Here is a 55,473-nt window from a genome sequence, read left to right on the forward strand (position 1 = left end):
CGGATCAAGGTGATCAAACGCATGGCCTATGGCTTCCGGGACTCGGACTACTTCTTCCTGAAAATCAAGGCCGCCTTCCCCGGGAAAGCGCGATGAACCAAAAAATTGCAGGTTTTTCCTTTCTCGTTCGTCCTATTAACAGGAGGGTCATTCACGGTGAATGGCCTGGCGATTGATGGCAGATGGCCTGCCATGCTGGGATCGCTGAACGACCAGGGAGCTTTGCCATGCGGGAATCGATAGCCCTTATCTCCGGAGCGGGTGGCCAGCCACCGCACAGCGCCGCCGGCTACGGCTGCCAGGAAGCCAGGCGGATATTGCAGGAGGCGGGGCTGCGCAACAGCCTGGGACGGCTGAAGATCATCAAGGCGCTCTGGCGGATCGCCGGCGAGCAGGGGACGGTGTCCAGCAAGCAGTTGCACCTGGAACTGGCCGAGTCGGGCGAGCCGCTGTCGCTGATCAGCGTGCGCCAGGTGCTCAAGCGCCTGACCCAGGCCGGCCTGGTGGTGCGCGACGGTGTGGACCGCTACCGTCCGGCGTCCGGGACGCACTACGGCGAGCGGGCAGCCACGGCGGTCGGCTCGACCTACTTCTAAAGAAGGGTTGCCTGGCGGCGGCGTGTCGGGGAAGCTGGCGCAAACGATCGTCACGGTGGCCGCATGGCTGCTCAGCTCGCTTTTCCGTCGCAGCGCTTCGCCCTGGCCAACGGCCTGCGGGCGACGATCGTCCATGCGCCGGACGACAGCCGGGCGGCGGTCTTGCTGCGGGTGGCGGCCGGCAGCCACGACGAGCCGGCGGCCTTTCCCGGCCTGGCGCACTTCCTCGAACACCTGCTGTTCCTCGGCGGCGAGTGCTTCAGCGACGAGCAGCGCCTGATGCCCTTCGTGCAGGCTTGCGGCGGCCGTCTGAACGCCTCCACCCAGGCGCGCAGCACCGACTTCTTCTTCGAACTGCCTTCCGCGCATCTGGAGCAGGGCCTGGAGCGTCTGCTGGACATGCTCGCCCATCCCTGCCTGGATGAGGCCGGGCAGTTGCGCGAGCGCGAGGTGCTGGAGGCCGAATACCGCGCCCGTGCCGGCGATCTCGACACCCTCTGCGACGCGGCATTGGCCCGGGGATTGACGCCCGGCCACCCGCTGGCGGACTTCCATGCCGGCAACCGCGCGAGCCTGGCTGTCGAGCAGGCTGGGTTCCAGCAGGCGCTGGGCGATTTCCACCGTCGCCATTACCAGGCCGGGCAACTCTCGTTGACCCTGCTCGGCCCGCAGTCGCCGGCCGAACTGCGTCGGTTGGCCGAGCGGTTCGCGATGGGCTTGCCGGGCGGTGCCCCCCAGGCGCGAAGCGTGCCGCCAGCCTTGTCGCCGCTGCGTGGAGAGGGGCTGCGCTTGCGCCTGCCCGCCGGCCCGCCACGCCTGTGGCTGGCGTTCGCCCTGGACGAGCAGCCGCCGGCGCTGGAGGCGGCGGTGGACTTCTTCTCCTGGCTGATCCGCGACGAAGCTCCCGGTGCCCTGCTGGCCCAGCTCTGCGAGCGTGGCTGGCTCGATGAAATGCGGGTGCGTCTTCCCTACCAGCATGCGGGCCAGGCATTGCTGGTGCTCGACTTCACCCTGGCCGACGAGCGTGCGGCAACCCGGGAGCGGGTCGAGGCCGCGTTGTTCGACTGGTTGGCTTTCATGGCGGCCGCATCCTGGCGCGAATTGCTCGCTGAGTACGCCGGGCAGGCCGCCCGGCGCCTGGTCGAACTGGCGCCGCTGGAGCGGGTGCGCGAATGGCAACGGGCGACGGCGGGCGTCGATGAGCAGGGGATTGCCGCGCTGTTCGCACAGTTGCAGCCGCAGCGGCTGATCCGGCTGTCCGGTGACGACCGCGTGGCGGGCGAGTGGGTCGAGTCGGCGGGGTTCGGCGTGTGGCTCGAACGCGAGCCGGCGCGGCCTCCTGTTTCTCGGACCGGCGACTGGCGCTTCGGTGTGGCGGATGGGGCGGGCGTCGCTGCATCGTCGCCTGTTGGCGCCGAGGTGATGCTGCCTTGGCTGCCGGGACCGGAGGAGCGGGGCGCCTTGTTCCTGCGCTGGCGACTGGCCGATGCTGGCCGGGCGTCGTTCTTCGCCTTGCAGCGGGCGTTGCGGCCGGTCGCCGGTGCGGCGCGCAAGCGTGGCGTCGAGCTGCGTTTCACGGCGCAGGGAATGGACTGGCAATTGACCCTGCAAGGCGATGCCGACGCGCTGCCAGACGTGCTGGCCGCGACTGCCTCCGTTCTGCGCGAGCCCGTGTCATCCGCCTGCGCACAGGGGCTGCGCCTGTCGCTGGCCGAGCGTCGCCGGCAGGCTGGCGAACTGCCGATCCGCCAGTTGCTGTACGCGCTGCCGGACTCTCTGGCGCTGGGCGGCTCGCTTCACCACACAGAGCGGGAGGCGACAGCCGAACGGATCGTCGCGGGATGGCGACAGGCGCGGTGGGATGGGCTGCTGGTCGGCCTGTCGGCGGAGCGGAGGCGGGTCGTCGGCCAGTGGCTGTCCACCGTGCCCGGCATTTCGCAGCCCGCTGGGTTGCCTCCGCCACCGTTGCCCGCTGGAGCGCATCGCCATGACCTGGCGCTGGCCGGCGACGAACACGCCGTGCTGCTGTTCTGTCCGCTGGCGGACCGCTCGGCCGCTGGCGAAGCGACCTGGCGGCTGCTCGCCCGCTGTTTCGAAGAGCCTTTCTACCGGCGACTGCGCAGCGAGATGCAACTGGGCTACGCGGTGTTCTCGGGATTCCGCCAGGTCGGCGGGCTACCTGGCCTGCTGTTCGCCGTGCAATCGCCCTGGGCTTCGGCGGAGCAACTGCTCGGCCATGTCGATGCATTCCTGGATGACTCCCGGCTCCTGGCAACGGCGCCGCTGGACGACCTGCGCCGGGCGCTGTCGAGCAGCCTGGAAGCGCCGGTTCGCTTCCCCGAACGGGCCGAACATGCTTGGCAACTGCACCAGGCCGGGCGTCCCCACGACTGGCCCGGGCGGCTGCGCGAAGCCCTGGCCGGGCTGACCCGCGACGACCTGCTCGCCGCCCACCAGGCCCTGCTGGCCAGTGCTGGTGGCCGCTGGATGCTGACCAGCGCCTGACCGCGTGCGCACGCACCGATCCCTCTTTCCCGCGTGCCGGATCCGGCCGTCACCTCCTTGTGTCCCGCCCCCTACGACTTAAGCCTTGCTCCCTCCGTTCCCGACGTCTTAAGCCCGGCAGAGCGGGCCTCCGATACCCGGCCAAAGCAGGAGCGAACCACGGCCATGGCAGCGTATGGCCGCGCCGATGGCGTTTCGATAATCGCCTCCGTCACGACTCGCACGTCAGTCGTCCCCACCCGCGGAGAGCGCCATGTACAAGAACAAGACCGCCAGCCCCCGAATCCTTCCCCTAGCCCTGGCCTCGGCCGCCGCCCTGGCGTTCGCCCTGCCGGCCGCCGCCGAGATCGTGCTGTACGACAAGGACGACACCACCTTTTCCGCCGACGGCTACGTCAACGCCTTCTACGTCAACAGCGACATCGACCGGCCCGGCGAGCAGTTCGACCGCACCCAGTCGCGGGTGAAGATGGGCTTCCTGCCCAACTGGATCGGCTTCAACATGGGCAAGCAGGTGGACGACCTCAAGCTCGGCGCGCGCTCGTCCTTCTGGGTCACCATCAACGACGGCGAGACCAACGGCACCGACACCGCCATCGACGTCCGCCAGTTCTACGGCACGGTCTCCGGTGACTGGGGCGAGGTGCTGGTGGGCAAGGACTTCGGCCTGTTCGCCCGCTCCAACATCCTCCTCGACGAACTGCTCGGCGGCTACGGCCAGGTCAGCGACACCCTCGGCCTGGTGGACGGCGGCGGCGTGTCGTTCGGCAATATCGGCAGCGGCTATCCCTATCCGTTCCCCACCGCGCAGATCACCTATCGCACACCGGTGGTGAACGGCCTGCGCCTGGCCGCCGGGATCATGGATCCGGTGGACACCAACGACGACAGCCCGACCGGCAAGGCCTACCAGGAAAACCCGCGCTTCGAGGCCGAGCTCACCTACCAGTTCGACCTGGCCGGCGCGCAGATCTACTCCTGGCTGAACGGCGCCTACCAGTCCTCGGAGAACACCGACGACAGCGTCGATACCGTCAAGTCCAAGGGCGTCGGCTATGGCGTGCAGGCCAAGATCAGCGACTTCACCCTGGTCGCCTCCGGCTTCACCGCCAAGGGCATCAACCCGTTCTTCACCAACAACCTCGGCGAAGCCTCCCTGCGCGAGATGGACAGCGACGGTTACCTGTTCCAGGGCGCCTACCGCTTCGGCAAGAACCGCGTGGCGCTGTCCTACGGCAAGACCCGCGACGACGGCAACGGCCTGGGCATCGAGGCCGACTACGAGACCCGCGCCATCGCCTACACCCGCGACATCAACGACAACCTGCGGCTGATCGCCGAGTACAACCAGTTCGAGATCGACGGCAAGCAGGGCGTCGGCAACCTGGAAGACACCGACACCCTGGCCCTGGGCCTGGCCCTGACCTGGTAACGCGACTGCTCCGTATTGGCGGGCGGCCGGCAGCGGCTTCCCGCCTTTTTTGTGGCCCCGCTTTCGCGGGGAAGACGGAAGGAAACACCGCCTGCATCCCTCCACCCGTCACGGTTGCTGGTGGGGCAGGGCGCCGTTCGCCGTCTCGGCCGGCCGTCCTGCGGCGTAGAGGTGTTCCTCGAAGCGCTCCACGATCGCCGGCCAACCCTGGCGGCTGGCGTGCCGGCGGGCGTTGAGGCGGACCCGGCGCAGACGCTCGTGATCCTCCAGCAGCCAGTTGGCGGCGTCGCAGAAGGCCGCTTCGTCGCCCGGCATGGCCAGCGCGCCGTTGTAGCCGTGGCGGATGTGCTGGGCGGCGGCGGCCTGGTCGAAGGCCACCACCGCCAGCCCCGATGCCTGCGCCTCCAGTACCACGTTGCCGAAGGTCTCCGACAGGCTGGGAAACAGGAACAGGTCCCCCGAGGCGTAGTGGCGGGCCAGTTCCTCGCCGCGCTGCGAACCGCAGAACACCGCGTCGGGCAGGTCCTGCTGCAACGCCTCGCGCTGCGGGCCATCGCCGACCAGTACCAGGCGGAAGCGGCGCTGCGGATGGTTGGCGCACAACTGGGCGAAACCATGGGCGAGCAGGCCCAGGTTCTTCTCCGGGGCCAGCCGGCCGACGTGCAGCACGGCGATGTCTTCCTCGTCCAGGCCCCAGGCGCTGCGCAATTCGGCGCAGCGCCGAACCGGATGGAACAGGCGGCTGTCGACCCCGCGCATCAGCAGTTCGACCCGTTCGAAGTCGCGTCGGCGCAGTTCCAGGCACTGGCTGGCGCTGGGCACCAGGGTCAGGTGCGAGCGGTTGTGGAACCAGCGCAGGTAATGGTCCAGCAGACGGCTGAACAGGGTCAGGCCATAGTGCGCGCTGTACTGCTGGAAGTTGGTGTGGAAGCCGCTGACCACCGGGATCTTCAGGCGCCGCGCGGCGCGCAGGGCGGCCAGGCCGAGCGGGCCTTCGGTGGCGATGTACAGCACGTCGGGGCGCTGGCGCTTCCAGCGGCGCAGCAGGCGGTGCATCGACACCTGTCCCCATTGCAGGCCGGGATAGCCGGGCAGCGGCCAGCCGCGCACCAGCAGCAGGTCGTCGTCGGACGGCGCGGTCTCGCCGCTCTGGCGCGGTCGCACCAGCCGCACGCGATGGCCGCGCTGGAACAGGCCGTCGAGCAGGTGGCCGAGGGTGTTGGCCACGCCGTTGATTTCCGGAGGGAAGGTCTCGCTGACGAGGCAGATATCCAGGGTGGGTCGGTTCATGTCAGGAGTCTCCTCCAGCGCCGTGTAGCGATTGTGACGAGGGCGTGACCGTTGCATGACGGCGTGCCGCTACCCAAGCCGGCGTCGAGCGTTTAGGCTGCGGCCGAATTGTTCAGAGGGCGGCAGCGATGCGAGCGATACGGGAATTGCCGGTGGAAGCGGGACTGGATGCCGAGCGCGAACTGCTCGACCGGGTGCACGGTGGCGACGGCGATTGCGCCCTGCTGCTGTGGCGGCCGAGCGAGCCGGCGCTGGTGATGCCGCGCAAGTTCAGCCGCTTGCCCGGCTTCGCCGCCGCCCAGGCGCTGTGCGAGGCGCGCGGTTGGCCGGTGGCGCTGCGCGATACCGGCGGTGAGCCGGTGCCGCAGTCGCCGGCGGTGCTCAACGTCGCCCTGGTCTACGCCGTGCCGCCGGGGGAAAAGGAACTGACCCGCCTGGAAACCGCCTACCTGCGCCTGTGCCAGCCATTCTCCGCCTGGCTCGCCACCCAGGGCCTGGAGCCGGGCCTCGGCGCGGTGGACGGCGCGTTCTGCGACGGCCGCTACAACATCACCCTGCAAGGCCGCAAACTGGCCGGCACCGCCCAGCGCTGGCGCCGCCGGCCGGGCGACGGCCGCTCCGTGGCCCTGGCCCACGCGGCGGTGCTGATGGACAACCAGCGCGAGCCGATGGTCGAGCTGGTCAATGCTTTCTATGAGGGATGCGGACTGGAGGATCGCTGCCGCTCGAGCAGCCATATCGCCCTGGCCGAATGCCTGGACGAGCCCTGGGCGAGGGTCGACGAGACTCCCGAACTTTACCGACAGACTTTGGCTGAAGCGGGATTAATGCTGCGTACTCTCGATTAGCCCATGCTCGGTTGACGTCAGGTGCCAACTATCAAGTCCGCCCCTCACCCTGGCCCACCCCCAAAGGGAGGGCCGGGGTGAGGGAGCGTGGCTACCCCCAGCCACCAAACCTGTCACCAACGAATAAAGCGGGCGCCTAACCTACGGCCGCATCAATCATCACCCATCCAAGCCTGAAGAAAGGTCCGGCAAACCTCCCGGTTCAGACCGTCCAGCTCCCGGCGAGACGGAACATTCGCCCCCGGCAGGGCCGAGGGATAGGTCGCTCCCATCAGCGCGCCGAGAAAGGTCCTGGCGGCCTCGGTAGGGTGTTCGACATGAATCCTTCCGCGCTGGTGCTCCCGCTCCAGGATGGAGGCCAGAAGCTGGCCGGGCGTTGCAGCGGGGCGGCAAGGACGTCGGGCATCTGTACCATTGCGACTATTTCGTGCCGTAGTTCTGCCTGCTGGTGAAGCGCCTGACCCCGGGATGGGGGACGGCTCCATGCCGGGAGAGGCTGGTCGGCGACGGGGGATGGCAATCGGCGGGAAGTCATCCAGCACATGGAGTGCCGGATGAGGAGCGTTCGTGCGGCGGGATTACTTCACCAGCGCCTTGTCGCCTTCCTCGCGCACCCAGAACAGCGTGGCGCCGGCCACGGCGGCGGGCATGGCGACCAGGTTGACCAGCGGGATCAGCAGTGCCAGGTAGGTGATGCCGCCGAAGCCGAGGCTCTGCCAGCGCTTCTCGCGCAGCCAGGCGAGCATCTCGTTCCAGCCCAGCTTGTGGTTGTCCGCCGGGTAGTCGATGTACTGCACGGCCATCATCCAGACGCCGAACAGTAGCCACAGCGGCGCGGCGATGATGTTCACGCCGGGGATCAGCGAGAGGATCAGCAGCGCGCCGGCGCGTGGCAGGAAGTAGGCCAGCTTGCGCATCTCGCGGCCGATGGTGCGCGGCACCATGGCGGCCAGTTCGGCCCAACTGAACGGCGGGAAGTCGTCCTGACCGCGCACCACCACTTCCACCTTCTCGGCGAGGAAGCCGTTGAACGGCGCGGCGATGATGTTGGCGAGCATGGTGAAGGTGAAGAACACCATCAGCAGGACCAGCACCACGAACAGCGGCCAGATGATGTAGGCCAGGAAGCCCGCCCAGTCCGGCAGGCTCGGCATCAGTTGGTCGACCCAGCCGCCGAAGCCGCGCACGGCGAAACCGATCAGCGCGGCGAACAGCAGCACGTTGACCGTCAGCGGCAGCAGCACGAACAGCCGCAGGCCGGGGCTCAGTACCAGTTTCAGGCCTTCGCGCAGGTATTGCGGGCCGGACAGCACCGGGGTGGACATGGCTTCTCCTTCGCAATGGGAATCGCGCCGACCATACCGGTTTTGCGTGGCGGGGGTAAGCGGGATGGCCGTGACGAAGTGTTAGCGGGCGCTTCTCGCCTCGTAGACGCATGCCTGGTTGCGCCCCTGCTTGGCACGGTACATGGCGCTGTCGGCCGCCTTGACCAGTGCCTCGGCGTTGTCGGCGTGTTCGGGGAACAGGGCGATGCCGATGCTCGGGGTGACGAAGTCGATGCGGATGCCGTTCAGTTCGACGGGCGTGGCGAGGGCGAACAGCAGGCGCTGGGCGAGCCGCTCGGCCGCTTCGCGCGAGGTACCGGGGAGCAGCATGACGAACTCGTCGCCGCCGAGCCGGTAGAAGCGGTCGGGTTGGCGCAGCGACTGGCGCAGGCGTTCGGCGATGCTGATCAGCAGCGCGTCGCCGATATCGTGGCCGAAGCGGTCGTTGACGTCCTTGAAGTGGTCGAGGTCGATGAACATCAGCACCAGCGGGCTCTGCTCGCGGCGCGCCGATTCGATGGCCGCGCGAAGTTGTTCGTCGAACGCCTTGCGGTTGCCCAGGCCGGTCAGCGGGTCGCGGTAGGCCATGTCCAGCAACTGGTTCTGGTAGGCGATCTGCTCGCTGACATCGCGCAGGATGCCGCGATAGCCGACCAGTTCGCCTTCGGCGTTGTGCGCCAGGGAGAAGCGCGTCTCCAGGTAGGCGAGGCTGCCGTCCCTGCGCCGCAGCGGCGCGGAGAAGGTGGTCGAGCCCTGTTCGCTGAGGGCCTTGAGCAGTTGCAGGCGGGCGCGCTCGATGTCCTCGCTGCTGAGCACCTTGCGGAACGAATGGCCGACCAGTTCTTCCGGGGCGTAGCCGAGCTGTTCGAGCAGGGCGCGGTTGACGTTGGTGATCGTGCCGTTGGCGTCGATCTCGAAGTAGCCGTCGCTGATGGAGTCGAGGATCACCCGCTCGCGCGCCTCGCTCTGGTCCAGGCGTTCGAGCATCTTGTTGAGCTCGCCGGCCAGTTGTCCCAGTTCGTCGTTGCCCTGGGCACTCAGGCGCGGCAGCGGGGCGGCGCAGCCGATGCCGGAAACCTCGGCGTTCAGGCGTTGCACGCGGCGCAGTACCCAGCGGTCGAGCCCCAGGTAGACCAGCAGCAGCGCCACCAGGGCCACGGCGGCGGTGAGCCAGAGGAAGAAGCCGATCGCTTGCCGGCCCTGCTCGTAGAGGGTGCGTGGGAGGGTGATCTGCAGGCGTACCGAGGGCTCGTCGCGCAGGTCGTGGAACAGCAGTTCGATCTGTTGCCGGTGCTGGTCCAGCGTCCGGCCCTGGCTGACCCGTGTGCGCTGGAGGAAGTCGCTTGCCCCCAGCGTTTCCCAGTCGCGATTCTCTCCGGGCAGCAGCAGGAGCAACGTGCCGTCCACCTGGTGCTGCAGCTCTTCCCGGCGCTGGGCGTCGAGGAACACGCCGGCCAGTATGGTGCCGACAGGCGTGGCGGTGCCCTGGCTGTTGGTGATCGGACTGCTCACGAGGATGAGCGGTACGCCCTGCACCAGCAGCAACTGGCCGCTGATATCCTCCACGTCGTCATGGCGCTCGTACAGGCCCAGTTCGGCGCTGCGTTCGAGGATGCTCAGGCGCAGGCCCCGCATGCTGTCGGGCCGGGGGCCGTCGACCGCCGTCAGCTCGCTGAGGTCGGGCGGCACCCACTGTTCGCCGAGCACCCGCCCACTGTCGTCGAGGTAGACCATGAAGTCGAGACCGAGGTTGATCAGCGAGTCGGGGTCGAGGTTGCGACGCCTGAACTCTTCGGGGGCCGCCCCCTGGACGAACTCGTAGCTGTCGTCCCACCAGGCGTAGGTGCGCAGCAGGTCGAGGCTGCGGGTGACGGTGTTGTCGATGCGCTGCCCCAGGGTCTTCGCCTCGCTGGACAGCACCTGGCGGTCCTGGCTGTCGAAACGGCTGAGCAGCAGGCGCTGGGACAGGACATCGACGATCAGCAGCGTCAGCACGAGCAGCGGAATGGAGAGCCAGAGCAGGCGTTGGCGCAAAGTCATGCGTGGCAACTGTCCGGCTTATTGGCGATCGAGCGGGAAGTGCTCGTGGGATGGGCCCTGGAATATGGAACGGCGGAATGTGTCGTTCATGGAGGGTCCTCTGTTTCTCGTGCGTCTCTTGATCCGCCGCGGGGCCGGCACGTTTTCGTGCGGTCGCCGTGCTGCCAGTGGTTTGCCGAGTATAGACAGTGCATTGCGGTGTATTCGCACATAGGGTTTGCCTATGGCGCGGATTGGAAAACGAAACTTCCGCCCACCTGGGTGCCTGCGTAGCCTTGCCGGCAATCCGTCGCGGCCGCCGTGCCGCGACCCGCTTTGCGGGGCCACTGCCGTCTACGAGCCTCCCCCTGGTTCTGGTGGCCCCCTTTTTATTTTCGCTGGCACGCGCCGGCAGGAGTCCGTCATGTCCGCAACCCGCCACGCCAAGGTGATCATCCTCGGTTCCGGCCCCGCCGGTTACACCGCAGCCGTCTACGCGGCCCGCGCCAACCTGAAGCCGTTGCTGATCACCGGCTTGCAGGCCGGCGGCCAACTGACCACCACCAGCGAGGTGGACAACTGGCCGGGCGACGCCCACGGGCTCACCGGCCCGGCACTGATGGCGCGCATGCAGGAGCATGCCGAGCGTTTCGAGACCGAGATCGTCTTCGACCATATCGATGCCGTCGACCTGGCCGGGCAGCCCTTCAGCCTGCGCGGCGACAGCGGAACCTACACCTGCGACGCGCTGATCATCGCCACCGGCGCCAGCGCCCGCTACCTGGGCCTGCCTTCGGAGGAAGCGTTCATGGGCAAGGGCGTGTCGGCCTGCGCCACCTGCGATGGCTTCTTCTACCGCAACCGCGAGGTGGCGGTGGTCGGCGGCGGCAATACCGCCGTGGAGGAGGCGCTGTACCTGGCCAACATCGCCAGCAAGGTGACCCTGGTGCACCGTCGCGAGACCTTCCGCGCCGAGAAGATCCTGCAAGACAAGCTGATGGCGCGGGTCGCCGAAGGCAGGATCGTCCTCAGACTGAACGCCGAGGTGGACGAAGTGCTGGGCGATGCTTCGGGCGTCACCGGCGTGCGCCTGAAACTGCGTGACGGCGGCCACGACGAACTGAAGGTCGACGGGCTGTTCGTCGCGATCGGCCACACGCCCAACACCTCGCTGTTCGAAGGCCAACTGACGTTGCGCGACGGCTACCTGGTGGTACAGGGCGGCCGCGACGGCAATGCCACCGCGACCAGCGTGCCGGGCGTGTTCGCCGCCGGCGACGTGGCCGACTCGGTGTATCGCCAGGCGATCACCTCCGCCGGGGCCGGATGCATGGCTGCGCTGGACGCCGAGCGTTACCTCGACGGCCTGTAGGCGACAGGGGGCGGCGGCCTACGCTGGTCTGCCGGCCCGCAGGGTACGTGCGGTCTGGCGCAGGTATTGGCCGCTGGACTCGATCAGCAGGGCGTCGTCGTCGACGATCATCTCGCTCGCGGGCCTGCCTTCCGCCTCATGGCTGTAGACGGTGCGCCCGGCCTGCCGGCGCAGGCAGTGGTAGCGTTGCCGGCGCACCTCGACCTTGAAGTCGAACAGGTCGACCCAGGCGACCTGGAGTTCCACCTTCTGCCCGGTTTCCAGCGCATAGTGCTGCAGTGCCGGGGTGTGGGTGAAGGGGGAGGCGGAGAGCATCGCCTGCTGGCAGTCGAGCAGGTCCGGGCGCGGTTCGCCGTTGAGGAACCAGTGGCCGCGGATGTCCCGGTCGAGGGTCAGGCTGCGCCGGCCATGGTTGTCGACCTGCAGCCACAGGCGGCGGAAACGCCAGCGCGGGTCACAGTTGAGCACGTAGGTGGCGGCGATGCTGTGGCCGCTCAGGCTCTGGATCAGGTGACTGCTGGCGTGAATGCCGCAGTCGTCGTGCCTGAGGCGCAAATTTTCCATACCGGGGGTGTGGCAAGGCTTCCATGCCAGGTGCTGCTGCATCCGTGCGACTCCATGTCCGTGAGAAACGGGAGGGCACGCGTTCAACGCGAAGGCCCTTGGTTCCCGATCATTTTCCGGTTGGCAGGATAAGCGGCTTTTTGTGTGCTGTCTGTCGGCTTTTGCCGACATTTTTGTTGTTTTTTGTGCGGTCAGTCCTTGCGCTTGAGTGGCGGTTGCTCGAAGTGCACGCCGCCGAGCCCGGTTTCCATCAGTGCGCGGATATTGCCGTGGTCGCTGCCGTCCGGGGTGGCCAGCACGCTGCGGTAGTGCTCGCCGAAGGCGCGCAGGGTTTCCTCCAGGCTCAGGCCTTCCAGCAGGGCCAGACCAAGGGTCTTGCAGGAGCCCTCGTTCTGCCCGGCGGCGTTCTCCACGCCGCCGTTGACGAAGGCGCTGGGCTGGTAGTCGTAGTGTGCGGCGATGAAGGCCAGGGTCTCGGCGAACAGGTGCTGGCCGCTGTGCAGGCTGGCGCGGAAGTCGTTCAGTGCGGTCATTGCTTGTTGCCCTTGTCGAAGGCGGCCTGTTGCGCCGGGCTGGCTTCCTTCTGGTACTTGGCTTTCCAGTCGGCGTAGGGCATGCCGTAGACCTCTTCGCGGGCCTGTTCGAGGCTCAGCTCGATACCGGCGTCGTCGGCCGCGGCCTTGTACCACTTGGACAGGCAGTTGCGGCAGAAGCCGGCGAGGTTCATCAGGTCGATGTTCTGCACGTCGCTGCGCGCGCGCAGGTGCAGGACCAGTTGGCGGAAGGCGGCGGCCTCCAGTTCGAGTTGTTGTTGTTCGGTCATGACAATGCACTCCGTTGGACAAGAGTGGTTTCGGGGATGGAAGCCGCGGGAGCGCCGGTCGCTTCCTCGCGGGCCTTGCGGCATTCCTTGCGGAATTCTTCGTTGTAGGCTTGCTGGCTGAGCCGGTAGATGTCCTCGTCGGCCATCAGCGACTTGATCATGTTGAAGAGTTTGTCGCGCTCTTCGAGCTCGTGATAGCCGTATTTCAGGCCGATGAAGTCGGAGAAGGCCACGTTGAGGATCATCAGCGCCAGCCACTTGCGCTGGATTTCCTCGTCGCTGGGCGGTTCGCTGCCGGAGGAGAGGATGCTTTCCGCCTGGCGCAGCAGGTCGGGCTTGTCGAGTAGCCCGAGGTCGATCTGGATCCACGAGTCGCGCCCGGCCTTGATGTAGTCGAGGGTGGCCTTCTGCTTCTGCGACCGGTAGAGGATGACGGGGATCACCACGCTGGCGATGCCCGTGAGGATGGTCGATATGAAGCTGGCGATGTCCATTACCTGCTGGAATTCCATGACGTCTTCCTGTGTGGCCGGGTGGGGCGGTGTCAGTTCCTGCGCAGATGGCGCCCGCCGTTGATGACGATGTTGCTGCCGGTGCTGTAGTTCGATTCGAGCAGGTAGAACACCGCCTGGATCAAAGGCTCGGCGCCCGGCTCGTATTGCAGCACGGCTTTGTTGAGCGCCTTGGCCTGGTATTCCGGGGTGCTGTCTTCCTTGAAGATCAGCAGGCCCGGGGAGATGGCGTTGACGTGCACGTCGGGGCCGTACAGCGCGGCGAACGACAGGGTCATGTTCTGTAGCGCGGCCTTGGTCGCGGCGTAGGCGACGTGGCTCTTGCTGCCGCGCGAGGAGCTGTCGTCGCAGATGTGGATGATGTCCGCCTTGGCCGATTGCCTGAGCAGGTCGCCCAGTTCGCGGTTCAGGTGGAAGGGCGCTTCCACGTGGATCCTGAACATGGTGTCGAGGTTGTCCAGGTCGTCGTCTAGCCACAGCGAGGCGTTGTGGATGATGCCGCGCAGCGACGGGTAGCTGTTGCGCACGAAGGCGATCAGCGCGTTGCGCTCCTCGGTGCTCCGCAGGTCGGCCTGGAAATGGGCGATGCGCGGGTGGTGCCCGGCAGCCGGAGAGCGATTCACGGCGAGGACGTCGAAGCCGGCCTCGGCAAGGCGCTCCGAAAGTTGCAGGCCAACGCGCTTGTTGGTGCCGGTGATCAAGATAGGACTGGTCATACGGGCTCGATCGGTTGCGGAAACTCTGCCCGTGCGGGCTCGGCCGGGGAGCGGCGGACGGGAGCGTGGGAGTCGGGCGCAAAGGCTTATGCACGGCACAGCGTGGCGACGTCAAGGCCGTCCGCGCGGATGGGCCAACGTTACCGTAGTCCGACGCCCGGCAAAAGCCGGGCGAGCGGGTCAGCGCGATTGCAGTTGGGCGGGGGAGGGCTGCTGGCGGTGCAGCCAGGGGGCGAGCAGGCGAGTGGACAGCGGGATGAACCAGTAGGTCATCAGCGGCGTCAGCGCCAGGGTGCTGAGCAGGATGCGCAGGGGCAACGGCAGGTCGCCCAGCCAGCCGCCGAACAGCAGGTTGAAGCCCAGCGATACCGGGAAGAACGCCAGCCAGATCGCCACGCTCTGCTTCCAGCGCGGCGCCGGTTGCCGGGCATCGCCGAACCAGGCGTCGAGTCCCTGCACGCGGTGCTCGTGGGGTTGCGCGAACAGGCCGTGGCCACGCGCCAGCCAGGCGCGACGGTCGGCCGAGTGTTCCCAGTCGGCGAGGTTGTCGGCGTCGCTGAAGCGGAAGACGATCTGGAACTCGTCGTCCTCGGGAGGCGGGGCGAGCACGCCGGAGCCGAGGTAGCCGGGGAACCGGGCGGCCAGTTGGCGGCCTTCGTCGAGCCAGGACAGGAAGGGGGTGTAGCGCTCGCGGGGCACGCGCCGCGCCACCATCAGGGTGACGGGATGGGCAGACATTGTGTATCTCCTTGCTGCTGCGGCGACCCGGGTAGGGTCGGCGCGGAACGTCGCCCGGGGGTAGGTGGGGCGAAGCCTGTTTCGAGAAGCAAGGATTATTCCGGATTTTCCGCAAAGCGCCAGGGGCGGTGTTATCGAGGCGCTGCGATGGTGTTCGGCGGGTGCCGGATGCCTGGTGCGGGGGCGCGTTTCCGGCGGATCGGTTCAGCTTGGTGCGCTTTCCTGGCGGTGGAGGTGCTGGTGCCGTTCGAGAAGGAAGGCCCGGAGACGCTCGTTGCTGCGGCTCTTGCGCAGGTTCAGGCGATAGGCGAACAGCCCCTCGCCGGTTTGCCTGGCCAGGGTGCCGCTCAACTCCAGCGGCCGTTGGCCCTCGACCGGCAGCCACAGGTTGAAGCGCTTGGGCACCGGCTGCTCGCGGACCTCGACCAGCACGCCGCTCTGCGACAAGGTGTGCAGCCACAGGGCGCTGGGCAGGCCCTCTTCGTCGACGAGGTTGGCCGGGGGCGTGAAGGGTAGCCGCCAGGGACGTTCGGCGGAGGCCTGCTCGACGATGGTCGGGGCGCCGAGTTGCAGGTGCAGGGCGTTGAACTCGTCTTCTACAACGCGCACCGGGAAGGTGATGCGCTGGCTGTCGATATGGGCTTCGATGGTCAGTTGCTCGTGGGTGGCGAGCTGGGCCAGCAATTCCCGGGTCTGTTCGCCGCCTTCGACGGTGAGTTTCTGGGGGATATGCGAGATCGGCCGCGGTGCCTCGTGCAGGCTGCGGATGAAGTCCAACTCCTCCTGAGTCAGTATCGAATCGTCTTGCATATCGAACTCGCGATGATGGAACCGCTATGACCATCGGCAAAACGAATCGTTGCCGTGGGTGCCTCCCTTCCTTTCTCTTCCCTTCCCGGATGGCTCGTGGGCGTGCCAAGTACCTTGTTTCGAAACGCCAGCCGGGTGCGGGTGGAAAACGAAATCGACGACGCCACGGGGCCAATCTGGCGGGCTATGTAGCCGATTTACGTCGGAAGATCACCAGGCGTGCCTGCTTTTCAGACAAATCTGTAAAGAGGTTAGCTGATCGAAGGCTCCATGGCGTTCGTCTTGTACAAAGAATGAGCGCTTTTCCAGGTTTCGCGATGGTGGGTGCGCTTGCGGCATAATGCCCGACTTTCTCAGTCAGCTTCTATGGAGTGCTTCATGAAAGTCGCCATCCTCTCCGGTTCGGTCTATGGCACCGCCGAGGAAGTCGCCCGCCACGCCGAGCGCCTGCTCAAGGCCGCCGGCCTCGAGGCCTGGCACAACCCGCGCGCGACCCTGGAGGAGATCCTCGCCTTCGCCCCCGAGGCGTTCCTGGTGGTGACCTCGACCACCGGCATGGGGGAACTGCCGGACAACCTGCTGCCGCTCTACCACGCGATCCGCGATCACTTCCCGGCCTGGAGCGGGCTGCCCGGCGGCGTGATCGGCCTGGGCGACTCCAGTTACGGCGATACCTTCTGCGGCGGTGGAGAGCAGGTCCGCGAGCTGTTCGCCGAGCTGGGCATCCGCGAGGTTCAGGAGATGCTGCGCCTGGACGCCAGCGAGACGGTCACCCCGGAAGTCGACGCCGAGCCCTGGCTGGCCGATTTCGCCAAGGCGCTACGGGCCTGACGGGCGCGTTGCTCTCGTAGGGTGCGCCGTGCGCACCGATCCGGTGGACGCTCGGTCTTTCCGACGGAGCGCCGCGCATGTTCCCAGGTAAACGGTGCGCGCAGCGCACCCTACAGGAGCGGCTTTTCCCTCAGTAGCGCCAGCCAGGCCTGTGCCGCGCGTGACAGGTAGGCGCCGCTGCGCCAGATGAAGGCGATGTCCCAGCGCAGGTCGGGCTCGCGCAGCTTGAGCAGCGCCACGCCGGGGCGTTGCAGGCCGCGCGCCACCACCCGTGGCAGCAGCACCACGCCCTGGCCGGCGGCGACCAGCGCGGCAAGGAAGTCCGCCTGACCGCTGCGCCCGGCTTCGCGTGGGGTAAAGCCGGCTTCGCGGCAGGCGCTCAACAGGCGGTCGTTGAGGATGAAGCTCTGCTGGTAGAGCAGGAATGGCGTGTCGGCCAGCTCCGCCAGGGCGACGTCGGCCTGCCCGGCCAGCGGATGATCGGCCGGCAGCAGCACCTCCATCGGTTCGTTGCAGAACGGCTGGGTTTCGAAGGCCGGATCGCTGCGAGTCAGGCTGCCGCCCAGTTCCAGTTCGCCAGTGAGGACGAGTTGCTCGATGCTCAGGCTGCCGCCTTCCTGCAGATGCACGACGATGTTCGGGTAGCGCCGCCGATATTCGGCGAACAGCCTGGCGAACAGCGCGTCGCTGCCGAGCAGTGGCAATCCCAGGCGCAGTTCGCCGCGTGCCAGTTGGCCAAGATCGTCGAGTTCGTTGAGCAGGTCGCGGTGCAGGCGCAGCATTTCTTCGGCACGACGCAGCACCAGCGCGCCGGCATCGGTGAGGCGGATATGCGGGCCAAGACGCTCGAGCAGTTGCACGCCGAGGCGCTGTTCGAGCTGCGCGACCTGCTTGCTGACCGCCGACTGGCTGGCGTGCAGTACCTTGGCCGCTTGGGTGAAACCGCCCTGGTGCACCACCTCGACGAAGCTGCGCAGTTGTTTGAATTCCATTCTGGAATGCCTTTCAGTCGAACAATTCGCTTTTGGGATGATAGGTCCAGGCGTAGCCTGAGCGCCATCTCCATCGAGGATTGCCGCCATGTATCGCCTCTCCCTGCGCTTCGTCCGCCTGTGCTGCGAGCTGGCCGTGCTGATCGGCCTGTACACCGCCGGCAGCCTGCTGGCCGCCTGGTCGGGCTGGCCGCTGCCCGGCGGGGTGATCGGTCTGGCCCTGCTGCTGCTCGCCTTCGCCAGCGGCAAGGTGCAGCCCGCCGCGCTGAAGCTGGGGGCCGGCCTGCTGCTGGCGGAAATGCTGCTGTTCTTCATCCCGGCGCTGATGAGCCTGCTCGACTATGGCGCGCTGGTGCGCCAGGACGGCTGGCGCATCCTGCTGGTGATCGGCGTCAGCACCCTGCTGGTGATGCTCAGCACGGCGCTGGCGGTGGAATGGGTGTGCCGACGGAGGACGCAGCATGAACATTGAGTGGCAGGCCTGGTTCTGGCTGGCCTTGACCCTCGGCACCTACGTCTTCAGCCGCTGGCTGTACCGGCGCACCGGCCGCTACCTGCTGTCGCCGCTGCTGCTGGTGCCGGCGGTGCTGCTCGCCGTGGCGCTGCCGCTGCACACCCCCTATGCCGAATATTCCAGCCTCACCCACTGGTTGATGGCGCTGCTCGGCCCGGCCACCGTGGCCTTCGCCGTGCCGATCTGGCAGCAGCGTGCCATGCTCGCCCGGCACTGGCCGGCGTTGCTGGCCGGGATGCTGGTCGGCAGCGCGGTGGCGATCGCCAGTTCCTGGGCGCTGGCCAACGCGCTGGCGCTGGACGACAGCGTGCGCCTGTCGCTGCTGCCGCGTTCGATCAGCACGCCGTTCGCCATGCCGATGGCCGCCGACCTGGGCGGCGTGCCGGGGCTGACCGCGGTGTTCGTGATGGTCACCGGGGTGTTCGGCGCAGCGTTCGGTGGCCTGCTGCTCAAGTGGCTGCCGATCCGCAGCAGCCTGGCGCGCGGCGCGCTGTTCGGCGTCGGCGCCCACGCTGCCGGGGCCAACCGCGCCCATGAGATCGGCCATGAGGAGGGGTCGGTGGCGGGCCTGGTGATGGTCCTGATGGGGCTGCTCAACCTGGCGGTCGCGCCGCTGCTGGTGCAGTTGGTCTGAGGGCTGGTGGTTATTGGGTCCCCGCGTGCGCGGGATGACGGGGAACGAAACGCCAACGCCACACCGTCATTCCCGCGAACGCGGGAATCCAATGAACACGGCTTCAATAAACACGTAGGAGCGAGGAAGACGCCCAGTTCTCTGCTCGCGATCCCGGCAACGTCCAAGGTATTGCCAGCAAGCTGGCTCCTACAACGCGGGGATCCAGTAAAACAGCCCGCTCCTGACCCACACGGCCAGCAAGCTGGCCGCCAAGGCGACTATCGTGGGCGGGTATCCCCGCTAGACTCGATGGGCACCCAAATAACGACAACATCGAGGTGAACGCCGTGACCGCTGCTCGCGCTCTACCCATCGTCAACGTCAAGGACCAGGTCTCCGCCGCCGAATGGCAGACCCGCGTCGATCTCGCCGCCTGCTACCGCCTGATCGCCCACTACGGCTGGGACGACCTGATCTTCACCCACATCTCCGCCAAGATCCCGGGCACCGAGGAGTTCCTGATCAACCCCTACGGGATGATGTTCCACGAAATCAGCGCTTCCAGCCTGGTGAAGATCGACCTGGCCGGCAACAAGCTGCTGGACAGCCCCTACGACATCAACCCCGCCGGCTACACCATCCACAGCGCGGTGCACGAGGTGCGCCCGGACGTGGCCTGTGTGCTGCATATCCACACGCCCGCCGGCATCGCCGTGTCGGCCCAGAAGCAGGGGTTGCTGCCGTTGTCGCAGCAGTCGCTGTTCGTGCTCTCCAGCCTGGCCTACCACGGCTACGAAGGGGTGGCGCTCAATCATGACGAGAAGGCCCGGCTGCAAGCCGACCTGGGCGACAAGAACTTCATGATCCTGCCCAACCACGGTCTGCTCACCGCCGCCGGGACCATCGCCGACGCCTTCCTGATGATGTTCACCCTGCAGCGCGCCTGCGAGGTCCAGGTGATGGCGCAGGGCGGCGGTGCCGAGCTGATCCACATCCCGCAGCAGATCCTCGACGGCGCCAAGGCCATGGCCGCCGGCGTGACCCGCAGCAAGCAGGGCATGGGCGGCGCGCTGGCCTGGCCGGCCCTGCTGCGCCTGCTCGACCAGCGCAACCCCGGCTACGCCGACTGATGGCCCTGCCCGGCATCGCCCTGGACGCCTGGCGCGCCCAGGGCCGCGACTTCGCCTTCGGCGGCCATGCGATCCGCTACTGGACGGCGGGCGAGGGCGAGCCGCTGCTGCTGATCCACGGTTTCCCGACGGCGAGTTGGGACTGGCACTACCTGTGGGCACCGCTGGCCGAGCGCTACCGTGTCATCGCCTGCGACATGCTCGGCTTCGGCGATTCGGCCAAGCCGCGCGGCCACGACTACCGGCTGCTGGAGCAGGCGGATATCCAGCAGGCGCTGCTCGCCCACCTCGGCATCGACGAGCCGGTGCACGTGCTGGCCCACGACTACGGCGACAGCGTCGCCCAGGAACTGCTGGCCCGGCATGAGGACGGCGGGTTCCGGATGGCCAGTTGCGTGTTCCTCAACGGCGGCCTGTTCCCCGAGACGCACCGGCCGGTGCTGGTGCAGAAGCTGTTGCTCAGCCCCATCGGTGCACTGGTTGGCCGACGCTTCGACCGGCGCCGGCTGGCGGCCAGTTTCGCCAAGGTCTTCGGTCCGGCGACCCAGCCGGGCGAGGCCGAGCTGGACGGCTTCTGGACGCTGATCGCCCACAACGGCGGCCCGGCGGTGATGCACCGGCTGATCCACTACATCCCCGAGCGTCGCCAGCAGCGCGAGCGCTGGGTGGCGGCCATGCAGCGCTCGAAGGTGCCCATGCGGGTGATCGATGGCGCGGTGGACCCGATTTCCGGGGCGCACATGGTGGCGCGTTATCGCGAACTGATCGAAGGCGCCGACACCGTGCTGCTCGACGATATCGGCCATTACCCGCAGGTCGAGGCGCCGGAAGCGGTGCTGAAGCACTACCTGGCGTTTCTCGCGCGCATCGACGAGCGGTCGTCAGTGTAGCGGCGGGGTGCCCTTGATCTCGCTCAACCGCTTGCCGAGCAGGGCGTGCTGGGCCGGGTCGTCGGTCAGCAGCAGGGCGCATTCGAGGTCGTAGCGCTCCGCCTGCGGGCAGTCCAGCATACGGTACAGCTCGGCGCGGGCCAGGTGGTCGAAGGAAGAGGGTGGGCCGAGCTCGATGACCCGTTCGGCATCCTTCAGCGCGGCCAGGTAGTCCTCGGCATGCACGTGCAGCATGCGCAGGTTGCGCGACAGGCGCTGGAGGATCTGCCGGCCGGTGCAGGGGCTCAGGTGTTCGGCGCTCAGCTCCAGGTCCGGGCCGACGTGGTGGTAGAGCAGTGCGCGGCAGTCCTCGAGATAGAGATGACGGCCGGTGCAGGGATCGAGCAGGTGGTTGGTGCCGGGCACGCACAGCAGGAAATGGCCGGGGAAGTTCACTCCTTGCAGCGGGATGTCCAACTGGCGCGCCAGTTCCATGGCCAGCAGCGCCAGGGACAGCGGCTGGCCGCGTTTGCGTTGCAGCACGTGGTGGAGCAGGGCGGCCTGCGGTCGCAGCGGCTCGTCGTTGTCTTCCTGGAAGCCCAGTTCGCTGAGCCGGCGCAACAGCGGCTGGGCCAGTTCCCGCGCCGGTCGCTCGGGCAGCGCCACCAGCACCTGCTGGCGCAGGTTGGTGACCGCATTCAGCCACTGCTTCGGCTGCAGGTCGGGGTCGTGCTCGGCGGCGATCCACAACGCGGCTTCGAAGAGCCGGGCGGGTTCGCTGGCGAGGCAGTCGAGACAGCGTTGGCGCGGGGGCATCGGCATCTCCTGGATGTCCCTCGTTTTTAGCGGCTCACGCAGGTCCCGTCCAGAGCGGTGATGATTTCCGCAACGGGGCTCACGTCGCTTTCCACGCAGACCGAGCTTGCCTCCTATACTGGCTGTAAAACAGCAAGGGAGCCTCACCATGTTTGCCATCATGGAAGCCGCCCGGCTAGAAGCGCTGCATGTCGCGCAAGACCCGGCCACCGGCCTCCGGGCGATCATCGCCATCCACAGCACCAAGCTGGGCCCCGCCCTCGGCGGTTGCCGCTACCTCGCCTATCCCGATGATGTCAGCGCCCTGCGCGACGCCGTGCGCCTGGCGCAGGGCATGAGCTACAAGGCGGCCCTGGCCGGGCTCGACCAGGGCGGCGGCAAGGCGGTGATCATCCGCCCGCCGCACGTGGAGAACCGTGGCGTGCTGTTCGAGGCGTTCGGCCGCTTCATCGAGACGCTCAAGGGCCAGTACATCACCGCCGTGGACAGCGGCACCTCCAGCGCCGACATGGATTGCATCGCCCAGTACACCCGTCACGTCACCAGCACCACCAGCGCCGGCGATCCCTCGCCGCACACCGCCATGGGCGTGTTCGCCGGCATCCGCGCCACCGCCCAGGCGCGCCTCGGCAGCGACGACCTGGAAGGCCTGCGCGTGGCGGTGCAGGGCCTCGGCCATGTCGGCTACGCGCTGGCCGAGCAACTGCACGCGGCCGGCGCCGAACTGCTGGTCAGCGACCTGGATGCTGGCCAGGTGCGCCTGGCGGTCGAGCAGTTCGGTGCCCAGCCGGTGGCGCCCGAGGCGCTGCTCTCGACGCCGTGCGACATCCTCGCGCCCTGCGGCCTGGGCGGTGTGCTCAACGCGCAGACCGTCGGTCAGTTGCATTGCGCGGCGGTGGCCGGCGCGGCCAACACCCAGTTGGCCAGCGTGGAGATCGCCGACGAACTGGAGGCGCGGGGAATCCTGTATGCCCCCGACTACGTGATCAATTCCGGAGGGCTGATCTACGTGGCGCTCAAGCACCGTGGCGAGGAACTGCCGGCGATCACCGCGCACCTGTCGCGGATCGGTATTCGCCTGACCGAGATCTTCGCTCACGCCCAGGCCGACAAGCGCTCGCCCGCGCGGGTCGCCGACTACCTGGCCGAGCGCCTGCTGTACGGAACCTGATTCGCCCCGGCCGCCGCCTTACCCGGCGGCGACCGGGGTTGGCCCCTCTCCCGGGTGGAGCGGGGCGCCATGCCGGCTCCGGCCCATCCCGCCGGGCCTGGCGTGCAACCCCCGGTGTCACGAGCGCCGGGAAGTCAGTAACGCACCCACAAGGTGCCGAGGAGTGCTGGCAATGCATAACCGGATCGACCTCCCGTACACCCGCTATCTCGCCCCCGACGGCCGCCTCACCGGCGAACTGCCCGCCTGGGCCGACGATTTCAACCTGCTCACCCGCCTGTACCGGCAGATGGTGCTGACCCGCCTGTTCGACCAGAAGGCGGTGGCCCTGCAACGCACCGGGCGTATCGGTACCTATGCGCCGACCCTCGGCCAGGAAGCCATCGGTGTCGCCATCGGCGCGCTGATGAGGGCCGAGGACGTGCTGGTGCCCTATTACCGCGACACCGCCGTGCAAGTGATGCGCGGGGTGAAGATGGAGGAAATCCTCCTCTACTGGGGCGGCGACGAGCGCGGCAGCGCCTACTCCGATCCGGCGGTGGCCGAGGACTTCCCGATCTGCGTGCCGATCGCCACCCAGGCGCTGCACGCCTGCGGGGTGGCCAGCGCGTTGAAGATCCGTGGTGAACACCGGGTCACGGTGACCACCTGCGGCGACGGCGCCACCAGCAAGGGCGACTTCCTCGAAGCGCTCAACGTCGCTGGCGCCTGGCAGTTGCCGGTGGTCTTCGTGGTCAACAACAACCAGTGGGCGATCTCGGTGCCCCGGCGCATCCAGTGCGGCGCGCCGACCCTGGCGCAGAAGGCCATCGGTGCCGGCTTCCCCGGCGAGCAGGTGGACGGCAACGACGTCCTCGCCGTCTACGACCGTGTCCAGGTGGCCCTGGAGCGCGCCCGCCAGGGCAAGGGCCCGGCGCTCATCGAATGCATCAGCTATCGCCTCGGCGACCATACCACCGCCGACGACGCCACCCGCTACCGCAACGCCGACGAGGTCAAGCAGGCCTGGCAGGAAGAGCCGATCAAGCGCCTGCAGGGTTTCCTCGTCGCCCAGGGCGTGTGGGACGAAGGCCGCGAGCAGAAGCTGGTCGCCGAATGCCAGGCGCTGGTCCAGCAGGCGGTGGACAACTTCGAGGCGGCCGGCCGGCAGCCGGTCGAGTCGGTGCTCGACTACGTCTATGCGCAATGGCCGGCGGCGCTGGCCGATCAACGCGAGATGCTGCTGGAGCGGGTGGCCCTGAAGGAGCCCGTTCCCGACGAAGCCCGGCGGACACGGCCTGCGGCCGCTTTGCAAGGGGGACCGAGCCATGAATGACATGACCACTTCCTTCAGCGATAGCGCCGTCATGGTCGAGAAGAAGGCCAGCCTGCTCGAAGCCGTGAACCTGGCCCTGCACCGGGCCATGGCCGAGGACGAGAACGTGGTCGTGCTCGGCGAGGACGTCGGCGTCAACGGCGGGGTGTTCCGCGCCACCGCCGGGCTGCGCGACGCGTTCGGCTTCAAGCGGGTGATCGACAGCCCGCTGGCCGAGACCATGATCGGCGGCCTGGCGGTCGGCATGGCCGCCCAGGGACTGAAGCCGGTGATCGAGATCCAGTTCCTCGGCTTCGTCTATGCCGCCATGGAGCACCTGGTGTCCCACGCCAGCCGCCTGCGCAACCGCACCCGTGGCCGGCTGACCTGCCCGATGGTGCTGCGCAGCCCGATGGGCGCCGGCATCCGCGCGCCGGAGCATCACAGCGAGAGCATCGAGGCGATGTTCGCCCACATCCCCGGCCTGCGCGTGGTGATCCCCTCGTCGCCGGCGCGTGCCTACGGGCTGTTGCTGGCCGCCATCGACGATCCCGACCCGGTGGTGTTCCTCGAACCGACCCGCCTGTACCGGATGAACCCGCAGCCGCTGAAGGACGACGGCCGGCGCCTGCCGCTGGATACCTGCTTCACCCTGCGCGAGGGTGGCGACCTGACCCTGGTCAGTTGGGGCGCCAGCGTCCATGAAACCCTGCAGGCCGCCGACCGGCTGGCCGAGCAGGGCGTTTCGGCGGAGGTGATCGACGTCGCCTGCATCAAGCCGCTGGACCTCGACACCCTGGAAGCCTCGGTGCGCAAGACCGGGCGCTGCGTGATCGTCCACGAGGCGCCACGCACCTGCGGAGTCGGCGCGGAGATCGCCGCCAGCCTCTACGAGCGGGCTCTGCTCGACCTGCAGGCGCCGATCCAGCGGGTCGCCGCCCCGGACATCCCGCCGCCGCTGTACCGCCTGGAGCACCTCTACATGCCGGGCGTCGAAGACATCCTGGCGGCGTGCGACACGGTGTTGAATTACGCGTAGGGAGGAAAGGAGGTTGTAGTGCCGCGAGACCACGCTCCCTCACCCCCGGCCCCTGGCTACGCGCCCCGCTCCGGAGGGAGAGGGGAGTATTCGTGCATGCCGCAGGAATCCGTGCTCTCCCGCCACGCCGTCCTGCTCCCTCTCCCTTCGGGAGAGGGTTGGGGTGAGGGGCGGAGGTTGTCGTACCGCGAGGCCATGCCCTCTTACCCCCGTGGGGGAAAGCGGAACGGTCCAAGTTGCTGTCCCTGATCGGAGAACGATGAATGAAATACTTCAAGCTGCCCGACCTGGGCGAAGGCCTGCAGGAAGCGGAAATCGTCGAATGGCACGTCAAGGCCGGCGACACGGTGAAGGCCGACCAATTGCTGGTCTCGGTGGAGACCGCCAAGGCGCTGGTGGATATCCCGGCGCCCTACGACGGAGTGCTGGGCAAGCTGTTCGGTAGCGAGGGCGACATCCTCCATGTCGGCGAGCCGCTGGTCGGCTACGAGGGCGAGGCTGATGCCGGCACCGTGGTCGGCCGCCTGGAAGGCGGTGGCGAAGCGCAGGCCGACAGCTTCTTCGTCGGCGCCGCGCCCTCGACCCGCGAGCACCTGGCGCCGCGCGCCACCCCGGCGGTGCGGCAACTGGCCCGTCAGCTCGGTGTCGACCTGGCGGGGCTGAAGGGGAGCGGTGCCGATGGGCTGATCACCCGCGCCGACGTGGAGGCCGCCGCCCAGCAATCCCGCGACCGCTTCGGCGGCGAGCGTCTGCGCGGCGTGCGGCGCAGCATGGCGATCAACATGGCGCGCTCCCATGCCGAGGTGGTGCCGGTGACCCTCTATGGCGACGCCGACCTGCACCGCTGGCCCCAGGCGCGCGATCCGCTGATCCGCATCGCCAAGGCCGTCGCCGCCGCCTGTGCGGAAGAGCCGCTGCTCAACGCCTGGTTCGATGGCAAGGGCCTGTCGCTGAAACAGCACGACAGGATCGACCTGGGAATCGCCGTGGACACTCCGGACGGCCTGTTCGTGCCGGTGCTGCGCGATGTCGGCAACCGTTCGGCGGAGGACCTGAAGGAAGGCATGAGCCGGCTGCGCGCGGACGTCCAGGCGCGCTCCATTCCGCCGCAGGAAATGATGGGCGCGACCATCACCCTGTCCAACTTCGGCAGCTTCTTCGGCCGCTACGCCAACCCGGTGGTGGTGCCGCCGCAGGTGGCGATCCTCGGCGCCGGCGGCATCCGCGAGGAGCCGGTGGCCTGGCAGGGGCAGGTGGTAGTCCACCCGATCCTGCCGCTGTCGCTGACCTTCGACCACCGCGCCGTCACCGGTGGCGAGGCGGCGCGTTTCCTCGGCGCGCTGGTCAGGGCGCTGGAGCAGCCGGAGATCGGCTGAGCGCATGCCCCCTGCCAGGCGGGAGAGGGCATCCTTCAGCGCTGCGCCGGACGGAATACCAGCACCAGCCCGAGCAGGATGGCGCCCATGCCGAGCAGGCTGAGGGTCGACAGGCTATTGCCGAGGAACAGGTAGTCCATGGCAGCCGTCACCCCCGGCACCAGGTAGAATAGGCTGGTGACGTTGACCAGGTTGCCCGCGCTGATCAGTCGGTACAGCAACAACTGGCCGAGCACCGAGATCAGCAGCGCCAGCCACAACAGGGGAATCAGCAGGTCGATCGAGCGTTCGAACTCGAACGGCTGCAAAGGCGTCAGTGCCACGCAGGCCAGCAGGCTCGTGCCGTATTGCAGGGGCAGCACGTCCAGCGGTTGCTGCTGCTGGCCCTTCTGGCGGATCGCGCCGAAGGTCATGCAGGCCAGCGACGCCAGGGCGAACAGCATCCCTTCCACGGAGAACATCGCCTAGCCGAGGCTCTGGCTCACCACCATCACCAGTCCGCCGAGGGCCAGCCCCAGTCCCGCCATCCGTCGTGGCGCGATGCGCCGTTCCAGCAGCACCAGAGTCAGGATGGGCTGGGTGCCCAGGACCGTGGCGAGCACGCCGGGCGTGATGCCGCGATCCAGGGCGAGCAGGTAGAAGATGGTGTAGCCGCCGATCAGCAGCAGGCCGGTGACCGCCACCTGCCGGCGGGTGCCGTGGGCCGGCAGCCAGCGCCCGCGCCAGAGGCCGAACAGCATCAGCAGGGCGAAGGCCAGGGTGAAACGCAGGGTCAGGAAGGCGAAGGCCGAGGCGTGGTCGAGTCCCAGCCGGGCGAAGATCGCGCCGCTCCCCCAGAGCAGCACGAACAGGGTCGTCGAACCCATGGAGGTCCAGAACGTTTTGTCGAGATTCATCAGTACTCACCTGTCGAGGCGAAACAACAGGCTCCGGCGCGCGCAGGCGCGAGCGCCCACTGGCTGTCAGTGGGCTTGTGTCGGAGCTATGGAAATCGGCTGGAGATCAGCCGAGCGGCGCGTAGGCCGGCGGCGGGGTGCCGATCCGGACATGCGGCGGTGCGACAGGAGAGGAGGTTGGCGGAGCGACCGTGCGCGCTTGCTCACCGAAGGCTTCGGTGTTCATTGCAGGAGATGCGATGAGCGCGGCACTGTTCATGGGAATCGCCAATGGTTTGCGGGCCCCGGAGGGACTTGCCGAAACTAGTCGCTTGGAGGACCTGCGTCAACCGTGCGGAGTATCGAGCGCATTGGCGAACGGCATCTTTTTATTGGATCCCCGCGTTCGTGGGAATCCAGTAACCAACCCGCAGCCTCACTCGTCGCCCGAGCCGTTCAACTCGCCGAGCGCGTCGGGCTGGTTCTTGAAGGCGCGGGCGAAGATGTCGCGGTTCTTCGCCATATAGATGCCGAGCTCCTCGACCTGCTCCTCGTTCAGCGACGGCACGGCCCGGTGCAGTACGACGGACAGCGACTCCGCCAGCTCCAGCATCTTGTCATGACGATCCGCTTCGGCCTTATCCATGAACAGGCGCTCCGGATCCCGGCTGCTGCGATACACCACTTCGACGGCCATTCATCACCTCACCTTCACTGCTGATTCGTTCTAGATAACTGTTCAAATATACAGTATTGGCAAGCATAAGGCAGCGCGCGGCGTTTGGCCAGCACGACGATCGATTTTCTATCGCGACGATTGGGAAATTCTCTCTTCGAAGTATGGATTACGATCGTAATTTAATATTAAATTACATCCGTAATTCATTAGGGCGCAGCCCGTAGAGAAAGATGATGAGCAAGTCGATCAAGGGCACTGCGCTGGTGACCGGCGCGTCTTCCGGAATTGGAGCCACCTACGCCAAGCGCCTGGCCCGGCGCGGCTACGACCTGCTGCTGGTGGCCCGCGACCAGCAGCGTCTGGACGACCTGGCCAAGGCCCTGGCCCAGGAAAACGGCGTGCGCGTCGAAGTGCTGCGCGCCGACCTGACCCGGGAGGCTGACTTGGCACTCATCGAACAGCGCCTGCGCGACGATGAGGCCATCAGCCTGCTGGTCAACAATGCCGGCATCGCTCTCAACGGCACCCTGGCCGAGGCCGATCCGGCCAAGGTCGGCGCCCTGATCAACCTCAACATCCTCGCCCTGACCCGCCTGTCGTCGGTGGCCGCGGCGAGTTTTGGCGCCCGGGAGCAGGGCGCGATCGTCAATGTCGCCTCGGTGGTTGCGCTGATCCCGGAGATGTTCAACGCCGTCTACAGCGCCAGCAAGGCCTATGTGCTGAGTTTGAGCCAGACCATGCAGAGCGAGCTCGGCCCGCGGGGCGTGCGGGTCCAGGCGGTGCTGCCCGGCGTGACCCGCACCGAGATCTGGGAGCGCTCCGGCATCGACGAGGCCAGCTTGCCGGTGGAGATGATCATGGAGGTCGGCGACATGGTGGATGCGGCATTGGCCGGCTTCGACCAGGGCGAGGTGGTGACCATTCCCTCGCTGCCCGATGCCGATGACTGGGCCCGGTTCGTCGGTGCCCGCGCCAAGCTCGGCCCCAACCTGTCTCACAGCCGTCCTGCGGAACGCTACCGGATTACCGGTTAGGACTCTTCAGGCGGACCTTTGCGCCTTGGCCGGTGACGGCCAAGGCGCTTTTTTATGGTTCATGGCGCCGCTCCCGCGACGGTCTGGAGGCGGTTGCAGAGCTGCTTGTCGAAACCGCCGACGAAGGGATTGCCCCAGCCCATCACGCAGCCGACCACCTGGTTGCGCTGGCGCTCCCAGCGTTCGACCGGGTAATGCTTGTGCCAGGCTTCGTAGATCCGGCGGTCCTGCTTCGACAGCCGCAGCTTGTAGCGCTCGCTCATGTACAGGTAGGTGCGGGCGATCATGCCGCGCACCTGCTTGCGGGGCATCGCCAGCCTGGCCTTGAAGTCCACCACCATCGGGCAGGCGCCGTACTGGCTGGGGGGCTGCGGCAGCCAGCCGTAGGCGAAATTGCTGCGATCGCCGTTGATCTCGCCGATTCCCGGCACCAGGTTGTGCAAGTCGGCCTCGGCGCGCCGGTAGACATCGTCGTGCTGCGCGCAGTGCTGGCGGCCACCCCGTTGCCAGCACTGGCGCTGGTGGCCGATCTGCCAGGCCGGGACGATGTGCTCCCACTCGATGCGCGCGGCACGTTGCGGGTTCTTGCGCGGCACGTAGCCGCAGCTTTTCAGGTCGACGCGATTGCCCTGGAACCTGCAACCACAGTAGAACTCGACGGATTGCCGGCCGTAGAGCTGCCAGCCGATTTTCTTGGCTTCGGCGAAGGTGCGTGGCGGGGCGGCGAGGGTCGGGGAAGAAAGCCCGAAAACGAACAGGGCGAGGAAACTTCGCAGGCGCATGCGGAAACATCCAAAAGCGCCGCATCATAAAGATCGCCCGGCTGGCAGTGGGCCTTTATTTTCAAAGGGTTAGATGTCTACCGCGTAGGGTGGGGCGGCGTTCCGGTTTCTGGTTCCCCGCGAACGCGGGGATCCAATAAAGTCTCCGATCGCTCAGATCGCCCCAGCCGCGCGCAAAGCCTCGATCTCGCCGGCCGTGTAGCCGAGCCCGGCCAGCACCTCGGCGTTGTGCTCGCCCAGCGCCGGGCCGGTCCAGGCGATCTCGCCGGGGGTGGCCGAGAGCTTCGGCACGATGCCGGGCATCTTGAACGGCTTGCCGTCCGGCAGGCGCGCGGACAGGAACATCTCGCGGGCGAGGAATTGCGGGTCGGCGAACATGTCCGCTGCCGAATAGATGCGGCTGGCCGGCACCTCGGCGCGGGTCAGCACGGCCTCCACCTCGGCCAGCGGCAGCGAGGCCGCCCAGCGGTCGATCACCCCGTACAGTTCGTCACGCCGCGCATCGCGGCCGTCGTTGCTGGCCAGGCCAGGGTCTTCCGCCAGGTCGTCACGGCCGATGGCCTGCATGAAGCGCTTGAAGATGGCATCGCCGTTGGCGCCGATCTGGATGTGCTTGCCGTCCGCCGTGGTGTGGATGGAGGAGGGGGTGATGCCGGGCATGATGTTGCCGGTGCGCTCGCGCACGAAGCCGAACACGTCGAACTCCGGCACCATGCTTTCCATCATGGCGAAGATCGCCTCGTACAGCGCCACGTCCACCATCTGGCCCTGGCCGCCGTTGACCTCGCGGTGGCGCAGCGCCATCAGCGCGCCGATCACGCCCCACAGCGCGGCGATCGAGTCGCCGATGGAGATGCCGGTGCGCACTGGCGGACGGTCCTCGAAACCGGTGATGTAGCGCAGCCCGCCCATCGACTCGCCGACCGCGCCGAAGCCCGGCTGGTCCTTCATGGGGCCGGTCTGGCCGAAACCGGACAGGCGCACCATCACCAGTTTCGGGTTCAGCGCATGCAGCACGTCCCAGCCGAGGCCGAGCTTTTCCAGCACGCCGGGGCGGAAGTTCTCGATCAGGATGTCGGCTTCGGCCAGTAGCTTCTTCAGTACCTCGCGGCCCTGCTCGTGCTTGAGGTTGAGGGTGAGCGAGCGCTTGTTGCGCGCTTGCACGAACCACCACAGCGAGGTGCCCTCGTAGAGTTTGCGCCACTTGCGCAGGGGATCGCCGCCGTCGGGCGACTCCACCTTGACCACCTCGGCGCCGAACTCGGCGCAGATGCGCGAGGCGAAGGGGCCGGCGATCAGGGTGCCGAGTTCGACCACTTTCAGGCCGGCGAGAGGTTTGTTGGGCGGGTTCATGGCGGCTCTTGGTCGTGAACGGATCTGCAAGCCTATTGCATTTTGTCCAAGGGTTGCGGAAGGAATCGCATCGAATGCGATGGGATGACGCTTTGTCACGTGCGTTCGAAGGGGATTCTGCGGTTTAATCGAGGATGGCGAACGGATGCGCTTGGTTGAATAGCTTGGATGCTTTATCTCCTTTCCGAACTTTTCCTCGAACTCGTCCCGTTGCCGGCGAAACACGCTGCGGCTGGCTCGTGCCTGCTCGTTCGACGGGTGTTCTGAAAATATCACATGTAATGTGTTGTGATCTTACATGTTGAGTTTTAATCTGCGCCTCATGAACAGCAAATCATCAGCCCATTACCAGCGTCTTTACCGCCAGCGCCTGCGCGAGCAGGGGCTGGTGAAGAAGGAGGTCTGGATACTGCCTGAGCATGCCCCGCTGCTCGTGGCGTACGAACGGAAACTGCGCCAGCCTCGGGCGATGCTGGCTTCTATGGAGAAGGAGAAGGGTATGAGCATGTTGCAGGTTTGGACCGCACAGGCTTTGTTTGACGCGCTGTCGGCTGCTGAGCCGTTCAAGGGTGGGCAGGCCGGTATCGAACTGATCCAGGGGGCCGATGCCGGTCTGCACGTGACCATGAGCGAGTACGGCGACCTTCCCCTGTTCATCGGGGTGTTCGGCGAACAGATCGTGGTCGAGGCGTTGCTCTGGCCGGCCACGGAAGTAAGGGACGCGGCGGCCTTCAATGACGAGGTGCTGCGTAGCCACAAGCTGTTCCCGCTGTCGTCCATCGGCCTGGAGACACTGCCGGACGGACGTGACTGCTACATCATGTTCGGTGCTCTGAGCTCGTCCTCGACCCTGTCCGATGTGCTGTTCGAGATCGAGTTGCTGGCGGACAACGTGATCAAGGCCACCGAAGCCTACGAAGATTTCCTCAAGGGATAAGGAGAGAGGCGATGAACGTCTGGAGCAAATTGCTGACGGCACTGCGTGGCGGTGCCAACGAAGTGGGCGAGGCCCTTGTCGATAGCCAGGCCTTGCGCATCCTCGACCAGGAGATTCGTGACGCCGATACCGAGCTGCGCAAGTCCAAGGAGGCTTTGGCCGAGATCATGGCCAGGCACAAGCTGGCCAGCGAGCGGGTGAACAAGAGCGCGGCGAAGATCACCGAATACGAGGCGTACGCGCTCAAGGCCCTGGAGGGTGGTAACGAGGCCCTGGCCAGGGAGGTGGCGGAAAAGATTGCCAACCTGGAGATCGAACAGGCCAGCGAACGCGAGCAGGCCGAAGGTTTCGCCGCCAGCGTGGCGCAACTGCGCAAGGCGGTGGCTCAGGCCGAAGGCAATATCAAGCGTCTGAAGCAGCAGGTGGACACGGTCAAGGCCACCGAGAGCGTGCAGCGCGCGCAGATGGCCGTGGCCCAGCGCTATGGCGGTTCCCAGGCCAAACTGCACACTGCGGTGGAGTCGCTGGAGCGGATCAAGCAGAAGCAGGCCGAACGTGCCGCGCACATGGAGGCCAGTGCCGAACTAGCTGCCGAGAGCACGCCGGACGACGCCCTGGAGGCCAAGCTGCGCGCCGCCGGAATCGTAGCGGACAGCGCCAGCGCTGACAGCGTGCTGGCGCGCCTCAGGGACAAGACCAAGTCCTGATCTCGGCGGGAGCCGCGGCTCCCGCCACTCCCAGCTACGTACAGCCAGGATGTAAGAAGATGGAGCTTTTTCTACAGACCTCGTTGTCCTTTCCCGTGGTGTTGCTCAGCTTCCTGCTGTGCGTGGCGATCCTCTACTGGTTGGTCGCCGCGCTGGGGCTGGTGGAGGTCGACGTACTGGATATCGAGGCCGACTCGCTGCAACCCGAAGGGCTGGCCGGGGTGCTGCTCAAGCTGGGCCTGAACGGCGTGCCGGTGACCCTGGTACTGACCCTGCTGTTCTTCTTCGCCTGGCTGATCTGCTATTTCGCCGAACTGCTGCTGTTGCGCTTCCTGCCACTGGGTATCCTGCGCTATCCGCTGGGTGTCGCGGTGGCGCTGGCATCCGCGCTGGTGGCGGTGCCGCTCGTCGGCTTCCTGGTCCGTCCCCTGCGTCCCCTGTTCCGCAAGCTGGAAGCCAGTGGCAGCCAGTCGCTGCTGGGGCAAGTCGCTCTGGTGCGTAGCGGCCGGGTGACGCCGGACTTCGGCGAGGCGACCCTGGAGGATGGCGGCGCCGGCCTGATTCTGCGCATCCGCGCCGCCGATGCACTGGGCCTGAAGCGGGGCGACCGTGTGGTGCTGCTGGAATACCTGGAAGCCGAACATGCTTACCGGGTGATAACCGAGGACGAGTTCAGGGGCATCTGACCCCGGGGCGACAGGGCCGGAACGATCGCCGGCCTTGGCCCAATGGCCGGCTGCAAGGCCGGCAGAGACTTTCAGGGCAGGATACCGCCCGCTTTTATCAAAGGAGATTGATTCTAATGAGCCTCGCAATGCTGATGCCCTTCCTGGTCGGAGTGGCTGTGTTCTTCCTGCTGATCTTCGGCTTCTTCGTTCTGTTCAAGGCCTTCTATATCAAGGTTCCGCAAGGCACCGCGCTGATCGTCAACGATATGAGCTCGACGCCCAAGGTGCATTTCACTGGCGCCCTGGTATACCCGGTGATCTACAAGAAGGAGTTCATGAAGATCTCCTTGCTGACTCTGGAGGTGGACCGTCGCGGCAAGGACGGCCTGATCTGCCAGGACAACCTGCGCGCCGACATCACCGTGGCTTTCTACCTGCGGGTCAACGAGACCCAGGAAGACGTGCTCAAGGTGGCCAAGGCCATCGGCGTGGAGCGTGCCTCCGACCGCGCGGCGGTCAACGAGCTGTTCAACGCCAAGTTCTCCGAGGCGCTGAAGACCGTCGGCAAGCGTTTCGACTTCGTCCAGTTGTTCGAGGAGCGGCAGAGTTTCCGCGACCGTATCGTCGAGGTGATCGGCAACGACCTCAACGGTTACGTGCTGGAAGACGTGGCCATCGACTACCTGGAGCAGACGCCGAAGAGCTCCCTCGACCCGAGCAACATCCTCGACGCCGAGGGCATCCGCAAGATCACCGAGCTGACCGCCGCGCAGAACGTCATCACCAACGAGCTGGAGCGCAACGAAGAGCTGGCGATCAAGAAGAAGAACGTCGAGACCCGCGAGGCGACCCTGTCGCTGGAACGCCAGCAGGCCGATGCCGAGGCGCGGCAGAAGCGCGAGATCGAGACCATCCGCGCCCGCGAGGAAGCCGAGACCCTCAAGGTCAAGGAAGAGGAACGGCTGAAGGCCGAGCAGGCGCGCATCCAGACCCAGCAGGAACTGGATATCCGTTCCGAAAACCACCAGCGCGAAGTGGAAGTGGCTCAGCAGAACCGCCAGCGCGCGGTGGTCATCGAAGTGGAGAAGGTCACCCGCGCCAAGGACCTGGAAGTGGTGGCCCGCGAGCGCGAGGTGGAGCTGCAGCGCATCGAGAAGGAGAAGGCGCTGGAGGAAGAGCGTAAGAACATCGCCGCGGTGATCCGTGAGCGGGTGGCGGTGGAGAAGACCGTGGCCCAGGAAGAAGAGCGCATCAAGGAGGTGCGCGAAGTGTCCGAGGCCGAGCGCCTCAAGCAGGTTACGGTGCTCAACGCCCAGGCCGAGGCCGAGCAGGAACTGGTGCGCCAGGTCAAGCAGGCCGAGGCCGACGAGACCCGTTCCAAGCACAAGGCGGTCGAGATCAATACCCTGGCCCAGGCCGAGCTGGAAGCCGCGGCCAAGGAAGCCGAGGCCAAGAAGAAACTGGCCGAAGGCATCGAGGCCGAGCGCGCAGCGCCCGGCCTGGCCGATGCGCGGGTGCGTGAAGTCACCGCCGCGGCCAAGGAGAAGGAAGGTCTTGCCGAGGCCCGCGTACAGGCCGAGCGCCTGATCGCCGAAGCCAAGGGCGAGCAGGAAAAAGGCCTGGCGGTGGCGCGGGTTACCGAAGCCCAGGCGGCGGCGAAGGAGAAGGACGGCCTGGCCGATGCCAAGGTGCTGGAAGAGAAGCTCGGTGCCCAGGCACGCGGCGAAGAGCAGCTCGGCACGGCCAAGGCCAAGGCCACCAAGGATCTCGGCATGGCTGAGGCCGAGGTGCTGTTGGAGCGTCTGAACGCCGAGGCCGAAGGGCTGGGCAAGAAGTTCGGCGCGCTGGACTCGCTCAGCGACAACGCCCGCGCCCACGAAGAGTTCCGCATGCAACTGGAGAAGAGCTTCGAGGAAGCCATGGCCGCCATCGCCGCCAACAAGGACATCGCCAAGGACCAGGCTGAGGTGCTGGCCACCGCGCTGGCCAAGGCGAAGATCGAAATCGTCGGCGGCGAGGGTGACTTCTTCAACTCCTTCGCCAAGTCGCTGTCGGTGGGTAAGGCCATCGAGGGCGTAGTCGGCAAGAGCCCAGTGGTGCAGGACGTACTGTCGCGCCTGTTGTCCGGCAAGCCGGCCGCTTCCCACCCGCCGGCCGGCTCCGGCAATGGCGCGGGTGCGCTCTAGACCGCTGGGCTGGCACCCCTCTCCCTGGAGAGGGACGCCAGCCACCCCGATAGAGATGGCCAGCCCGTTCCGTAGGAGCGAGCTTCGCTCGCGAAGCGTTCACCGTTGTCGGCTTTCGCGAGCGGAGTGCGTTCCTGCGGGGCCACCGCTGGCCTGAAGACGCAGAATCAGGAAGACCACGATGTCGGACGCTCAAGCCGCAACCCAGGAACAGGACGTATTGGACAAGGCCGTCGCCGAGGGCGGCGCCTACGAGGTGCTGCACAAGCGCCTGCAGGACCAGGGGCTGCGTCTGCGCCAGCTCGGCGAAGCGCTCAACCAGCAGCGCCTGGCGGAGTTCGGCAGCAGCCAGATGGAGGCGATCGGGCGGGTGCGCATCCGCACCGAGAATAACTGCATCGCCCGCGACATCGTCCAGGTCGGCGACTGCCTGCTGTTCGGCTACAACGTGTTCCTCGGCCTGAAGAAGGAAACCACGGTCGCCGACGTGTTCTCGCTGTATCGCCTGGCTGAGCATGAGGAAGGCTACGAGGCCGAACCGGTGCCGCTGGACGGCAGCTTCCTGGCCCAGAGCAGCTTCGTCAATGACTTCAACGAGCTGTACACCTACTACAAGAACACCCGCCTGCTGCAACTGGCGATCCGCGACGGCAAGCTGCTGGCCAGCTTCCAGATCGGCGAGCGGATCAGCGATATCCGCGTATTCCGCTGGTCGCTCTCGGCGGACGGCAAGGACGTGCGTTATATCGACAATCGTGGCGAGCGCGATATCGCTCTGCCGTTGCCGTTCGACTTCGAGTGGCAGAAGACCACGCGCGAGATGGTGGTCAACGGCCGCCATCCGCATATCAATATCCTCGACACGGTATTCGTCGAGACCCTGGGCGGCGACCTCACCGTCAAGGTGGAGAACAACACCGAGGACGGCCAGGGCATCTACCGCGAGCCGGTGCTGGACAAGACCCAGTCGCTGGACGACGCACAGATCGAATACGCCCGCCTGGGCAGCCTGACTCTGCTGAAGATCCTGCCCTACCGCGAGGAGCAGTGGCGCTACCTGGTGTTCAACAGCCTGACCCGCCAGGTCGAGCGCATCGACGCCATCGGCCTGGCCTGCGTGCAACTGCCGGAAGACCACGGCATCATCTTCCCCGGCGGCTATTACCTGCAGAACGGCGAGTACAAGACCTTCGAGCAGTCCATGACCGGCATGCGCTTCAAGCGCTCGGTGCGCTCGCCCAACGGCGAGGACGTGCAGTACATCTTCTACCACCCGGAAGAAGGCCGCGCGGCGCTGTTCACCTACAACCTGATCAACCGCCAACTGCACAACCCGATTTTCGGTCACGGCTACGCGCGCCTGGAGGACGGGCGCATGGTGATCTTCGCCGCCGAGGGTGAGGAGCCGACCCGTATCCACCCCATGCAGATCTGGCAGACGCCGTTCTGCAGCGAAGACTACGCTGCCCGCCAGCCGGCGCGCAGCGGCTTCTTCGGCCGCATCGGCAATGCCGAACTAGTGCGAGGGGTGTCCGACCTGCTCAATCTCAGCCGCGAGATCGACAGCCGCGAAGTCTCGGTGGCGCGCTACACCCAGCTGTGCCAGAACACCCGCCGCCTGTTCGACGTCTACCACTGGCTGGGCGATGCCCAGTGCGCCGAACTGGCGCCGCTGCTGCGCGAGATCGCCGCCACCGGCGAGCTGGTGCTGGACGAGTTCGAGAAGGTCGAGAGCATCCGCCAGCAGTCCAGCCGCGCCATGGCCGAGGCCGAGACCCGGCAGAAGGCGCTGCTCGAAAGCCTGCGCCTGGACAACTGGGACGCGGTGCAGCATTTCGTCGATGCCCTCAACGCCATCACTGCCCAACGTGGCCAGTTGCTGACCATCCGCGACTACCGCTATATCGACGTGGCGCGCATCGACGCCATGGAAAGCGAACTGCTCGAAGCCCAGGAGAGGGTGGCGGCGGCGACCTCGGACTTCCTCGCCAGCGAGTCGGCGCTCGAACCCTATGTCAGCGAGCTCAAGCAGCTCGACGAGCAGGCGCAGCAGGCGGCGACCGTCAGCCAGTTGAACGAACCGCTGGCCGCCATGCAGGCCATGGCCGGCAACCTGGACATGCTCTCCGGGCTGATGGCCTCGCTGGCGATCGACGACGCTACCCAGCGCACCCGTATCGTCGAATCCATCTCCGAGGTCTACGCCCGTCTCAACCAGGCCAAGGCCCGCGCCGAGCAGCGTCGCCGCGGCCTCGGCTCGGCCGAGACCGTGGCCCAGTTCGGCGCCCAGTTCAAGTTGTTCAGCCAGGGCATCACCAATGCCCTGGCGCTGGCCCAGGATCCGGAGTGCTGCGACGAACAACTGTCGCGCCTGCTGGTGCAACTGGAGGAACTGGAAAGCCAGTTCGGCGACCACGAGCAGTTCCTCGGTGACATCCTGGCCAAGCGCGAGGAACTGCTGGAAACCTTCGAGGCGCACAAGCAGAGCCTGCTAGATGAACGCCAGCGCCGTGCCCAGGGCTTGCTCGACGCCGCCCTGCGCATCCTCGACAGCCTCGGCCGACGCACCGCGCGTTTCACCCGGATGGAGGAGCTCAACGCCTTCTTCGCCGCTGACCCGCTGATCCTCAAGCTGCGCGAACTGGCCGAGCGCCTGCGCGAGCTGAAGGACAGCGTCAAGGCCGACGATGTCGAGGCGCGCCTGAAGGGCGCCCGCGATCAGGCGGTAAGGGCCCTGCGCGACAAGAGCGAACTGTTCGAGGAGGGCGGCAACGTCATCCGCCTCGGCCCGCGCCACCGCTTCAGCGTCAACACCCAGGAGCTGGACCTGACCCTGCTGCCGCGCGGCGACGGGCTCTACCTGCACCTGACCGGCACGGATTTCCTCGAACCGCTGCGCAACGCCGAACTGGAGGCCCTGCGCGACTACTGGCAGGTGTCCCTGGAATCCGAGTCGGCCATTCTGTACCGCGCCGAATACCTGGCCGGCGAGGTGCTGGCCGCCGCCGAGGCCGGCTCGGACGACCTCGACCTGGACGGCCTCAAGCTGCTGCTGGCCGACCCCGAGGCGCTGATCCGGCGCATCCGCGACTTCGCCGCGCCGCGCTACCGGGAAGGCTACGAGAAGGGCATCCACGATCACGACGCGGCCTTGATCCTGGCCCAGCTGCTGCCCCTGCGCGAAAGCGCTGGGCTGCTCTGCCATGCGCCCCAGGCCCGTGGCATGGCGACCTTCTTCTGGAGCCTGTGGCAGGCCGACGAGGCCGCCGTGCAGTGGCCCGAGCGGGCGCGCACCAGCCGGCATATCCAGCAGCTGTTCGGCCGCCGCGAGGGGCTGGCGCAGTTGCAGGTGGAGGTGGCCGCGGCCATGGCCGCCTTCGCCCAGCAGCAGGCCATGGCGCCGGGCGAAGCGACCCTGGCCGAGGCCGCCGAGTACCTGGTGCAGGAACTGGCCGCCGAGCATGTCGAGTTCACTTTCAGCAAATACGCCCGCGAACTGCTCGCCGCACTGAAGACGCGGCTGCAGGCGGCGCGGGTGTGGGACGGCTACCAGCAGACCCTGGCGCGCCTGCAAGGCCGCCCGGCGGCGCAGTGGGCGCTGGTGGACAACTGGCTGCGCGGCCTGTGCGGCGAAGGCGAGGCGAGGGAGCTGGCCGCCTACGTCCCCGAGGCGGTGGCCCTGGCGCTGCTGCCGGAAGGCTTTGCCAAGCGCATCACCGAGGTGGGCCTGCGCTTCACCGTCGAGCAGCTGATGGGCGATCATCCGCGCATCCACGAACAGTGCCTGGTGCTGGCGGTGGACGATTATTTCGCCCGCCTGCGCGACCACCGCGAGCGCTTCCTGCCGCAGCTACAACGCTACCAGGCGCTGCGCCAGGAGGTGGTCGGCCACGAACGCGAGGCGCTGCGCCTGGCCGAGTTCAAGCCACGGCCGCTGTCCTCGTTCGTGCGCAACAAGCTTATCAACGACGTCTACCTGGGCGTGATCGGCGACAACCTGGCCAAGCAGATGGGCACCGCCGGGGAGAATAAGCGCACCGACCTGATGGGCCTGTTGATGCTGATCTCGCCGCCCGGCTATGGCAAGACCACGCTGATGGAATACGTCGCCCACCGCCTGGGGCTGATCTTCATGAAGATCAACGGTCCGGCCCTGGGCCACGAGGTGCGCTCCATCGACCCGGCCCAGGCGCCCGACGCCACCTCGCGCCAGGAGCTGGAAAAGCTCAACCTGGCGCTGGAGATGGGCAACAACGTGATGCTTTACGTCGACGACATCCAGCACACCCACCCCGAGTTCCTGCAGAAGTTCATCTCTCTATGCGACGGCACACGGCGTATCGAGGGCGTGTGGAAGGGGCGCACCAAGACCTACGACATGCGCGGCAAGAAATTCTGCGTGGTGATGAGCGGCAACCCCTACACCGAGTCCGGAGAGCTGTTCAAGATCCCTGACATGCTGGCCAACCGCGCCGACATCTACAACCTCGGCGATACCCTGGGCGGCATGCAGGAAGCCTTCGCCCTGAGCTACATCGAGAACGCCCTGACCTCCAACCCGGTGCTGGCGCCGCTGGCCACCCGCGATATGGCCGACGTCTACCGCTTCGTCGCCAACGCCGAGGGCAAGCCGTTCTCCGCCAACGAGCTGAGCCACAGCTACAGCAGCGCCGAGATCAACGAGATCACCGGCACCCTGCAACGCCTGATGCAGGTGCGCGACGTGGTCGGCCGGGTCAACCAGCAGTACATCGTCAGCGCCGCCCAGGTCGACCAGTACCGCAGCGAACCGCCGTTCAAGCTGCAGGGCAGCTACCGCAACATGAACAAGATGGCGGAGAAGATCAGCGCAGTGATGAACGACGACGAACTGCTGCAACTGATCGCCGATCACTACCAGGGCGAATCGCAATTGCTCACCAGCGGCGCCGAGGAGAACCTGCTCAAGCTCGCCGAACTGCGCGGCAACATTAGCGAAGAACAGAGTGTCCGCTGGGCGCAGATCAAGCGCGACTTCCTGCGCAACAAGGCGATGGGCGGCAGCGACGCCGATGTCGGCGGGCGCGTGGTGGCCCAGCTCAACGACCTGGTCGAAGGCATTCGCGCCGTGGCCGCCAACCTGCATCGCGAACCGCAGGCGTCCCAGGCGCTGCCCTGGGACGAGCTGCTGGCCAGCCTGGACCGGCTTGGCCAACTGCGTCCGCAGGTCGACGTGGCCGTGCAGGCGCCGCCGCAGCCCGGCGTGCAGGTTTTGCTGGAGCGGCTCGCCGAGACCTTGCAGGACAGCTTCATGCCGCTGATGAAGGCTATGGACAAGAAGATTGACATCGACTTGCGTACCCACAACCGCATGGGTGAGATGGCCCAGCGTCTGCACGAGTTGGGCCGGCTCCTTGGCCAGTCACAGAGTGGCGAGCCGGGAGCCGAGCCGGCGTGATGGCGTGGCTGGCGCCACGCCTGTGCTTGTTGGCCGGCATTGCCGCGCTGATGCTGGCGTTGCAGTCGGTCAACAGCGTGAGCGGGTACGACCTCAACGCCTGGGGCGTGCTGCCGAGGCACGCCGGCGGCCTGCCCGGCATCCTCTTCGCGCCCTGGCTGCATGCCGGCTGGTGGCACCTGCTGAACAACCTGCCGGGCCTGCTGCTGCTCGGCTGGCTGGCGATGCTCGACTCGCCGCGCCGGTTTCTCGGCGCCAGCGCCTTCATCCTCCTCGGTAGCGGCCTGCTGGTCTGGCTGCTGGCCCGTCCCGGCCTGCACTTGGGCTCCAGTGGTTGGGTTTTCGGCCTGTGGGGACTGCTGCTGGGGCGGGCCTGGTTCCAGCGCAGCCTGGATAGCCTGCTGATCGCCGCGCTGGTGTTGATGTACTACGGAAGCTGGTGGCTGGGGCTGCTGCCCAGCCAGGACATCTCGTTCGAATACCACCTCGCCGGTGCCTTCTGCGGTGTGCTCTATGCCGCAGTCACCGGCAATTCAAGGAGCGATTGAATAAATGGACTTTTCCCGCCTGGACCAGCAGTTGCGCGACAGCCTGGTCGACCTGAAGCTGAGCAACGAGGAGCGTGACGAGCTGCGCCAATTGGGCAGCGACCTGAGGTCGGATCAGGTGCGCTACCTGCGCAACCGCGCCTTCGGCCTGGTGCGCGAGCTGATGCTGAGCGATGCAGCCAACGCGATGCCGGCTCTGAAGTGGCTGGAACAGGTGATCAAGACCCTCGACGTCGCCAGCGCACCGCCGCGCCCAGCGGTGGCCAGTGTTCACTTCAGCCCCGGCGAGGACTGCCTGCGCAAGATCCGCGAACTGTGCCGGCAGACGCGCGACTCGCTGGACGTCTGCGTCTACACCATCTCCGACGATCGTCTCAGCGACGAGATCGTCGCCTGCTACCGGCGCGGCGTGGCGGTACGGGTGATCAGCGACGATGAGAAACGGCATGACGAGGGCAGCGACATCCATCGCCGGATCGACCAGGGCGTACCGCTGCGCATCGACGACAGCCCGTTCCACATGCACCACAAGTTCGCCCTGTTCGACCGCCGGGTCCTGCTCAACGGCAGTTTCAACTGGACTCGTAGCGCCACTACCAGCAACGAGGAGAACATACTGGTGATCGACCACCCGCAACTGGTGATCGCCTATGCTCGCGAGTTCGACCGGCTGTGGGAGCGCTACGCGAGACACTGATGGAACACTCCGACGCCCGCCGACTGATCGGCTTCTACCGTGCGTGCTACCTGGCGGACAGCCGCGAGCTGGATCTGGATGACTTCGCCAGGTTGCCGGCCGGGATACGCGAGCAGTGGAGCTATCGCGACAACAGTGTGCTGGATTGGGTCGGGTCGCGATTGACCCGTCAGGTCGAGGTGACCTTTCTAGACGAACACTTCCGCAGCCGTCTGGCGCTGATCCGGCTCAGTAACGAGCAATTCTACGATCGCCGGTTGCGAGTGATGAAGGAGCGTCCTGGCCAGGAGCATTGCGATAGCCTGCAACTGGAGCGCCTGGAGGGCGAGCGGGCGCGCGATGGGGTCAATGCGCGGGAGGTGGAGCGTGTGCTGGAGCTGATCCAGGAACATGTGGCGCGTTACGCGGACAGCCTGGCCAAGCCCAGCATCGGCGTACTCTCGCCGTTTCGCGATCAGGTCGAGCGGATTCGCCAGCGCATCGGCGCCAGCATGGCGCTGGAGCAACTGCGCCAGTTTCGCCTGCTGGTGGCTACGTTCTACGGCTTCCAGGGCGAGGAGCGTGACTTGATGATCCTCAGCTTCGCCATTCATGGTGGCGGTGGCCAAGCCGCGACCTACCTGAACCGCGAGGACATGTTCAACGTCGCCGTCACCCGTGCTCGCGAACGCCAGGTGCTACTGTTCAGCGGCGACGAACGCCAACTGCCTTCCGGCCATCTCCTGCGCCGCTACCTGGAGAGCATGACGTGGCCGCTGTCCGCCAGCCGGGGTGGCGACAGTGAGCTGGACGATTTCCAGCACCGGCTCTGCTCCGCCCTCCAGGCCCACGGCGTGAAAACCTGGATCCGCTATCCGCTCGCGGGCCTGCTACTGGATATCTTCTGTCAACGCGGCGACAAGTGCCTGGCCGTCGACCTGATCGGCTTTCCCGGCGAAGGCGAGGGTTTTCTCGAGTTGGAGCGCTACCAGATGCTGGTCCGCGCCGGACTGGACATCGTACCGCTGAGTTATGGCCTCTGGGCACTGGAGCCGGAGCAGACCTTGCAGGCCTTGCTGCGGCGATTGTAGGGGCGACCGTCTGCTTGGCGAGACTCTAAGTGACAACGTAGAGTGACGGCATATGGGTGGTGTGCTCCACCACCATGCCGACTCGTCCCCCCCATCACCGTTTCCCTGCCAAGGGGCATGTGCCATGCAATTGAACGTCCAGACCCTGGTGGTCGTGGATATCTACGTCCTGATGCTGGTCGGCCTGCTGATGCTGCACGCCTGGCGGCGCGGCCGGCGCGAGGCGACCCTCGGCTACCTGGCGGCGGCCCTGCTGCTCGGTGGCCTGGGCACCCTGCTGGGCAGCTTGCGCAACCTCGGCATCGACTGGCTGCCGATCCTGGTCGGCAACGTCGTCCTCCACGTCAGTGCGGCACTGAGCTGGGTCGCCCTGCGGGTGTTCGCGGGTCGTCGCGTTCACTGGCCGGAGGTGGCCGCCGGAGGGGCGCTCTGGGCGCTTCTCTGCCTGTGGCCGACTTTCTACGAGTCGCAGGCGCTGCGCATACAGGTCTACTCGCTGATCGCGGTCACCTATACCGGGCTCGGCGCCTTCGAGCTTTGGCGCAGCCGCCGGCAACTGGAGGTGGACGTCCGCCCGGCGCTGGTGCTGCTCCTGGGGCACGCCGGCTTCTATTGCGCCCGCGCGGTGCTGGATCACGACATGCCGTTCGACATGGTTTCCACGGGCAGCAGCTTCTTCTCCCTGCTGGTGCTGGAAACCATGCTGTTCTCCATCGGCATCGCCTTCGTCACCCTGGCGATGGTCAAGGAGCGCGCCGAACTGCGCTACAAGAGCGCCGCCATGCGCGACCCGCTGACCGGCATCGGCAACCGCCGGGCCTTCATCGATGCCGCCGAGCGACTGCTCGCCGACTGCGTTCGCCTGCGCCGGCCGGCGGTGCTGCTATTGTGCGATCTCGATCATTTCAAGCGCCTCAACGACCACTTCGGGCATGCCGCCGGCGACCAGGCACTGGCCGACTTCGGCCGGATTCTCGCCAGCCGCACCCGCCAGCAGGACATCTGCGCGCGGATTGGCGGCGAGGAGTTCGTCTGCCTGCTGGCCGAGGCCGACCACGGCGTGGCCCTGGCGCTGGCCGAGCGCATCCGCCAGGAGTTCGCCGAGCTGCCGTTCGCCACGGGCGGCCAGCTCAGCGTGAGCATCGGCATCGCCACCGCCGAGCAGGCCGGCTACGACCTGACCCGCCTGCTGTCGCTGGCCGACCAGGCGCTCTACGCCGCCAAGGCGGCCGGGCGTAATCGGGTCGAGGCGTATCGGCCGGACAGCCGGTAGGCGGAATCGGGTAGACTGGCGCCCCATTCCGAATCACCGAAGAAGCTCGCCCATGGCCCTGCAAGCCACGCCCTACAAAGTCGACCTCAACCTCACCGATCTGGACCGCAACGTCTACGAAAACCTGCGTTTCACGGTTGCCAAGCACCCGTCGGAAACCGAGGAGCGCCTGGCCGTGCGGCTGATCGCCCATGCCCTGTGGTACAGCGAGCAACTGGCCTTCGGTCGCGGCCTGTCGGACGTCGACGAGCCGGCGCTGTGGGAAAAGAGCCTCGACGATCGCGTGCTGCACTGGATCGAGGTCGGCCAGCCGGATGCCGAGCGCATCACCTGGTGCTCGCGGCGCACCGAGCGCTTCAGCCTGCTGGCCTACGGCAGCCTGCGGGTGTGGCAGACCAAGGTGCTCGACAGCGTGCGCAGCCTGAAGAACATCAACGTCGCGGCAGTGGACCAGGAAGCCCTGGAGAACCTGGCCCGCGACCTGCCGCGCTCGCTCAGTTGGAGCGTGATGATCAGCGATGGCCACCTGTACGTGACCGATGAGCGCGGCCAGCACGAAATTCCTCTGGAGTGGCTGCACGGCGAGCGCTGAGCGCCTTTTTATTGGGTCCCCGCGTGCGCGGGGATACGGCTGGCCTCCTGCACACATGCCAGCGCACGCGGGAGTCCAGGCCTGTAAGCGGGTCCTCGCCAGGGGCCCCAGAACGAGAACACCAGATTGACCATGCGTATCGAAACCCGCCCGCTTCCCGCCCAACTGCCCGATCTTGGCGACCTGCCGCCGCTCCTGACCCGTCTCTACGCCGCCCGTGGCGTGCAGTCCGCCGCCGAACTGGACAAGGGCCTGGCGCGGCTGATCCCCTACCAGCGCCTGAAAGGCATCGATGCTGCCGTGGAGCTGCTGGTGCAGGCCCTGGAGCAGCGCCAGCGCATCCTCATCGTCGGCGACTTCGACGCCGATGGCGCCACCGCCAGCTCGGTGGGCGTGCTCGGCCTGCGCATGCTGGGCGCCGCCTCGGTCGACTACCTGGTGCCCAACCGTTTCGAATACGGCTACGGGTTGACCCCGGAGATCGTCGCCGTGGCCCTCGGCCGCCGGCCCGACCTGCTGATCACCGTCGACAACGGCATCTCCAGCGTCGATGGCGTGGCGGCGGCCAAGGAAGCGGGGCTGAAGGTGCTGGTCACCGACCACCACCTGCCCGGTCCGGAGCTGCCGGCGGCGGACGCCATCGTCAACCCCAACCAGCCGGGCTGCGACTTCCCGAGCAAGGCGCTGGCCGGCGTCGGGGTGATCTTCTACGTGCTTCTGGCGCTGCGCGCGCGGTTGCGCGAAGTGGGCTGGTTCGCCGCGCGGCCCGAGCCGAACCTGGCCGAACTGCTCGACCTGGTGGCGCTGGGCAGCGTCGCCGACGTGGTGCCGCTGGACGCCAACAACCGCATCCTCGTCCACCAGGGCCTGGCGCGCATCCGCGCCGGCCGCGCGCGACCCGGCCTGCGGGCGCTGCTCGAAGTGGCCGGCAAGCAGCATGGGCGGATCACCTCCACCGACCTCGGCTTCATCCTCGGTCCACGGCTCAATGCCGCCGGCCGGCTGGACGACATGAGCCTCGGCATCGAATGCCTGCTCTGCGAGGACGAGGCGCTGGCCCGCGACATGGCGGTGCAGCTCGACCAACTCAACCAGGATCGCAAGGCCATCGAACAGGGCATGCAGCGCGAGGCGCTGGCGCAGCTCAAGGAGCTCAAGACCGAGGAGCTGCCGTTCGGCCTCTGCCTGTTCGAGCCGGACTGGCACCAGGGCGTGATCGGCATCCTCGCCTCGCGCCTCAAGGAGCGCTACCACCGCCCGGCGATCGCCTTCGCGGACGCTGGCGACGGCCAGCTCAAGGGCTCGGCGCGCTCGGTGCCGGGCCTGCACATCCGCGATGCGCTGGACGCCGTGGCGGCGAAGCATCCGGGGCTGATCAGCAAGTTCGGCGGGCACGCCATGGCCGCCGGCCTGTCGCTGCCGCAGGAGCATTTCGGCGCCTTCGCCGCGGCTTTCGACGCCGAGGTGCGCCGCCAGCTCAGCGAGGACGACCTGACTGGACGGCTGCTGTCCGACGGCAGCCTGGCCGCCGAGGAATTCCACCTGCCGCTGGCCAAGGCGCTGCGCAACGCCGGCCCCTGGGGCCAGCACTTCCCCGAGCCGCTGTTCCACGGCATGTTCCAGTTGGTGCAGCAGCGCATCGTCGGCGAACGCCACCTCAAGGTGGTGCTGAAGAGCGAGTGTGGCTCCGTGCAACTGGACGGCATCGCCTTCGGCATCGACCGCGAACAGTGGCCGAACCCGACGGTGCGCTGGGTCGAACTGGCCTACAAGCTGGACGTCAACGAGTACCGCGGCCAGGAAAGCGTGCAACTGCTGATCGCCCATATCGCCCCGCGATAAGACCAGGCCACAGCAAGCACCTCCCTCGCTCGTTCTGACGACAACCTTCCCAGCCCGCACATACGACTCCCTCTCTCTCCGGGAGAGGGCCGGGGTGAGGGGCGGAGTTGAGCGATCACCTCAGATTGAGAGCCCTCCGCTGACTCCACCAGCCGCCACCCTCCAGCAATATCTCGAAGCACTCTGCGCCATGCCGACGGGAATTCGCCCCGCTAGAGTGCGCTCCATCGTTCGATTCGTTTCCCAGTGGAGAACAGCATGAACACTCGCGGTCTGCTCGATCAATTGCTCAAGTCCGGCCAGGAGCTGCTGCAGAACGGCGGCGGCCAGGCCAAGTCCGGGCAGGGCGGCCAGCTCGGCAACCTGCTCGGCAGCGTCGGTGGCGGCGCGCTCGGCGGCGGGGCCATCGCCCTGCTGCTGGGTAGCAAGAAGGCCCGCAAGATGAGCGGCAAGGTGCTCACCTATGGCGGCCTGGCGGCGCTCGGCGTGGTGGCCTACAAGGCCTACAACAACTGGCAGCAGCAACAGCAGGCCGGCGCGGCGCGGACCATCGAACCGCAGACCGTGGACCGCCTGCCGGCCCCGCAGGCGGAGCAGCACAGCCACGCCATCCTTCGCGCCCTGGTGGCCGCGGCCAAGTCCGACGGCCATATAGATGCGCGCGAACGCCAGTTGATCGACGACGAAGTGCTCAGGATCACCGGCGATCGCGAACTGCAGGGCTGGCTGGATCGCGAACTGAACAAGCCGCTCGACCCGGCGGAAGTGGCGAGCGCGGCGCAAAGCCCGGAAATGGCCGCGGAGATGTACCTGGCCAGCCTGCTGATGGTCGACCAGGAGCACTTCATGGAGCGCGCCTACCTCGACGAACTGGCCCGCCAGTTGAAGCTCGACCCCGCCCTCAAGAGCGAACTGGAGACCCAGGCCCGCCAGGTGCTGTAGCGGCGAACGGTTCCGCCCTGTCGGAGCAGGGGGGCTAGACTGAAACCGTCACCACCTGCTCCGGGAGGTGCGGCATGGCGATTCGCGAGGGCTTCATCGGCAGCATCGGCAACACGCCCCTGCTGCGCCTCGGCCGGCTCAGCGACGAGACCGGCTGCGAGATCCTGGCCAAGGCCGAATTCCTCAACCCCGGCGGTTCGGTCAAGGACCGCGCGGCCCTCCATATCGTGCTCGACGCCGAGCGTCGGGGGCTTTTGCGGCCGGGCGGCACCGTGGTGGAGGGAACCGCTGGCAATACCGGCATCGGCCTCGCGCATATCTGCGCCGTGCGCGGCTATCGCTGCATCATCGTGATCCCCGACAACCAGTCGCCGGAAAAGATGGAGTTGTTGCGCACCCTGGGCGCCGAAGTGCGCCCGGTGCCGCCCAGGCCCTACAAGGACCCGGACAACTACCAGAAGATCGCCGGGCGACTGGCCGCCGAGTTGCCCGGCGCCGTCTGGGCCAACCAGTTCGACAATCTCGCCAACCGCCAGGCCCACTACGAAACCACCGGCCCGGAAATCTGGGCCGATACCGGCGGCCGCCTGGACGCCTTCGTCTGCGCCACCGGCACCGGCGGCACCCTGGCCGGCGTGGCGCGCTGTCTCAAGGAGCGCGATCCCAAGGTCCGCATCGTCCTCGCCGACCCCATGGGCAGCGCGCTCTACGACTGGGTGAAGCATGGCGAACTGCACGCCGAGGGCAGCTCCATCACCGAAGGCATCGGCACCACCCGGGTCACTGACAATCTCGCCGGCACGCCGATCGACGACGCGGTGCGGATCGACGACCCGGCCTGCGTGGCCATGGTCCATCGCCTGCTGCACGAGGAAGGGCTGTTCGTCGGCGGCTCCTCCGGCATCAACCTGGCCGCCGCCGTCCAGGTGGCCCGCGACCTGGGGCCGGGGCATCGCATCGTGACCCTGCTGTGCGACCGGGGCGGCCTCTATGCGCAACGTCTGTTCAACCCCGAGTGGCTGAAGGAGAAGGGACTCGCGATACCCGGGTAGGGAAGGGGAATGACAGGGAAGACACGTACCCGCCCGTAGGAGCGCGCCATGCGCGCGATCGCGGCCATGGGCCGCTCCTACGGAAGCTGGATGCCCCAGGTAGGGTGCGCCGCGCGCACCGAAAGATCGGTGCCGATGTGCATCGGACTGGACTCCAGCGTTCGCGGGAATGACAGGGAATAAATCGTCCAGCCCCATGCCCGCCCGTAGGAGCGCGCCATGCGCGCGATCGCGGCCATGGGCCGCTCCTACGAAGACTGGATGCTCCCAGGTAGGGTGTGCTGCGCGCACCGAAAGATCGGCGTCGAAGTGCATCGGACTGGACCCCGGCGTTCGCGGGAATGACAGGGAATAAATCGTCCAGCCCCATGCCTGCCCGTAGGAGCGCGCCATGCGCGCGATCACGGCCATGGGCCGCTCCTACGGAGGTTGGATGCCCCAGGTAGGGTGTGCTGCGCGCACCGAAACACAGGCGATGCCGCGCGAGGAGCATGCCCCGGCAAGACCGTCCGGCAGCGGCCATAGCGGATCGCCTCCGGAGAACTATCGTTTCCAGTCTGGACGACCATTTCGATGAGAGGGAGGCATTCATGAATACCAGCGATTTGCTCGACCAACTGCTGCGCGCGGGACTGTCCGGGCGAGGCGGCGCCGCGCCGCAGGGTGGTGGCTCGATGGACCTCGGAGGGCTGCTCGGCGGCCTGCTGGGCGGTGGTTCCGGGGCGGCGGCCGGCGGTGGCGCGGGCGGCCTGGGCGGCCTGGGCGGGCTTGGCGATCTGCTCGGCGGGATGCTGGGCGGCGGCGCGGCGCAGTCCGGGCAGGCGCGCGGTGGCAGCGGCGGCGGGATCGGCTACGGTGGCCTGGCCACCCTCGGCATGCTGGCCTTCCAGGCATACAGCGCCTGGCAGCGCCAGCAACAGCAGCAACAGGCGGCGAGCGCCTTGCGGCAGCCGCAGATGGTCAACCAGTTGGTCGGCGCCGAGGCCGAGGATCACAGCCGTGCCATCCTGCGTGCGCTGATCGCCGCGTCCAAGGCCGACGGCCGTATCGACGAGCAGGAGAAACGGCTGATCTACGCGGAAATCGCCAAGCACACCGCCGACGCCGAATTGCAGGCCTGGCTGGACGACGAGGTGCAGAAGCCGCTGGACGCCTCGGACGTGGCGGGCGCGGCGCAAACGCCGGAGATGGCCGCCGAGATGTACCTGGCCAGCGCGCTGCTGATCGGTTCCCAGGAAGGCGGCGAGCGCGCCTATCTGGATGACCTGGCCTATCAGTTGCGCCTCGATCCGGCCTTGCAGGCAGAGCTGGAGTCCCAACTGCGTTGAGCCCCGGCACCATGCGTCTGTCGGCGCTCGCTGTGCTGATGCTGGCCGGCCGGGCGTTCGCCGCGCAGGAAGGTGAGCTCTACGCATCCAGCCAGGGCCTGCTGCTGGAGAACAGCCGCTTCGTCCACGAGGCGGCGCTGGATCGCTTGCAGCAGATACGTTTCGCCTACCGCGAACCGTCGGCCGAGCCCGGCCGGCAGCCGGCCTGGATGCGTGCCTACGGCAACCGGGGCTCGCTGGATGGCGACGGCGCCGCAGCGCGGGTCGAGCACCGCGGTTCCGGCCTGTTCGTCGGCCTCGACCGCACCTTCGACCCGCGCTGGGCGGCCGGGGTGCTGGCCGGCCATTCACGGTCCGACCTGGACCTCGACGACCGCGACGCCGAAGCCGATATCGACAGCTACCACCTGGCCGGCTATGCCGCGCTGCGTTACTACAACCAGCTCGGCCTCAAGTTCGGCGCCGCCTTCAGCCAGCACGAGTTCGACGGTCGGCGCCAGGGACTGCGTGGCGAAGGCGACGGCCATACCCTGCAAGCCTTCGTCGAAGGCGGCTACTCCATGGACTTCGCGAACTTCACCATCGAGGCCTTCACCAGCCTGGCCTACATCTCGCTGCACCTCGACCGCTTGCGGGAGCGGGGAAGTGGCGATGCGCTCCAGGTCTCCGCCGACAGCCAGCAGGTTGGCCAGGCCACCTTCGGCTGGCGGGCGGCTCGCCGCTTCGAGCCCGCCGCCGGACAGCGCCTGACCGCTCGCGCCAGCCTCGGCTGGCGGCACGTCTTCAGCGATACCGACGTCCATGCCGACGTGCGGCGCGCCGACGGCAGCCGCCTGCGCAGCGATGGCGTGCCGCTCAGCGAAGACAGCCTGCGCCTCGACCTCGGCCTCGACTACGAACTGAAGCCGCAGCTCTATCTCGGTCTGGCATACGCCGGCCACTACGCCGACGCGACGCGCGACAATGCCCTGAGCGGTCGCCTCAGCCTGTGGTTCTAGGACGAACCATGTAGGAGCGGGCACTGCTCGCGAATATCGGCGCCTCGAAATCAGCGACCTAACCCTCTCCCGAAGGGAGAGGGGACTGGTCGGAGTGACGGCCATGCCTCGGAGAACTCGTAGGAGCGGGCCATGCCCGCGATTCGCGGTTGCGCCCGGACGAGGCGTCTGCGTTAGCTTCGCGAACGGAGCCCGCTCCCGTCTTGCGGGTGGGGCATCGCCAGCCGCCCGGCGGCAGGCTGCCAGGGCGCGGCAACTGGGGTATACTCGCCGGCTTTTCACACGATTCGCCTGCGAGTGCCGCCAGCCATGGAAATCAACCCGATCCTCAACAGCATCAAGGACCTGTCCGAGCGCACCCAGACTATTCGGGGGTATCTTTGACTACGATCAGAAGCATGACCGCCTGATCGAAGTCAATCGCGAGCTCGAAGACCCGAACGTCTGGAACAACCCCGAGTACGCCCAGAACCTGGGGCGCGAGCGCGCCCAACTGGCGCAGATCGTCGAAACCCTCGACGAACTGTCCGGCGGCCTGGCCGATTCCCGCGACCTGCTGGACATGGCCGTCGAAGAGAATGACCAAGGCGCGGTGGACGACGTCGCCACCGAGGTCGAGCGCCTGCGCGAAATCCTCGAGAAACTGGAGTTCCGCCGCATGTTCAGCGGCGAGATGGACGCCAACAACGCCTACCTCGACATCCAGGCCGGTTCCGGCGGCACCGAGGCCCAGGACTGGGCCAACATGCTGCTGCGCATGTACCTGCGCTGGGCCGACAAGCACGGTTTCGACGCCGAGATCGTCGAACTCTCCGAAGGCGAGGTCGCCGGCATCAAGGGCGCTACCGTGCACATCAAGGGCGAGTACGCTTTCGGCTGGCTGCGCACCGAGATCGGCGTGCACCGCCTGGTGCGCAAGAGCCCGTTCGACTCCGGCAACCGCCGCCACACCTCGTTTTCCGCGGTGTTCGCCTCGCCGGAGATCGACGACAACATCGAGATCGAGATCAACCCGGCGGACCTGCGCATCGACACCTACCGCTCCTCCGGCGCCGGCGGCCAGCACGTGAACACCACCGATTCGGCGGTGCGGATCACCCACGTGCCGACCAACACCGTGGTGGCGTGCCAGAACGAACGTTCCCAGCACGCCAACAAGGACACCGCCATGAAGATGCTGCGGGCCAAGTTGTACGAGCTGGAGATGATGAAGCGCAACGCCGCCGCCCAGGCCCTGGAAGACACCAAGTCGGACATCGGCTGGGGCCACCAGATCCGTTCCTACGTGCTCGACCAGTCGCGGATCAAGGATCTGCGCACCGGCGTCGAGCGCAGCGACTGCGACAAGGTGCTGGACGGCGATCTCGACGAGTACCTCGAGGCCAGCCTCAAGCAGGGCCTGTAAAGGCGGCCGCAAGCCGCAAGCTTCAAGCTGCAAGAGTCAGCCGAAACCCATTGAAATGACATACCGGGAACACCCGAAATGACCGACCTACCACTCGACCAGCACGCCCCTACTCAAGACGATGGGCAACAGGAAGAAAACAAGCTGATTGCCTTGCGCAAGGAAAAGCTTGCCGCCGTCCGTGAGCAGGGCAACGCCTTCCCCAACGATTTCCGCCGCGACAGCTATTGCGCCGACCTGCAGAAACAGTACGAAGGCAAGAGCAAGGAAGAGCTGGAGGCGCTGGCCATCCCGGTCAAGGTCGCCGGGCGCATCATGCTCAACCGTGGTGCCTTCATGGTCATCCAGGACATGACCGGCCGCCTGCAGGTCTACGTCAACCGCAAGGTGCTGTCTCCCGAGACCCTGGAAGCGGTCAAGCACTTCGATCTGGGCGACATCGTCGCCGCCGAAGGCACCCTGGCGCGTTCCGGCAAGGGCGACCTGTACGTCGACATGACCAACGTGCGCCTGCTGACCAAGTCGCTGCGCCCGCTGCCGGACAAGCACCACGGCCTGACCGACACCGAGCAGCGCTACCGCCAGCGCTACGTCGACCTGATCGTCAACGAGGAAGTGCGCGAGACCTTCCGCGTGCGCTCCCAGGTGATCGCCCACATCCGCCGCTTCCTCAGCGAGCGCGGTTTCCTCGAAGTGGAAACCCCGATGCTGCAGACCATCCCCGGCGGCGCGGCTGCCAAGCCCTTCGAGACCCACCACAACGCGCTGGACATGGCCATGTTCCTGCGCATCGCCCCTGAGCTGTACCTCAAGCGCCTGGTGGTCGGCGGCTTCGAGAAGGTCTTCGAGATCAACCGCAACTTCCGCAACGAAGGCGTCTCGACCCGGCACAACCCCGAGTTCACCATGCTCGAGTTCTACCAGGCCTACGCCGACTACGAAGACAACATGGACCTGACCGAGGAGCTGTTCCGCGAGTTGGCCCAGGCGGTGCTCGGCACCACCGACGTCCCTTACGGCGACAAGGTCTTCCACTTCGGCGAGCCGTTCGCGCGCCTGTCGGTGTTCGACTCGATCCTCAAGTTCAACCCGGAAATCTCCGCCGAGGACCTGCGCGACATCGACAGGGCCCGTGCCATCGCCAAGAAGGCCGGTGCCGACGTCAAGGGCTTCGAGGGCCTGGGCAAGCTGCAGACGATGATTTTCGAGGAGCTGGTCGAGCACAAGCTGGAACAGCCGACCTTCATCACCCGCTACCCGTTCGAAGTGTCGCCCCTGGCCCGTCGCAGCGACGACGATCCGAGCGTCACCGACCGCTTCGAGCTGTTCATCGGCGGCCGAGAGATCGCCAACGCCTATTCCGAGCTCAACGACGCCGAAGACCAGGCCGCGCGCTTCATGCAGCAGGTGGCCGACAAGGACGCCGGCGACGACGAGGCCATGCACTATGACGCCGACTTCGTCCGTGCCCTGGAATACGGCATGCCGCCGACCGCCGGCGAAGGCATCGGCATCGACCGCCTGGTGATGCTGCTCACCAACTCGCCGTCGATCCGCGACGTCATCCTGTTCCCGCACATGCGTCCGCAGGCCTGAGGCGTTCCGCTCTCGTAGGCTGCGCCGCGAGCCCTTTCCCCCGCTGAACGGTGCGCGCGGCGCACCCTGCGGAAGGCGGGCTTCGGCCTGTCGGCACCTGCTTCCCGGACGGCTTTTATGTTTCGTGGCGAATTGCCATTGATTCCGTCCGGGAACGTTCCACAATGAATCTTGAGTCCCCGCTTATTCGAGGTGAGCACGCATCGTGACGCAGCCCTCCAGCCCCGATCGCGCGGCCACAGTGGCCAGTGCCGTCGCCGAAAGTGTCCAGTACCAGGGTCGCAAGGCCAGCCGCCAGGGGAGCGAGCAGCGGCGCCAGGCGATCCTCGATGCCGCCATGCGCATCATCGTCCGCGACGGCGTGCGCGCGGTGCGCCATCGTGCGGTGGCCGCCGAGGCCGAGGTGCCGCTGTCGGCGACCACCTACTACTTCAAGGACATCAACGACCTGATCACCGACACCTTCGCCCAGTTCGTCGAGCGCAGCGCGGCGGCCCTGGCGGAGTTCTGGGCTTCCACCGAGGGGATGCTGCTGGAGAAGGTCGGCCAGCTCGACGGAAGCATGGAGGCGCGCCGCAAGCTGGCCGACGACATCGCCGAACTGGCCGTGGAATACGTCCGCCAGCAACTGATGACCCGCCGCGACCACCTGCTCGCCGAGCGCGCCTTCCAGCAGGAAGCCCTGCTCAATCCGCGCCTGCACGAACTGGTGCGCTCGCACCGGCGGATCCTGTCGCAGGGCGTCACCCACTTCTTCGAGGTGCTCGGTTCCCGGCAGCCGGAACAGGACGCCAAGGTGTTGACGGGTATCATCGAGCGGATGGAATATCAGGGCCTTATCGACGGAGTGGACCATCTGGACAACGTGGACATGCTGGCCATTCTCAAGCGGTACATGTACCTGGTTCTAGGCCTTTAGCCTCACCTTCTGAACCCCGCAGCCGCGGGGTTTGTCATATGTTTATGGAATGAACCGAGCGCCCGCTGCGGGGCGCGTGGACGGAGGGAGTCGCTGTGCATCCTTTGCTAGGGTTAGAACGAAACACACCAGGGTTGACCCGAGTTCTCACAAGGAGTGCGCAATGAAAGCCTGGCGCCTGCTGTTCGCCATGTCCTTCCTGCTGTTGAGCGGCTGTCTGGTCACCCTGAATGACCCGATCCCGGCCAACGAGGCCGCGCCGATCCCGCTGCTCGGCGACTGGACGCGCCGGAACGAGTGGGGCGAGCAGCAATACCTGGAGGTCAGCCGGGCCGGCTCCAATGTCTACAAGGCG

At 66.9% G+C, this 55,473-nt stretch carries 51 protein-coding genes and 1 pseudogene (1 of these 52 only partly in view); 34 read left to right on the forward strand and 18 right to left on the reverse strand.

The genetic code is table 11. From position 1 onward, the window contains the following. Positions 1–227 precede the first annotated feature (227 nt). The 3 genes from PSEWESI4_RS08820 to PSEWESI4_RS08830 all read left to right on the forward strand — a co-directional run bounded on the left by PSEWESI4_RS08820 (position 228) and on the right by PSEWESI4_RS08830 (position 4,533). Entirely contained in the window at positions 228–596 is a 369-nt protein-coding gene (locus PSEWESI4_RS08820; RefSeq protein ID WP_187670829.1) for a hypothetical protein, read from the forward strand. Positions 597–659: 63 nt separating this feature from the next. Further along, the gene (gene pqqF / locus PSEWESI4_RS08825) at positions 660–3,101 is read left to right on the forward strand and encodes a pyrroloquinoline quinone biosynthesis protein PqqF (RefSeq protein WP_187670830.1); all 2,442 of its coding nucleotides are present in this window, start codon (positions 660–662) and stop codon (positions 3,099–3,101) included. Between the two features lie 253 nt (positions 3,102–3,354). Further along, on the forward strand, positions 3,355–4,533 hold the full coding sequence (locus PSEWESI4_RS08830; RefSeq protein WP_187670831.1) for a porin: 1,179 nt from the start codon (positions 3,355–3,357) through the stop codon (positions 4,531–4,533). A gap of 108 nt (positions 4,534–4,641) precedes the next feature. On the opposite strand, the gene PSEWESI4_RS08835 is transcribed toward PSEWESI4_RS08830, so the two are convergent. Beyond that, positions 4,642–5,823 carry a glycosyltransferase family 4 protein gene (locus PSEWESI4_RS08835; protein WP_187670832.1) on the reverse strand — a complete coding sequence of 394 codons (1,182 nt, stop codon included), beginning with the start codon at positions 5,821–5,823 and terminating at the stop codon, positions 4,642–4,644. A 128-nt stretch (positions 5,824–5,951) separates the two neighbouring features. Between PSEWESI4_RS08835 and PSEWESI4_RS08840 the strand changes: the two genes are divergently transcribed. Beyond that, positions 5,952–6,671 (forward strand): lipoate--protein ligase family protein, encoded by a 720-nt coding sequence (locus tag PSEWESI4_RS08840; protein ID WP_187670833.1) that lies wholly within the window; start codon positions 5,952–5,954, stop codon positions 6,669–6,671. Positions 6,672–6,823: 152 nt separating this feature from the next. On the opposite strand, the gene PSEWESI4_RS25415 is transcribed toward PSEWESI4_RS08840, so the two are convergent. From PSEWESI4_RS25415 to PSEWESI4_RS08855, 3 genes are all read right to left on the reverse strand, one after another. Next, positions 6,824–7,156 (reverse strand): TetR/AcrR family transcriptional regulator C-terminal domain-containing protein, encoded by a 333-nt coding sequence (locus tag PSEWESI4_RS25415; protein ID WP_408004294.1) that lies wholly within the window; start codon positions 7,154–7,156, stop codon positions 6,824–6,826. A 93-nt stretch (positions 7,157–7,249) separates the two neighbouring features. Beyond that, on the reverse strand, positions 7,250–7,996 hold the full coding sequence (gene cysZ, locus PSEWESI4_RS08850; protein ID WP_187670835.1) for a sulfate transporter CysZ: 747 nt from the start codon (positions 7,994–7,996) through the stop codon (positions 7,250–7,252). Between the two features lie 81 nt (positions 7,997–8,077). Further along, a complete protein-coding gene (locus tag PSEWESI4_RS08855) occupies positions 8,078–10,036 on the reverse strand; it encodes a sensor domain-containing diguanylate cyclase (protein ID WP_187670836.1) in 1,959 nt (652 codons plus the stop codon). 403 nt (positions 10,037–10,439) lie between these two features. On the opposite strand from PSEWESI4_RS08855, the gene trxB reads away from it, so the two are divergent. Further along, on the forward strand, positions 10,440–11,387 hold the full coding sequence (gene trxB / locus PSEWESI4_RS08860; RefSeq protein ID WP_187670837.1) for a thioredoxin-disulfide reductase: 948 nt from the start codon (positions 10,440–10,442) through the stop codon (positions 11,385–11,387). An 18-nt stretch (positions 11,388–11,405) separates the two neighbouring features. Here trxB and PSEWESI4_RS08865 read toward each other — a convergent pair whose 3' ends face one another. The 7 genes from PSEWESI4_RS08865 to PSEWESI4_RS08895 form a co-directional block, all read right to left on the reverse strand. After that, positions 11,406–11,951, reverse strand: coding sequence for a putative glycolipid-binding domain-containing protein (locus PSEWESI4_RS08865; protein WP_235978905.1), 546 nt, complete (start codon positions 11,949–11,951; stop codon positions 11,406–11,408). Between the two features lie 191 nt (positions 11,952–12,142). Further along, positions 12,143–12,484, reverse strand: coding sequence for a HopJ type III effector protein (locus tag PSEWESI4_RS08870; RefSeq protein ID WP_187670839.1), 342 nt, complete (start codon positions 12,482–12,484; stop codon positions 12,143–12,145). After that, positions 12,481–12,774: a DUF1244 domain-containing protein gene (locus PSEWESI4_RS08875; protein ID WP_187670840.1), complete on the reverse strand. Its 294-nt coding sequence runs from the start codon at positions 12,772–12,774 to the stop codon at positions 12,481–12,483. The genes PSEWESI4_RS08870 and PSEWESI4_RS08875 overlap by 4 nt, the downstream gene beginning before the upstream one ends. Continuing rightward, a complete protein-coding gene (locus PSEWESI4_RS08880) occupies positions 12,771–13,286 on the reverse strand; it encodes a hypothetical protein (RefSeq protein WP_187670841.1) in 516 nt (171 codons plus the stop codon). The genes PSEWESI4_RS08875 and PSEWESI4_RS08880 overlap by 4 nt, the downstream gene beginning before the upstream one ends. Before the next feature lie 32 nt (positions 13,287–13,318). Continuing rightward, entirely contained in the window at positions 13,319–14,002 is a 684-nt protein-coding gene (folM, locus tag PSEWESI4_RS08885; protein WP_187670842.1) for a dihydromonapterin reductase, read from the reverse strand. Positions 14,003–14,182: 180 nt separating this feature from the next. After that, entirely contained in the window at positions 14,183–14,740 is a 558-nt protein-coding gene (locus tag PSEWESI4_RS08890; RefSeq protein ID WP_187670843.1) for an antibiotic biosynthesis monooxygenase, read from the reverse strand. A gap of 204 nt (positions 14,741–14,944) precedes the next feature. Beyond that, entirely contained in the window at positions 14,945–15,550 is a 606-nt protein-coding gene (locus PSEWESI4_RS08895) for a hypothetical protein (RefSeq protein ID WP_187670844.1), read from the reverse strand. A 378-nt stretch (positions 15,551–15,928) separates the two neighbouring features. On the opposite strand from PSEWESI4_RS08895, the gene PSEWESI4_RS08900 reads away from it, so the two are divergent. After that, complete coding sequence (locus PSEWESI4_RS08900) at positions 15,929–16,381, forward strand: flavodoxin (RefSeq protein ID WP_187670845.1); 453 nt, start codon at positions 15,929–15,931, stop codon at positions 16,379–16,381. Between the two features lie 110 nt (positions 16,382–16,491). On the opposite strand, the gene PSEWESI4_RS08905 is transcribed toward PSEWESI4_RS08900, so the two are convergent. Continuing rightward, a complete protein-coding gene (locus PSEWESI4_RS08905; RefSeq protein WP_187670846.1) occupies positions 16,492–17,373 on the reverse strand; it encodes a LysR family transcriptional regulator in 882 nt (293 codons plus the stop codon). An 88-nt stretch (positions 17,374–17,461) separates the two neighbouring features. Between PSEWESI4_RS08905 and PSEWESI4_RS08910 the strand changes: the two genes are divergently transcribed. From PSEWESI4_RS08910 to PSEWESI4_RS08925, 4 genes are all read left to right on the forward strand, one after another. Next, entirely contained in the window at positions 17,462–17,845 is a 384-nt protein-coding gene (locus PSEWESI4_RS08910) for a CidA/LrgA family protein (protein ID WP_187670847.1), read from the forward strand. Beyond that, positions 17,835–18,521 carry an LrgB family protein gene (locus tag PSEWESI4_RS08915; RefSeq protein WP_187670848.1) on the forward strand — a complete coding sequence of 229 codons (687 nt, stop codon included), beginning with the start codon at positions 17,835–17,837 and terminating at the stop codon, positions 18,519–18,521. The genes PSEWESI4_RS08910 and PSEWESI4_RS08915 overlap by 11 nt, the downstream gene beginning before the upstream one ends. A 329-nt stretch (positions 18,522–18,850) precedes the next feature. Continuing rightward, the gene (locus PSEWESI4_RS08920) at positions 18,851–19,633 is read left to right on the forward strand and encodes a class II aldolase/adducin family protein (protein WP_187670849.1); all 783 of its coding nucleotides are present in this window, start codon (positions 18,851–18,853) and stop codon (positions 19,631–19,633) included. After that, positions 19,633–20,523, forward strand: a complete 891-nt coding sequence (locus PSEWESI4_RS08925) for an alpha/beta fold hydrolase (protein WP_187670850.1) — start codon at positions 19,633–19,635, stop codon at positions 20,521–20,523. The genes PSEWESI4_RS08920 and PSEWESI4_RS08925 overlap by 1 nt, the downstream gene beginning before the upstream one ends. Here PSEWESI4_RS08925 and PSEWESI4_RS08930 read toward each other — a convergent pair. After that, positions 20,515–21,318: a SirB1 family protein gene (locus PSEWESI4_RS08930; RefSeq protein WP_187670851.1), complete on the reverse strand. Its 804-nt coding sequence runs from the start codon at positions 21,316–21,318 to the stop codon at positions 20,515–20,517. The genes PSEWESI4_RS08925 and PSEWESI4_RS08930 overlap by 9 nt on opposite strands. A 148-nt stretch (positions 21,319–21,466) precedes the next feature. On the opposite strand from PSEWESI4_RS08930, the gene PSEWESI4_RS08935 reads away from it, so the two are divergent. From PSEWESI4_RS08935 to PSEWESI4_RS08950, 4 genes are all read left to right on the forward strand, one after another. Continuing rightward, on the forward strand, positions 21,467–22,489 hold the full coding sequence (locus PSEWESI4_RS08935) for a Leu/Phe/Val dehydrogenase (protein ID WP_187670852.1): 1,023 nt from the start codon (positions 21,467–21,469) through the stop codon (positions 22,487–22,489). 172 nt (positions 22,490–22,661) lie between these two features. Beyond that, a complete protein-coding gene (pdhA, locus tag PSEWESI4_RS08940; RefSeq protein WP_187670853.1) occupies positions 22,662–23,804 on the forward strand; it encodes a pyruvate dehydrogenase (acetyl-transferring) E1 component subunit alpha in 1,143 nt (380 codons plus the stop codon). Positions 23,805–23,835: 31 nt separating this feature from the next. After that, positions 23,836–24,822, forward strand: a complete 987-nt coding sequence (locus PSEWESI4_RS08945; protein ID WP_187670916.1) for an alpha-ketoacid dehydrogenase subunit beta — start codon at positions 23,836–23,838, stop codon at positions 24,820–24,822. A 263-nt stretch (positions 24,823–25,085) separates the two neighbouring features. Continuing rightward, a complete protein-coding gene (locus tag PSEWESI4_RS08950) occupies positions 25,086–26,198 on the forward strand; it encodes a dihydrolipoamide acetyltransferase family protein (protein ID WP_187670854.1) in 1,113 nt (370 codons plus the stop codon). 35 nt (positions 26,199–26,233) lie between these two features. On the opposite strand, the pseudogene PSEWESI4_RS08955 reads toward PSEWESI4_RS08950, so the two are convergent. Continuing rightward, positions 26,234–27,094 (reverse strand): annotated as a pseudogene (locus PSEWESI4_RS08955) (DMT family transporter). Between the two features lie 415 nt (positions 27,095–27,509). Beyond that, complete coding sequence (locus PSEWESI4_RS08960; protein WP_187670855.1) at positions 27,510–27,770, reverse strand: YebG family protein; 261 nt, start codon at positions 27,768–27,770, stop codon at positions 27,510–27,512. A 212-nt stretch (positions 27,771–27,982) separates the two neighbouring features. Between PSEWESI4_RS08960 and PSEWESI4_RS08965 the strand changes: the two genes are divergently transcribed. Further along, positions 27,983–28,786 carry an SDR family NAD(P)-dependent oxidoreductase gene (locus tag PSEWESI4_RS08965; RefSeq protein WP_187670856.1) on the forward strand — a complete coding sequence of 268 codons (804 nt, stop codon included), beginning with the start codon at positions 27,983–27,985 and terminating at the stop codon, positions 28,784–28,786. A gap of 59 nt (positions 28,787–28,845) precedes the next feature. On the opposite strand, the gene PSEWESI4_RS08970 is transcribed toward PSEWESI4_RS08965, so the two are convergent. Next, complete coding sequence (locus PSEWESI4_RS08970) at positions 28,846–29,568, reverse strand: endonuclease (protein WP_187670857.1); 723 nt, start codon at positions 29,566–29,568, stop codon at positions 28,846–28,848. A 153-nt stretch (positions 29,569–29,721) separates the two neighbouring features. Continuing rightward, positions 29,722–30,921, reverse strand: coding sequence for a CaiB/BaiF CoA transferase family protein (locus PSEWESI4_RS08975; protein ID WP_187670858.1), 1,200 nt, complete (start codon positions 30,919–30,921; stop codon positions 29,722–29,724). A gap of 322 nt (positions 30,922–31,243) precedes the next feature. Here PSEWESI4_RS08975 and bacA point away from each other — a divergent pair, with 322 nt between their 5' ends. The 13 genes from bacA (at position 31,244) to PSEWESI4_RS09040 (ending at position 48,872) form a co-directional block, all read left to right on the forward strand. Next, positions 31,244–31,858 carry a biofilm formation regulator BacA gene (gene bacA / locus PSEWESI4_RS08980; protein ID WP_187670917.1) on the forward strand — a complete coding sequence of 205 codons (615 nt, stop codon included), beginning with the start codon at positions 31,244–31,246 and terminating at the stop codon, positions 31,856–31,858. A gap of 11 nt (positions 31,859–31,869) precedes the next feature. Next, complete coding sequence (locus tag PSEWESI4_RS08985) at positions 31,870–32,565, forward strand: PspA/IM30 family protein (RefSeq protein WP_187670859.1); 696 nt, start codon at positions 31,870–31,872, stop codon at positions 32,563–32,565. 59 nt (positions 32,566–32,624) lie between these two features. Further along, complete coding sequence (locus PSEWESI4_RS08990; protein WP_187670860.1) at positions 32,625–33,251, forward strand: hypothetical protein; 627 nt, start codon at positions 32,625–32,627, stop codon at positions 33,249–33,251. A 116-nt stretch (positions 33,252–33,367) separates the two neighbouring features. Next, positions 33,368–35,419 carry a flotillin family protein gene (locus PSEWESI4_RS08995; RefSeq protein ID WP_187670861.1) on the forward strand — a complete coding sequence of 684 codons (2,052 nt, stop codon included), beginning with the start codon at positions 33,368–33,370 and terminating at the stop codon, positions 35,417–35,419. A gap of 181 nt (positions 35,420–35,600) precedes the next feature. After that, positions 35,601–40,856, forward strand: a complete 5,256-nt coding sequence (locus PSEWESI4_RS09000) for a DNA repair ATPase (RefSeq protein WP_187670862.1) — start codon at positions 35,601–35,603, stop codon at positions 40,854–40,856. After that, complete coding sequence (locus PSEWESI4_RS09005) at positions 40,856–41,404, forward strand: rhomboid family intramembrane serine protease (protein ID WP_187670918.1); 549 nt, start codon at positions 40,856–40,858, stop codon at positions 41,402–41,404. The genes PSEWESI4_RS09000 and PSEWESI4_RS09005 overlap by 1 nt, the downstream gene beginning before the upstream one ends. A 4-nt stretch (positions 41,405–41,408) precedes the next feature. Continuing rightward, complete coding sequence (locus tag PSEWESI4_RS09010) at positions 41,409–42,101, forward strand: phospholipase D-like domain-containing protein (RefSeq protein WP_187670863.1); 693 nt, start codon at positions 41,409–41,411, stop codon at positions 42,099–42,101. Next, positions 42,101–43,171, forward strand: a complete 1,071-nt coding sequence (locus PSEWESI4_RS09015; RefSeq protein WP_187670864.1) for a C-terminal helicase domain-containing protein — start codon at positions 42,101–42,103, stop codon at positions 43,169–43,171. Before PSEWESI4_RS09010 ends, PSEWESI4_RS09015 begins: the two co-directional genes overlap by 1 nt. A gap of 124 nt (positions 43,172–43,295) precedes the next feature. Then, on the forward strand, positions 43,296–44,444 hold the full coding sequence (locus PSEWESI4_RS09020; protein WP_187670865.1) for a GGDEF domain-containing protein: 1,149 nt from the start codon (positions 43,296–43,298) through the stop codon (positions 44,442–44,444). A gap of 52 nt (positions 44,445–44,496) precedes the next feature. After that, a complete protein-coding gene (locus PSEWESI4_RS09025; protein ID WP_187670866.1) occupies positions 44,497–45,036 on the forward strand; it encodes a YaeQ family protein in 540 nt (179 codons plus the stop codon). Positions 45,037–45,168: 132 nt separating this feature from the next. Next, positions 45,169–46,878 (forward strand): single-stranded-DNA-specific exonuclease RecJ, encoded by a 1,710-nt coding sequence (gene recJ / locus PSEWESI4_RS09030; RefSeq protein WP_187670867.1) that lies wholly within the window; start codon positions 45,169–45,171, stop codon positions 46,876–46,878. A gap of 258 nt (positions 46,879–47,136) precedes the next feature. Next, complete coding sequence (locus PSEWESI4_RS09035; protein WP_187670868.1) at positions 47,137–47,820, forward strand: tellurite resistance TerB family protein; 684 nt, start codon at positions 47,137–47,139, stop codon at positions 47,818–47,820. Positions 47,821–47,894: 74 nt separating this feature from the next. Further along, positions 47,895–48,872: a cysteine synthase A gene (locus PSEWESI4_RS09040; RefSeq protein ID WP_187670869.1), complete on the forward strand. Its 978-nt coding sequence runs from the start codon at positions 47,895–47,897 to the stop codon at positions 48,870–48,872. Positions 48,873–48,949: 77 nt separating this feature from the next. Here PSEWESI4_RS09040 and PSEWESI4_RS09045 read toward each other — a convergent pair whose 3' ends face one another. Beyond that, complete coding sequence (locus tag PSEWESI4_RS09045) at positions 48,950–49,111, reverse strand: hypothetical protein (protein ID WP_187670870.1); 162 nt, start codon at positions 49,109–49,111, stop codon at positions 48,950–48,952. A gap of 351 nt (positions 49,112–49,462) precedes the next feature. Here PSEWESI4_RS09045 and PSEWESI4_RS09050 point away from each other — a divergent pair, with 351 nt between their 5' ends. From PSEWESI4_RS09050 to PSEWESI4_RS09075, 6 genes are all read left to right on the forward strand, one after another. After that, positions 49,463–50,200: a tellurite resistance TerB family protein gene (locus tag PSEWESI4_RS09050; RefSeq protein ID WP_187670871.1), complete on the forward strand. Its 738-nt coding sequence runs from the start codon at positions 49,463–49,465 to the stop codon at positions 50,198–50,200. Between the two features lie 11 nt (positions 50,201–50,211). Further along, positions 50,212–51,198 (forward strand): autotransporter outer membrane beta-barrel domain-containing protein, encoded by a 987-nt coding sequence (locus PSEWESI4_RS09055; RefSeq protein ID WP_187670872.1) that lies wholly within the window; start codon positions 50,212–50,214, stop codon positions 51,196–51,198. A 309-nt stretch (positions 51,199–51,507) separates the two neighbouring features. Continuing rightward, positions 51,508–52,603 (forward strand): peptide chain release factor 2 gene (prfB, locus tag PSEWESI4_RS09060; protein ID WP_187670873.1). Its coding sequence is split into 2 segments (ribosomal slippage): positions 51,508–51,579 and positions 51,581–52,603, totalling 1,095 coding nucleotides; the frame shifts between segments, so codons are not numbered across the junction. 78 nt (positions 52,604–52,681) lie between these two features. Then, complete coding sequence (gene lysS, locus PSEWESI4_RS09065; protein ID WP_187670874.1) at positions 52,682–54,199, forward strand: lysine--tRNA ligase; 1,518 nt, start codon at positions 52,682–52,684, stop codon at positions 54,197–54,199. Positions 54,200–54,404: 205 nt separating this feature from the next. Then, on the forward strand, positions 54,405–55,118 hold the full coding sequence (locus PSEWESI4_RS09070; RefSeq protein WP_408004291.1) for a TetR/AcrR family transcriptional regulator: 714 nt from the start codon (positions 54,405–54,407) through the stop codon (positions 55,116–55,118). Positions 55,119–55,281: 163 nt separating this feature from the next. After that, on the forward strand, positions 55,282–55,473 hold the start of the coding sequence (locus tag PSEWESI4_RS09075; protein ID WP_187670875.1) for a hypothetical protein. It continues 360 nt past the right edge of the window; only the first 192 of its 552 coding nucleotides appear in the window; it begins with the start codon at positions 55,282–55,284; the stop codon falls past the right edge of the window.

The organism is Zestomonas carbonaria, from assembly GCF_904061905.1.
Lineage (GTDB): Bacteria > Pseudomonadota > Gammaproteobacteria > Pseudomonadales > Pseudomonadaceae > Aquipseudomonas > Aquipseudomonas carbonaria.

Bases quoted from the DNA above. Each gene is read 5' to 3' on its own strand.
- PSEWESI4_RS08930 (WP_187670851.1), bottom strand. From the start codon at position 21,318: ATGCCCCCGCGCCAACGCTGTCTCGACTGCCTCGCCAGCGAACCCGCC.
- PSEWESI4_RS08890 (WP_187670843.1), bottom strand. From the start codon at position 14,740: ATGTCTGCCCATCCCGTCACCCTGATGGTGGCGCGGCGCGTGCCCCGC.
- lysS (WP_187670874.1), top strand. From the start codon at position 52,682: ATGACCGACCTACCACTCGACCAGCACGCCCCTACTCAAGACGATGGG.
- PSEWESI4_RS08990 (WP_187670860.1), top strand. From the start codon at position 32,625: ATGGAGCTTTTTCTACAGACCTCGTTGTCCTTTCCCGTGGTGTTGCTC.
- bacA (WP_187670917.1), top strand. From the start codon at position 31,244: ATGAACAGCAAATCATCAGCCCATTACCAGCGTCTTTACCGCCAGCGC.
- PSEWESI4_RS08855 (WP_187670836.1), bottom strand. From the start codon at position 10,036: ATGACTTTGCGCCAACGCCTGCTCTGGCTCTCCATTCCGCTGCTCGTG.
- PSEWESI4_RS09015 (WP_187670864.1), top strand. From the start codon at position 42,101: ATGGAACACTCCGACGCCCGCCGACTGATCGGCTTCTACCGTGCGTGC.
- PSEWESI4_RS09045 (WP_187670870.1), bottom strand. From the start codon at position 49,111: ATGGCCGCGATCGCGCGCATGGCGCGCTCCTACGGGCGGGCATGGGGC.
- PSEWESI4_RS08830 (WP_187670831.1), top strand. From the start codon at position 3,355: ATGTACAAGAACAAGACCGCCAGCCCCCGAATCCTTCCCCTAGCCCTG.
- PSEWESI4_RS08950 (WP_187670854.1), top strand. From the start codon at position 25,086: ATGAAATACTTCAAGCTGCCCGACCTGGGCGAAGGCCTGCAGGAAGCG.
- PSEWESI4_RS08975 (WP_187670858.1), bottom strand. From the start codon at position 30,921: ATGAACCCGCCCAACAAACCTCTCGCCGGCCTGAAAGTGGTCGAACTC.
- PSEWESI4_RS09010 (WP_187670863.1), top strand. From the start codon at position 41,409: ATGGACTTTTCCCGCCTGGACCAGCAGTTGCGCGACAGCCTGGTCGAC.
- PSEWESI4_RS09055 (WP_187670872.1), top strand. From the start codon at position 50,212: ATGCGTCTGTCGGCGCTCGCTGTGCTGATGCTGGCCGGCCGGGCGTTC.
- PSEWESI4_RS08935 (WP_187670852.1), top strand. From the start codon at position 21,467: ATGTTTGCCATCATGGAAGCCGCCCGGCTAGAAGCGCTGCATGTCGCG.
- PSEWESI4_RS09035 (WP_187670868.1), top strand. From the start codon at position 47,137: ATGAACACTCGCGGTCTGCTCGATCAATTGCTCAAGTCCGGCCAGGAG.
- cysZ (WP_187670835.1), bottom strand. From the start codon at position 7,996: ATGTCCACCCCGGTGCTGTCCGGCCCGCAATACCTGCGCGAAGGCCTG.
- pqqF (WP_187670830.1), top strand. From the start codon at position 660: ATGGCTGCTCAGCTCGCTTTTCCGTCGCAGCGCTTCGCCCTGGCCAAC.
- PSEWESI4_RS08840 (WP_187670833.1), top strand. From the start codon at position 5,952: ATGCGAGCGATACGGGAATTGCCGGTGGAAGCGGGACTGGATGCCGAG.
- PSEWESI4_RS09050 (WP_187670871.1), top strand. From the start codon at position 49,463: ATGAATACCAGCGATTTGCTCGACCAACTGCTGCGCGCGGGACTGTCC.
- folM (WP_187670842.1), bottom strand. From the start codon at position 14,002: ATGACCAGTCCTATCTTGATCACCGGCACCAACAAGCGCGTTGGCCTG.
- PSEWESI4_RS08925 (WP_187670850.1), top strand. From the start codon at position 19,633: ATGGCCCTGCCCGGCATCGCCCTGGACGCCTGGCGCGCCCAGGGCCGC.
- PSEWESI4_RS08960 (WP_187670855.1), bottom strand. From the start codon at position 27,770: ATGGCCGTCGAAGTGGTGTATCGCAGCAGCCGGGATCCGGAGCGCCTG.
- pdhA (WP_187670853.1), top strand. From the start codon at position 22,662: ATGCATAACCGGATCGACCTCCCGTACACCCGCTATCTCGCCCCCGAC.
- PSEWESI4_RS09005 (WP_187670918.1), top strand. From the start codon at position 40,856: ATGGCGTGGCTGGCGCCACGCCTGTGCTTGTTGGCCGGCATTGCCGCG.
- PSEWESI4_RS08900 (WP_187670845.1), top strand. From the start codon at position 15,929: ATGAAAGTCGCCATCCTCTCCGGTTCGGTCTATGGCACCGCCGAGGAA.
- PSEWESI4_RS08905 (WP_187670846.1), bottom strand. From the start codon at position 17,373: ATGGAATTCAAACAACTGCGCAGCTTCGTCGAGGTGGTGCACCAGGGC.
- PSEWESI4_RS09025 (WP_187670866.1), top strand. From the start codon at position 44,497: ATGGCCCTGCAAGCCACGCCCTACAAAGTCGACCTCAACCTCACCGAT.
- PSEWESI4_RS08895 (WP_187670844.1), bottom strand. From the start codon at position 15,550: ATGCAAGACGATTCGATACTGACTCAGGAGGAGTTGGACTTCATCCGC.
- PSEWESI4_RS08865 (WP_235978905.1), bottom strand. From the start codon at position 11,951: ATGGAAAATTTGCGCCTCAGGCACGACGACTGCGGCATTCACGCCAGC.
- PSEWESI4_RS08835 (WP_187670832.1), bottom strand. From the start codon at position 5,823: ATGAACCGACCCACCCTGGATATCTGCCTCGTCAGCGAGACCTTCCCT.
- trxB (WP_187670837.1), top strand. From the start codon at position 10,440: ATGTCCGCAACCCGCCACGCCAAGGTGATCATCCTCGGTTCCGGCCCC.
- recJ (WP_187670867.1), top strand. From the start codon at position 45,169: ATGCGTATCGAAACCCGCCCGCTTCCCGCCCAACTGCCCGATCTTGGC.
- PSEWESI4_RS08820 (WP_187670829.1), top strand. From the start codon at position 228: ATGCGGGAATCGATAGCCCTTATCTCCGGAGCGGGTGGCCAGCCACCG.
- PSEWESI4_RS08880 (WP_187670841.1), bottom strand. From the start codon at position 13,286: ATGGAATTCCAGCAGGTAATGGACATCGCCAGCTTCATATCGACCATC.
- PSEWESI4_RS08965 (WP_187670856.1), top strand. From the start codon at position 27,983: ATGATGAGCAAGTCGATCAAGGGCACTGCGCTGGTGACCGGCGCGTCT.
- PSEWESI4_RS08985 (WP_187670859.1), top strand. From the start codon at position 31,870: ATGAACGTCTGGAGCAAATTGCTGACGGCACTGCGTGGCGGTGCCAAC.
- PSEWESI4_RS08875 (WP_187670840.1), bottom strand. From the start codon at position 12,774: ATGACCGAACAACAACAACTCGAACTGGAGGCCGCCGCCTTCCGCCAA.
- PSEWESI4_RS08995 (WP_187670861.1), top strand. From the start codon at position 33,368: ATGAGCCTCGCAATGCTGATGCCCTTCCTGGTCGGAGTGGCTGTGTTC.
- PSEWESI4_RS08870 (WP_187670839.1), bottom strand. From the start codon at position 12,484: ATGACCGCACTGAACGACTTCCGCGCCAGCCTGCACAGCGGCCAGCAC.
- PSEWESI4_RS09020 (WP_187670865.1), top strand. From the start codon at position 43,296: ATGCAATTGAACGTCCAGACCCTGGTGGTCGTGGATATCTACGTCCTG.
- PSEWESI4_RS08970 (WP_187670857.1), bottom strand. From the start codon at position 29,568: ATGCGCCTGCGAAGTTTCCTCGCCCTGTTCGTTTTCGGGCTTTCTTCC.
- PSEWESI4_RS09000 (WP_187670862.1), top strand. From the start codon at position 35,601: ATGTCGGACGCTCAAGCCGCAACCCAGGAACAGGACGTATTGGACAAG.
- PSEWESI4_RS08910 (WP_187670847.1), top strand. From the start codon at position 17,462: ATGTATCGCCTCTCCCTGCGCTTCGTCCGCCTGTGCTGCGAGCTGGCC.
- PSEWESI4_RS08915 (WP_187670848.1), top strand. From the start codon at position 17,835: ATGAACATTGAGTGGCAGGCCTGGTTCTGGCTGGCCTTGACCCTCGGC.
- PSEWESI4_RS09040 (WP_187670869.1), top strand. From the start codon at position 47,895: ATGGCGATTCGCGAGGGCTTCATCGGCAGCATCGGCAACACGCCCCTG.
- PSEWESI4_RS25415 (WP_408004294.1), bottom strand. From the start codon at position 7,156: ATGGAGCCGTCCCCCATCCCGGGGTCAGGCGCTTCACCAGCAGGCAGA.
- PSEWESI4_RS08945 (WP_187670916.1), top strand. From the start codon at position 23,836: ATGGTCGAGAAGAAGGCCAGCCTGCTCGAAGCCGTGAACCTGGCCCTG.